This window comes from Phaeodactylibacter luteus (assembly GCF_007993045.1).
In the GTDB taxonomy this organism is placed as follows: Bacteria; Bacteroidota; Bacteroidia; order Chitinophagales; family Saprospiraceae; genus Phaeodactylibacter; species Phaeodactylibacter luteus.
In genome coordinates this window covers 1-57383 of sequence record NZ_VOOR01000031.1, presented here as the reverse complement: position 1 = coordinate 57383, position 57383 = coordinate 1, and the positions used below count along the sequence as shown (strand labels likewise).

The following is a 57383-nucleotide window of genomic DNA, read 5'->3' as shown; positions in this document are numbered from 1 at the left end:
GCCCTCCCTGCAAGACTATCAGCGGGAGGGCGCTTACGTGCACAGTTTGCTCCTCCCGTTCGAGCCTTTCAGCCTGGCTGCTTACACGCAGTCGGTCTTAGGGCCAGACCGTCAGCTTTGGGTATGCAACCGGCATCATTTGCCTTTGAGGCTTGTAGGGTATGGCTTGCGGGAGGAGCAGCCATCAGCCGGGCTAGATGTACTGCTGCCCGCACGCCCCCCCCGCGCTTACGCTGAGCGCCTGAGGAAGGACAGCGCCCTTCAGCAGGGCGGCTTTCTAGAGGAGCAGGTACAGCAGGAGCAGCTCCCCCCGGAGTTTACGGAGGTCAGGGTCAGCGCAGCGGCCACGCATTTGTTTTTTAAAGTGCCTGGCCTGGACACCCTTTTCTCGGCCCCCATTTTGCCTTACGCAGCCCCCGGCTTTCCTACGGATATGCAGCGCCTCAGGGGCCTTGCAGGGCTGAAGCCCGGGCAGAGCTACCGTGTAGAAGAGGGGGCCGTCCTTTTCCCTGAAGGGCGGCATGAGCTGCGGGAAACGCTCGTTGTGCCACCGGGCTATCAATTGGTCATGGAAGCGGGCGCTGTCATCGAGCTGTCGCGCGGGGCATCCCTCATCAGCTTCAGCCCATTGCAGGCCATGGGCACGGCCGGCCGGCCGGTGCGGGTTGTTTCCCCGGCCAGAGACGGCGGTGGGCTGGCTGTGCTTTCCCCCGGCGGCCCCTCCACAGCCCGCTACCTGATGGCGGAAGGGCTGGGGGCTCCGCGTGAAGGGCGCTGGCAACTGACCGGGGCGCTCACTTTTTATGAGGCCCCCGTGAGCCTGAGCCACTGCGCCATCATAAAGAACCGCTCAGAGGACGCCCTCAATACGGTCCGCTCTGAATTTGAGCTGGCAGACTCCTATATTGGCGAAACCTTTTCCGATGGTTTTGATGCAGACTTCTGCAAAGGGGGCGTCCGCAACTGTAGGCTGGAGCAGACTGGCAACGATGGGCTTGATTTTTCGGGCAGCACGGTCACCATTTCGGATTGCCAGCTCCGAAAAAACGGGGACAAAGGAATCAGCGTTGGGGAGGAAAGCGACGTTACCGTAGTGGGCACTGCCATCAAAGGCGCAGTGATCGGGATGGCGAGCAAAGATTTGTCCGTGCTCCGTGTAAAAGATTGTGAATTGGCCGATTGTGATCAGGGCTTTGCAGCCTATCAGAAGAAGCCTGAGTTTGGCCCTGCGGTCATCGTAGTGGAGTCTTATCAGGGCCAAGGCCTCAGAAGGCTTTTCAGTGCCGGAGAAGGCAGTCAGATTTTAGGATTATAACGTAGCGTACCATGAAAATTACCCCCAGCTTTGTTTGCTTGCTGATGCTCGCACTGGCCCCTGCTATGGCACAGGACCTCCCGGAAGGCTTCTACGATGTGGACTATGTGGAAGGGCTGGATTACCCGGTGGGCCTGACATTCGACGACAACGGCCGCATGTACATTTGGGAGAAGAAAGGTGTAGTGCGGGTTGCAGATGCAGAAGGCAACCTCTACGATGAGCCATTGATCGATATTTCGGAGGAAGTCAGCAACTGGAAAGACCATGGCTTGATGGGCTTTACGCTGGACAATGATTTTCTTGCAAACGGCTACTTTTATCTTTTGTATGCACTAGACCTCCACCATTATGCGTATTTCGGGACACCGGCATACCACCCGGACACTACCGTCACTTGGGCGCCCACTATTGGCCGGGTAGTACGCTACCGGGCTGACCCCACGACGGCCTACCTGCGTGTGCTGGAGGGCAGCCGGAAGGTGCTCCTGGGGGAGGCTTTGGCCGATGGCATCCCGCTGTTGTACGAGTTCCACGGGCTGGGCAGCCTTGCCATGGCTGCCGATGGGACCTTGCTCGTCAGTTCTGGAGATGCTACCGGCAATGGGGGGATAGACATAGGCGGGGATGAGTTCGGCACGATGGCATCAGAGGCGATTGCGGCTGGGGTGATCTCCCCCGATCAAGACTTGGGGTCTTACCGGGCGCAGTATTTGGGCAACCTCAATGGCAAAATCTTGCGGATCGATGCTGAGACTGGGGAGGGGCTGCGCAGCAACCCTTACTACGAGGCGGAAGCCCCGCGTTCTGCAGCTTCCCGGACCTGGGCCTTGGGCCTCCGCAACCCTTACCGCATACATATCCGGCCCAATACGGGCAGTCATTACCCGGAAGACGGCAACCCGGGGGCCATTTACATCGGCGATGTCGGCAACGGTGCTTGGGAAGAGCTCAATATCGCTACTCAGCCCGGCCAGAACTTTGGCTGGCCCATCATGGAAGGGCTGGGCGCACACTGGCCTTATTTCACGGCCGAGCCTCCGCCCAATCAGCTGCGCCCCAATCCGCTATATGGCAATGGCTGCGATGAGGAGTTCTTCGACTTCAAAGACCTGTACGTCAACCCACGTCAGGGCGGGCATACGGTGCCCCCCAACCCTTGCAACGATCAGGTGCCTGTAGAAGATTATATGGTGGGCACTATGCCGGCCCTGCTCTGGAGCAATGCCAAGTGGAACCCCCCAACCCGGGCACAGGTGCCGGTCTTTGACGAACAGGGCTTTTATACCGGTGCCAACCTCGGTACGGCAGCATCCGGGCTGGAGGGGGCCGAGGTGTTCGATGGCTTCTCTTCTCTTGCCGGGGCCTTTTATGAGCACGAGCATTTCCCGGAACAGTACCGTGGGAAGTATTTTATGGTAGACTTTAGCGGCTGGATCAAGGTGGCGGATTTTGACGAACAACAACGCTTGCTGCACGTCGAGCCTTTCCATGGCAACGCCCGGGACATCATCCACCTTGCTGCTAACCCTGCCGATGGCAAGCTCTACTATATCGGCCTGGACGGCAAGGTGCACCAAATCAGCTTCGGGGGCAACCCCCCGCCGGTGGCAGACATCGGGGCGGAACAGTTCTTTGGGGCTGCCCCCCTTACTGTTGATTTTGATGCTTCCGCTTCTTATGATACCAACCTGCCCCTGGTCGCTTACCACTGGGACTTTGGGGACGGGCAGACCGCCGAAGGGGTCAACGTAAGCCATACTTTTACCGGCAGCGGGAGCTATACGGTGAAGCTGACCGTCGCCGACAGCCTGGGCGCTGAGGATGCTGACGAAGCCGTAGTTTCCCTGGATAATACCCCGCCTCAGGTGCGCATCAGCAGCTTTGAGGATGGCTGGCGCTATCCCCTTGACCAAGGGACGACCCTGCTCCCCCTTATAGCTGATGTGGCGGATGCTGAGCATTCAGCAGAAGAGCTGACTTATCAATGGCGGACTTTCCTGCACCACAACGACCACTTCCACCCCGACCCCGTCGATTTTAACCCGAGGAGTTTTGCCCTCATCAGCCCATTGGGCTGCCAGGAAGAGCTGTACTGGTACCGCACCGAGCTGACTGTTGCTGACCCTGGCGGGCTGAGCACAACCGTAGTGCAGCGCATCTATCCCTATTGCGGGGAGCCTTTCGTAGCGTGGGCCGCCCTTGAGGGTGCGCCTGAGGGGGCAGGCGTGGCTTTGCATTGGGAGACTACTGCGGAAGACAGCATGGCGTATTATCTGGTGGAGCGCAGCCCCGACCCCTATCAGTTCGAGCCCATTGGGCAGGTGGCGGCTACCGGTGCCGGCCGTTATGATTTCTTCGATGATGGGCCCAGGAAAGGGACAAACAACTATCGGGTCAGAGCGGTCACTGCCAATGGGGCTTACCGCTTTTCTAATACCTTGAAGGTGGGGTTCCCCCGCCCCCTGCCGGTGAAGGTCTTCCCTAACCCGGTCCGCTCTTCTTTCACGGTCAGTGTAGAAGAGGTGGCAGGAGAGGAGCTGGCGCTGGAGCTGATTGATATGTTAGGGAAAGTGGTGCAGCGCCAAGTCTGGCCGGTCAGCCCGGGAGCAGCTTTCGAGAAAGAAGTACTGCCGGGGCAGCTCCCCAACGGCGTTTACCACTACCGTATTTGGGATGGTGCCAATGAACACCTGGGCACCTTAGTGCTTGCCCGATAACGGGCGCTTACAACACCTGGACCTATGAATGTATTGTTGACCGGGCTGAAAAATGGAGGGCAATGGCTTGCCCGGTATTACCTGCTCATCCTACTGCTGTTTGCAGGCTACCGGGCCCTGAACCTGGGCGGGCGTTTCCACCGGGGGATGATCTGGTCTGACGCTGAGGGGTACTACCTTTATCTGCGCGCTCTGTTTGTCCATGACGATGGTTTTGAAGGGCTTGATGTCCGCACTACAGACCAATTTTTCAATTACGAAGGCACCAACAAGCGGTTTACCAAATACACCTGCGGGGTAGCTATGCTAGAGGCCCCTTTCTTTGGCATAGCACATCTGCTGGCCCTTGCTTCGGGCAGAAAAGCGGACGGCTACAGCGATGTTTACCTCTACGGTCTGCAGGCAGCAGGCATTTTTTACGGATTTCTGGGCTTGTGGCTGTTGCACCTGTCGCTATTGCGGCACTTTAAGCCCGGCGTGGCCATGATGGTTGTCACTGGCTTATTTTTAGGGACCAACCTATACCATTATGTGCTGCAGGAGCCGGGCATGTCGCACGTCTATTCCTTCTTCTTGTTTGCGCTCTGGTTTTGGCTGGCGCCCGGCTTTTACCAAAAGCCAGGCCCTTGGCGCAGTGCCGGGATGGGGCTGCTGTTGGGGCTGATCACCCTCATCCGGCCTACCAATATGCTGGTGCTGTTGTTCTTGGGCCTATACGACGTGCGCAGTTGGCAAGGGTTTGTAGTGCGGTTGCAGTTTGTGGCCCGGGAAGCTCGCCACCTTTGGCTGGCCCCCTTAGCCGCTGCCCTGGTATTCCTGCCTCAGCTGGCCTATTGGAAATACCTTTCGGGCGATTGGCTCATCTACTCATACGGGGAGGAGGGGTTCAACTGGTCAGCGCCGGAGTTTTGGAAGGTCCTGTTCGATATCAAAAATGGATGGCTGCTCTTCAGCCCGATGATGGCCTTGCCCCTTTTGGGCGGCTTTTTGGGCATGTGGCGCAACCGCTATAATATGGGCGTGATCATGCTGATGTGGCTGGTGACCTACTACCTTACTGCGAGCTGGTGGTGCTGGTGGTTTGGGGGGGCTTTTGGCCACCGCAATTTTGTGGAATACTATGTTTTCCTGGCAGTGCCAATGGCCTGGCTGTTCTCCAACGTGATGGGCAGCCGGTGGTGGCTGCCAAAAATCTTCCTTGTGGCGGTATGGCTGGTGCTCCTGTATTATGGCTATATGCTGGCCGTGCACTTCAGAGGGCCGCATTATGAATGGTATATGTGGGAGGAAGTGGTGGCTTATATGTGGGAACTCCGGCTGGACGTGAGGTACGAATAGCTCGGGCGTAAACCCAAATATAGGAGGTGTTTATACGATAGCCTGGCATTGGCCTAGCGCTGCGCAGGGGTGTAAGCCCGACAGGGCCGAGCGGACAGCGAGCCCCGGAGCATAGCGGCACCTGCCCACTGGCAGGGGCAGGCCCCCTCACATTGCGGCAGGGGCAGTCCAAAGAAGATCGATAATCTGGTTTGCGCCCAGTAGCTTGGGCTATTCTGAAGGCTGAGCGGGCAAGCTGAGGGTATCGGCTGGCTCTACAAAAAAGAATTTGGCCGACTTGGGCGTGAAGTAGACGGAAAGGGCGAAAGCGGGTTTGCGGGTAAGCCTGATGGGGATGGTGTTGCCGGCGCTGTTGAGGGCTACCCCTTTCAGGTCGATTTCTGCCTGGAAGCCGCTGCTGTTGATCTGATCGTAATAACTGAGCCCGATTTTGCAGGTCACGGTCACTTTATCTGGAAAAACCCGCAGGCTGTCCGGAGCATTGCGCACGACAAGCGGGACATAGACCGATTTTTCCGTAAAGGGCTCCACCTCAATCTCCGCAGTGACGGTGCCCGGGCTGCAGGATACTTCTACGGGCGGGCGCGCAAGGGGTAAAGACCGTGCCTGAGACTGCTCCAGGCCCGATAAAACCAGGGAATCGGTTGGCCAGGACCCGTACTGCTCGATCAGCGATTTGGGGCCGGTGAGCAAGACGGAGTCAGGCGTGAGCAGGATGTTGCCTTTGAGCTGATGCTCCGGGGCAAAGCTGAGCTGCTGGCGCAGCTGTACTGGCACTTTCTTCTGAGCCAGGGGCTCGGCGATAAGGTTGAGGTTGTCGTAATTGACTTCAATGATACGGATGTCATTGGAATAGAGCCGGGCTTTGATGTCTGTGCGCAGCTGCCCCCTGCCGAGGGCCAGCTGATTGGTCTCCTGCATATCGTAGGTGAGGGTCAGGCGGCGTGCCCGGAAGTGATCGAGCAGGAGGTCCCATCCGGTCCCTTCGAGGCTGGCGACAAAGTCGGCTGGGGGGAGGTGGGCCAGCGTTTTGTGATCGGGCAGCTCGATGTCGAACCCGACCTGTTTTTCTGCGCGGTAGGTCTGAGAAAGCTTGATCAAGAGCCAAAAAACCAGCGCAATACCCATGCAAGCCATGAGTATTGCCCGGTCTCCCTGTATCTTGAACCGTTGCAGGTTAAGCTTTGGTCTCTGCATCTTTTTGGTTGGCCCCGGCATGGCTGGCGGTCATTTCCTTGGAAATGGCGCTGCGCAAAACACGTACGAAAGTTTTATTGGATACTTCAAGGGTGGCCTCGTAGTCGTCCAATTTATTGATGCGGCCAATCAGCCCACTGGCCGTGACCACCTCATCGCCCTTTTGCAGGCTGTCGCTGAAAGCTTGCTGCTCTTTCTGCCGTTTTTGCTGTGGGCGGATCATGAAAAGCCAGAAAATGACGATCATGGCACCGATGAAGATAAGGTTCATCATGCCTGCGTTCCCGGCTTGAAGGAGGATCAAATCTGTTGTTATCATTGTTTAGAGTCTAATTTTTAAAAGTAATGCCAAACCTATCGCCCCTCCTCTTTTACAAAGCCCCTCAGGTAGACTTGTGTAGTAGCGGGGTAGGTGTTGGCCGTCACAGTGACCGGCTTCACTTGCCTGCTTTTTTTATTCTTGGTATCAAAACGTACATGCAATGAACCGGTCTCGCCCGGCGCTATCGGCCCCTCGGGCCAGCTGGGCACCGTACAGCCACAAGTAGAGCGGGCGCCCTGTATGATGAGGGGGGCTTTGCCGGTATTGGTGAACGAAAAAGTGTGCTCTACTACTTCGCCTTCGGCCACTTCGCCAAACTCGTAAGCTTTTTCATCAAAAGTGATCTTGGCTACATTGACCGTATCGATAGGGTCGTTGGCAGAAACGGGGTTGCGGATGATGTCCGCATTGCGGATAGGCCCTTCGCTCCGGATTTCTTGTATGGACTTCTCCGTAGCCGGCGCTCCGCTTTGGCCGCTGCAGGCACTGAGCAGCAATAGTACAGCAAGCAAGGCCCCATTTTTGATAAGCATAAGTCTTTGGATTGGTTGTCGGCCAGAATATCGGCGGCCAGTGCGCTGGCCGCCGCACTGGCCGCCCAAGATACAAAGTTAAGGGCTTAATTGTAGTTTCGCCCCGCCTTTCCAATAAACCAAGGTAAGCCCTCCGAGGTTGAAAGCGGGCTTGTGATCCGCACATATTTTCTGCCAAAGCCAAGGCTGCGGTCGGAATTGCCAGCGGGTATCCTTAGTTTTGCAGCAAAATACCCTTTCAGACATGGCTTATCAGGATTCCATCCTCCACCCCGATTTCAAGCTGGGCATCCTCGGCGGCGGGCAGCTGGGCAAAATGCTGGCACAGGCAGCTTCCAACTGGCACCTCCCGGTCTACGCCCTAGAGCAAGACCATAGTTTCCCCGCTGGCCGGGCCACGCCTTTTTTGCAGCATGGCGACTTTAAGAATTACGATGATGTCTACCGTTTTGGCCGCGAAATGAACGTGCTGTCCATCGAGATCGAGCACGTCAATACCGAAGCCCTCCATCGCTTAGAGGAAGAAGGGGTGAAGATTCATCCGGCCCCAGATAAGCTGGATATCATCAAGGACAAAGGCCTGCAAAAGGAGTTCTACGCAACACATGGCATCCCTACTTCCCCCTTCCGTTTGTATGAAGATGAGAACGCCTTGCGCCGGGCTGTCGCTGAAGGGGGACAGCCCTTGCCCTTTGTGCAGAAAACCCGCACAGCAGGCTACGATGGGAAAGGGGTGAGCATCATCCGCAGCGAAGAGGACCTCGACAGCCGCCTGCTCAGCGGGCCTTGCCTGGCAGAAGAGCTGGTGGAGATGGAAAAAGAAATTGCGGTCATTGTCGCCCGCAACGAACAAGGGGAGACCCGCTGCTTCCCTGCGGTGGAGATGGCCTTCAACCCGGTAGCCAATTTGGTGGAATTCCTTTTCTGCCCAGCTGCCATCAGTGCTGAGCAGGAAGCCGCAGCAGAAGCCCTCGCAGTTGATGTCATTGAAGCTTTTGGATTGTGCGGCCTGCTGGCTGTAGAGCTGTTCCTTGATAAAGATGGGCAGCTGCTGGTGAACGAAGTGGCGCCCCGGCCGCACAACAGCGGGCACCATACCATCGACAGCTGTTACACCTCTCAGTTTGAGCAGCACCTGCGCGCCGTGCTCAACCTGCCGCTCGGCAGTACGGAAATGAAAGCTCCTTCGGTTATGGTCAACCTGCTTGGCGCTCCGGGCCACACGGGCCCTGCTTACTACAAAGGGCTTGAAAAATGCCTGGCTATGCCCGGGGTCCACCTGCACCTTTACGGCAAGTCAACAACCAAGCCTTACCGGAAAATGGGGCACGCTACCGTGGTCAACAAAGACTTGCAGCAGGCCATCGCTTATGCAAAGGAGGTTCAGCAGGCATTGGAGATCGTAAGCGGCACATGAGGGCAATGCTCCGGGCGGCAGGGGGCTTAAGCTGGCAAATGCCAGATGCACCGGGCTCTAGCCTCGGCTAAAGGCTAGCCCAGGGCAGCCTTGTACGTCTCCAGGCACCGTTCGCGGGCTATTTTGTGGTCCACTATGGGCTTAGGGTACCGGCTCGTCCCAAATTCAGGCACCCATTGCTTGATGTACTTGTACTCCTTATCGAATTTCTGCTGCTGAGCAGTTGGGTTGAAGACCCGGAAGTAGGGGGCGGCGTCTGTGCCGCTGCCCGCAGCCCATTGCCAGCCGCCGTTGTTGCTGGCCAGGTCGTAGTCTAAGAGCTTCTTAGCAAAGTAGGCTTCGCCCCATCTCCAGTCGATGAGCAGGTGCTTGGTGAGGAAGGAGGCCGTGATCATGCGCACCCGGTTGTGCATATACCCGGTTTGGTTGAGCTCGCGCATGCCGGCGTCTACGATAGGATAGCCTGTTTTCCCCTCGCACCATTTTTTGAACTCCGTTTCATCATTGCGCCATTCTATGTGGTCGTAGGCTTCCCTGAAAGAGCGGTTGGCCACATGCGGGTTCTCGTCTAGGATCTGAGCGTAGAAATCCCTCCAGATGAGCTCATTGAGGAAAGTCTCGTTGAGCTTTGAAGCCCGCCAGGCCTTCTGCCGGATGCTGATGGTGCCAAATCGGAAGTGTATGCCAAGGCGGGAGGTGCCGTTGATGGAAGGGATGTCCCTGGTCTGATCGTAGTGCTTGATGAGCTTTCTGCTGACGGTAGCCGAAGGGATCTCTATCGCGGAAGGGGCAAAGCCCATATCGCTCAGCGAGGGCATGGGAAGGGGGGCTGCTGTGGCAAAAGCCTTTGCATATTTTAGCGTAGGGTAGGGTTTGAGATAATAAGAGACGGCTTCCTGATCGCCATCTTCTGTCTGAAAGGAAGACATCCGCTCTTTCAATTTGCTCTTCCAGGTACGGCTGTAGGGGGTGAAAACGGTGTAGGTGCCCCCAGCTTTTTTTTGTACTTCCTCCGCCTCAAATATGACGTGGTCCTTAAAATGATGGAAGCCCGCGCCGGCATCTTCCACGAGCTGAGCAACCGAACCGTCCCGCTTTTTAGCGTAAGGCTCATAATCCCGGTTGGTGTAGACCTGCCCTACCTCATATTCGTCGAGCAGTGCTTTCCAGACTTCCTCCGGATATCCGTAACGGACCAGCATACTACTGCCATAGCCCTCTTCCAAGGCTGATTTGAGGTGCCCGACCCTTTCATGCAGGAAAGCAACACGGGCATCTTCCCGGTCGTCAAGGTCATCGAGGATGTTTCGGTCAAAAATGAAAAGCGGGAGCACAGGCAGCCCCGATTTCAGGGCGTGGTAAAGGCCCGCATTGTCCTGCAGGCGGAGGTCCCTGCGGAACCAGAAGAGGGCTATTTTCTGCATATCGCGTTGGTTTCGCAAGGGGAAACAGCATAGGGCCTGCTTTGTTCAGCAGGCGTGCTGCCGCATTTCCAGGATGGCAGCCGGGCAAGGCTATGTTGTACTTCCCTTGGGCCTGCCCCTGCCCCCTCCGCAAGGATAGGGGCCTACCCCTGCCTGTCAGCAGGGGTCGCTATGCTCCGGGGCTCGCTGTCCGCTCGGCCCTATCGGGCTTAAACCCCTCCGCAGCGCTAGGCCGATCCCATCCTGGCCCTACAACCTGCTGCATGGCGGCTTGCCCCCACAATTGGCTGCCCAAGCAGGAAATTCAGAGGGCCCCGCCCACGGCATTCCGGCATATTTCGTAAGTTTGGTCCCATTCAATCGCTGTCAACCGGACCACCATGCGAAAGCCCGCACTTTTTATGCTGCTGATATTACTTTGGGCATGCCATGCAGAGCAGAAACAAGCCCGGGCGGATATTGAAGAGCAAGAAGCCCTTTTGGCCTCTGCCAAAGGGGGAGGGCCCGCCCTCGATGCACTGAGCCAGCACTACCAAGCCTATGCTGCAGCCTACCCTGAAGACGAAGCCCACGCCCCCGCTTACCTTTACCGGGCAGCCGGGCTGATGTTCCGCCAAGAAGCCTACAGTGAGTGCCTTGCGCCCCTGAGGCAGCTGCTTCAGCGCTATCCCGGCAGCTCGGCAGCGCCCAAAGCCTTGGAAATGGCAGCTTCTGTCTATGCCGTTGAGCTCAGGGACTCAGCTACTGCGGTCTTCCTCCAGGCCTGTGGGCAAAAGGTTTATGGGCTGGAAGCTCCTATGGCGGAAAGCCCGGAGGAACAGCTGCTAGAGCTCAAAGGCAAAGTTTTTGACGATAGCCTGATGCAGGTCGATTTCCGGCTGGCAGACCGCTACATCCGGCAGGCCGGCTGGTATACGGCTATTTGTAAGGACGAGGATGATGGGCCGGGCATCCTTTTTTCTGCAGCCGAAATAGCCCGCTCCGTCCGGGCCTACGAAAAGGCAGCAGCGCTGCTGCAGGATTATGCAGCCCTTTATCCTGAAGGGCCCGCCGCTGCGCAGGCGCTTTTCCTGCAAGCGTTCACCTTGGGCAACGATCTGAACCGTAAGGATACCGCCCATGCCCTTTACCAGGCTTTCCTAAAGCGCTACCCAGGGCACGAGCTGGCAGCGTCCGCTGCAGTCCTCTTGGAAGAGCGCGAGCGCTAAACTTGATAAGTTAACCGAAACCATAGCCCAACCCCACACCATTATGCAATTGTCCCGCCCTATCATTTTCTTTGACCTGGAGACTACAGGGGTGCACCCCGAAAACGACCGGATTGTACAAATCGGCGCCATCAAGATGTCCCCTAATGGGGAAACCGAAGAAAAGAACATCTTGGTCAACCCTGAGATGCCCATACCGCCCCAAGCCAGTGCTGTGCATGGCATTTCCGACGAAATGGTGGCCGGCAAGCCAGTTTTCCGGCAGTACGCTAAAAGCATGTTCGACTGGTTCAGTGGTGCAGACTTGGCTGGGTACAATGCAGTGCAGTTTGATATCCCCATGCTCGCTGCTGCATTCCGCCGGTGCGGGCTGCGGTTCCCCGAGCCGGGCGTGCATTTTGTGGATGTCCTCCTGCTGGAGCGCCACATCAACAGCCATAGGCTGGAGGCGGCTTACGAACGTTACACTGGAGCGGCATTGGAGGATGCGCACGATGCGATGGCCGATATCAGGGCTACCTTGATCGTATTGCAGCACCAGCTAAAAAAATTCCCGAACCTGCCCATTAGCCCTGAAGGGATAGCTGAACTGACACAGGGCGGGCAGCCTAGGGCCGACATCAGCGGAAGGCTTTGCTATCAGGAAGGGGTGCTGTGCTGGAACTTCGGGAAGCACAGGGGGCAGCCGGTAGCGGACACCCCTTCCTACGCTTCCTGGTTTCTGAGCGCAGACTTCCCCGAAGACGCCAAGGAAATGGTCCGGGAAGCCATTCAGGCGGAATAGCCTTATTCAACCCATCCCATGGCCCGGTTTACGGCCTTTTGCCAATACTTCAGGGCCTGCTCCGCTGCTTCACGGCTCATGGCCGGCTCGAATGCACGGTCTTCTTTCCAAAGCGACTGGAGTTCTGATTTGCTGCGCCAAAAGCCGACCGCCAGCCCGGCAAGGTAGGCGGCACCTAGAGCGGTCGTCTCCAGCACTTGAGGGCGGAGGACGGTGCTGCCCAGGATGTCGGTCTGGAACTGCATAAGGAAGGGGTTGCTGCTCGCCCCTCCGTCTACCCGCAGCTCTCGGATAGAAGCCCCGCTGTCTTTCTCCATAGCCCGCAGCACATCATGCACTTGGTAGGCGATAGACTCCAGAGCTGCGCGTGCCATGTGGGCACGGGTTGTGCCGCGGGTGAGCCCAAAAAATGCCCCTCTCGCATCTTGGTCCCAGTAAGGCGCGCCAAGCCCGGTCAAGGCGGGCACGAAATAAACCCCTTCGTTGCTGTCCAAGCTGCTGGCCAGCCCTTCGCTGTCTGATGCTTTGCTGAGCAGCTGTAGGCCGTCCCTCAGCCATTGGATGGCAGCCCCTCCGATAAAGACACTGCCTTCGAGTGCGTAGGATACTTCGTCCGCTATCTTCCAGGCCACAGTCGTCAGCAGTTGGTTGCTCGACGCAACAGGCTTGGCCCCGGTGTTCATGACCAGAAAGCACCCGGTGCCATAAGTGGTTTTGGCCATGCCGGGCTCGGTGCACAATTGGCCGAACAGGGCAGCTTGTTGGTCTCCGGCTATCCCGGAGATAGGGATGCGGGCAGAAAAAATATCGCCGGAGGTCTTTGCGATAGGCCCGCTGCTTGGCACGACTTCCGGGAGGATGGAAGGGGGGATGCCGAGCAGGGCAAGCAGGTCATTGTCCCATTTCTGGGTATGTATATTGAACAGCAGTGTCCGGCTGGCATTGGTGATATCCGTCAGGTGGGAAGCGCCCCCAGTCAGGTTCCAGATGAGCCAGCTGTCGACGGTGCCAAAGCAGGCCTCTCCCCGCTGTGCTTTCTCCCTGGCGCCCGGCACTTCGTCCAGTATCCACTTGATTTTCGTCCCTGAAAAGTAGGCGTCCGGGAGGAGCCCGGTCTTTTCCCGTATCATCTCGCTGTGCCCCTGTGCTTTCAATTCATTGCACAGGGCAGCGGTGCGGCGGTCTTGCCAAACGATAGCAGGGTAGAGGGGCTCGCCGGTGCGCCGGTCCCAAAGTATAGTGGTCTCCCGCTGATTGGTGATCCCAATGGCAGCAATCTGGCTGGCGCTGAGCTTGGCTTTGGCAATGGCCTCGGTGGCGACAGCAGCCTGAGAAGACCAGATCTCCATGGGGTCGTGCTCTACCCAGCCGGGCTGTGGGAAAAACTGCTGAAATTCTCGTTGTGCAGTGGCTGTGATTTTGCCTTCCCGGTCGAAAAGGATAGCCCTTGAGCTTGTGGTCCCTTGGTCTAGCGCCAGGATGTATTGTTCTTTCCCATGCATGCGGATATCGTTTTTGTTGCGGTAAAATTAGCGGCAGGCCCGCTTTGGCGATAGCAAAATAATCAGATCAGCTGGTTTTGCCCCTCCCATTTAGCTGATAAGCGGCTGCGGTCTGGGCAAAGCTGAGGACTTCCTGTTCTTCCCATACAGGCCCTTGGCCCTGCTCCTCTGCCAGCCAGCGGGCTACTTTAGGTGCAGCAGATAGCGCGGCAGCCGCGTCGAGGAACAGCAGGCGGGTGCGCCGGGCTAGTACATCTTCTACCCGCATGGCCATCTCGTGACGGGCCATCCATACCACTTCTGCTTTGGTATACGGGTAGCCATGCGCAAGCAGTTGGGCTCCATCCTGCAGGGCTTTAGACAAGGCCTTGATCTGTGCTGCATCGCTGCCATAAACCGCCCAGTGCCCATCAGGCACGCGGCCATCTCCGGTTGTGTGCCCATGTATAGCACGGCTGGCAGATTGGCTGCCTGCGGCTCCATTCCAGCCCCGCTCTTGGATGATGCGGTCGATGGTATCTTCCCCCATTTGCCGGAAGGTGGTCCACTTGCCGCCTATGAGAGAGAACAGCCCGCTCTCTGAAAGGGTGATCTTGTGGCTGCGGGAGATTTCTTTGGTAGAAGCGCCTTCTGCTTTCGGCGCAGCCAACGGGCGCAGCCCTGCAAAGACAGCTTTTACATCAGAGCGCTTAGGCGGGCGCACGAGGTACTGTGCGCAGGTGTCCAGAATGAACCTGATCTCCTTTTCCAGTGCTTCTGGCTCCAGGCTGGGCTGCTCCACCAAGGTATCGGTAGTGCCCACAATGAGCTGGCCATGCCACGGTATGCCAAACAGTACACGCCCGTCAGAAGTCTGTGGTATCATAAGGGCTTGCTGGCCGCCAAGGAAGCTAAGGTCTAGGGTAAGGTGGATGCCCTGGCTCGGCACAATGCTTTTCCGGGCGCTAGGCTGGTCCATCCGCAGCACTTGGTCTGCAAATACTCCAGTAGCATTGACAATGGCTTTGCCCCTTACCTCGAACGGCTGCCCGCTCAGCTCATCCGTAGCCCGGCAGCCGGTGACTTGGCCATCAGCATCTTTCAGCAGTGCTGACACACTGGCATAGTTGAGGAGGCATCCGCCCATCTCGTCGCAAGTCTGAGCCACATTGATGGCGAGCCGGGCATCATCGAACTGCCCGTCATAGTATTTTACGCCCCCTTTTAGCCCTTTGGGGTTGACATTGGGGAGCTGTTCTAAGGTGGCTTTCCGGGAGAGGAGGGTAGAACGGCCGATCCGGAGCTTGCCGGCCATGAGATCGTATATTTTTAGCCCCAGCCCGTATTTGATCTGCCCCCATAAGGAGTACAGCGGGATGATGAAAGCTTGCCGGCGCGATACATGCGGGGCGTTTTTCATGATCCGTCCTCGCTCGCGCAGGGCTTCCAAGACGAGCTGTACGTCCCCCTGCGCCAGGTAGCGCACCCCGCCATGCAAGAGTTTGGTACTCCGGCTGGAAGTGCCTTTCGCAAAATCATGCTTTTCCAGCAGCAGCACGGAGAGCCCCCTCGACAGCCCGTCGAGCGCAATGCCCAGCCCTGAAGCCCCACCGCCGATCACAACGATATCCCATTCTATATTGCCATCTTGGGCTTTCGATATGTTTTTATTTCTGTCCATTTGTTTCTAATTGAAGTGTAAAAGTATTAAAAAGGTAAATAAAAGAAAGTGATTAGGGTTTAAATTTTCCTTTTTTATCGGGTGTTGCTATATTGGCGGCACAAAAAAGTAATAGCATGCGGATAGCAGAGCGGCACCGGTACATCACAGAGAAGCTACATTCGGCAGGGGCGGTAAGCGTGGCATCGCTTGCAGAAGAGATGGGCGTGAGCGTTGTGACGGTGCGCAAAGACCTTCAGCTGCTGGAAGAGCAGGGGCTGCTGTTGCGCTCCCACGGTGGGGCTTCCCTGCCTTCGGCTTTCGTCAATGACCGGCCGATAGCAGAAAAACAGGATGTCAGAGCGGAGGAGAAGCGGCTGATCGCACAGGCAGCAGCGGGCCTGCTCCAACCGGACGAAGCCATTATCATTGGTTCAGGTACTACGGTGGATGCTTTCGCACGGGCCCTGCCAAGGAGCTTCAGGGGCACGGTGCTCACTGCAGCCCTGAACGTAGCCGGGGCTTTGGCTGCACATCCTGCCCTAGAGCTGGTCCTCTTGGGGGGGGTGGTCCGGAAAAGCGCAGCGTCTGCTGTAGGGCCCTATGCCGAAGATATGCTGCGGCATTTTGCCTGCAACCGCCTCTTTTTAAGCGTAGATGGCATCAGCCCTGATTTTGGGCTGACGACTTCCAATATGATGGAAGCCCACCTCAATGCTCAGATGTGCCGGGCTGCACAGCAGGTAGTGGTACTTGCAGATGCTTCCAAATTCGGCAAAAAAGGCTTTGGCCGCATTTGTGGCCTGCCCGAAGTGGACCTCATCGTCACCGATGCGGCTTTGCCTGAGCTTTATCAGGAAGCAGTGGAGGCTGCGGGCGTCAAGTTATTGATGGTGGGCAAAACCTGACCTAGTGCCTCAAGCCATCAATCCTTGCCACCCCAAGTTTCGTTCTTTTCCGCCTACTCTTCGTTAAAGAACCACTCCTTTAGCTCGGGCTAAAGTCGCGAACCTTCGCCTTGATTAGCCGGAAAACAACTTCAACTTAAGTATCAGAGATTTATGACTTAAGGCACTAGCGTTTAGCTCAGCACATATTATTTTTTATCTTTATCGGCCCGCAACGCCCGTGCTGTCATGGCTCGAGGCGCAGCCTAAAGGAGGCGGCAATAGCAGCCCCGGCCTCAAGCTGGGCTGCCCTTGGCATTAGCCTTCTTAGAGCGGTCCGGTTCCTTCCTTGCAAACTTAGCTCCTGCCAATTGTACTGTGCTTGCAGTACCGTAGCCTTCTTTGTTCACTTCTACAAAAGTACTTTCATGCAAGGGTATAAAACCTATCGGCATCACTTCCGGCGCTTATTCGGAGAACTGGAAGAGGTCGTTTTACAGCACATTTTTGAGACGGGAGCCCCCATAGCCCTCAAAGCTGGCGAATATTTGTTTCGGGAAGGGCAGCGGCAGCGCACTTTCTATATTGTCGTGAGCGGGCGTTTGCGCGCAGTACGGCAAGTGGACGGGCAGCCGCGCATTTTGGGCGACATCGGCGAGGGAGAGCCCGTAGGCGAGTTCGCGCTCTTCACGGAGGAGCCCCGTATGGCAGATGTCCTTGCTATCCGGGAATCAGCCGTCCTGGCTTTTTCTTACGAAGACTACGAAGCGCTGATTGCCCGTCAGCCTGCCTTGGCGACAGCAATGGCCAACTTTGTGATCAAACGGCTGCGCCGCAATACCTTCGAGCAGCACAAATCTTCTCCGCCCCGCAACATCGCGCTCTTGCAGCTCTCCGAGAGCAGGCACCTCGGTCAGTTTATCGCGGAGGTGGAAGAGGCTATGGGCCCTTTGCAGGTGCCGATCAGGGTTTGGGCAGCCGGCAGCCTTGATGGCCGGGCCGGGCTTGGGCAGTTGGAGGCCGAGCCTGGCCTCAATATTTTGGTATGCCGGCCAGATGAGGAGGCCTGGGCGCAACAGTGTATTTTGTATGCCGACCTGATCGTTTGCGCTGCTGATTTTGCTGGGGAGGCAGCATTGACCCCAACCGAGCGGGCTTTTCGTTTGTATGAGCAAGGCGTGCTCCACAAGCCCGTTTACCTCCTGTTGCTGCACGGCTCGGGAACCGTACGGCCAGCAAATACCCGCCGTTGGCTGAAGCCCCGCAAGGTAGACCTACATATTCATGCCCGCCCAGGGGATGGGAGGGACATAAGGCGGTTTTGCCGCATCATTTCCCACCGTGCAGTAGGGCTGGTACTTGGCGGTGGCGGCGCCAAGGGGTATGCACATCAGGGGGTAGCAGAGGCCCTGTTCGAGTCCGGGATCGAGGTGGATTTTCTGGGCGGTACAAGTGCCGGGGCGGTACATGGGATGGCGCTTTCGCATACCGATTTTGATTTTCAGAAAATGAAGGCCATCAGTGCTGAATCTGCTAAGAGCAAGCTGACTTCCAACGACTTTGCCCTGCCGATGGTATCAATGATGACAGGCAGGAAGGTGAAGGGGTTTATACAGCGGGTTTTCGGGGATGCCCATGTAGAAGACTTATGGGTGAATTCTTATTGTGTATCTACCAATTTTTCCAAAGCCCGCCCGGAGATACACGAGCAGGGGCTGTTGTGGAAGCAGGTGCAGGCGAGTATTGCGATCCCTGGCATATTCCCGCCGGTGGTCATCAATCAGTATTTGCATGTCGACGGGGCGGTAATGGACAATGTGCCTATCGAGCCCATGTACCGTTACCCGGTGGGGCACATCATTGCGGTATCCCTCTCTGGGCTGAGCGAGCGCAAAGCCAATTACGAGGAGCCGCCTTCTTCTTGGCGCATTCTTTGGGATAAGACCCGTGGCCGGCGCAAGATAAAAATCCCAGGTTTGGCTTCTTTGATCATCAATTCCCTCATGCTCAATAGTCTACAGCGCCAGGAGCAGAACAAGTCTAAGGCTTCGTTATACTTGGAGCTGGACCTCAAGGGCATAGGTTTTCTGGATGACCGGAAGTGGCAGGAAATCCGGGAGCGGGGCTATCAGCAGACCAAAGCCTACCTGAAAGCGCTTAGTGGGGAGGCCCGGTTTTGGGAGCAGGCCGGCTGATGCCCGGATTTTCCTGTATCTTTCCTGTCAAAAGGCTATGAGGATTTTGTTGTGTGTGTGGCTTTGGGCCTTGGGAGGGGCAACGCTTGCCGCTCAGCCCTACATCCTGGATGCGGATACTGGCAATGAAATGGACGATTGGGCCGCTATTGCCTATTTGCTCGGCCCCGGAGGGCTGGATGTCGCGGCTTTGCAGTCTGCCCATTACAGCACGCCGCACCTCCTTTTTGTCGAAAAATGGAACGGCCTGCCTACCGACAGCCTGCCGACCGTGGCCATCAGCCAATATTGGAATGAGCGGATTTTGGCAGCTTGTGGGAAGTTCGGCCTCCCTGCCCTGCGCGGCTGTACCCGGCCGGCCGGCCCGCCTTGGGGCTATGAATCGCCCTTGCCGCTACAATCTGCGCCTGCTGTCCGTTACCTCATAGATCAGGCTTGGAAGGCTCCGGAGGGGGAGAAGCTGAACATCATCTGTACGGGCCCAACGACCAATGTGGCCATGGCGATAGCTGCTGCCCCGGAACTGGCCGCACGCATTAGGGTCTACCTTTTGGGCGGGCACTATGATGCCAAGAGCCAGGCCTGGAACAAAAATGAGTTCAACATCCGTAATGACCTCAATGCATTTGATTTTCTGCTAGAGCAGGAAGCGCTCGAGCTCTGGATCATGCCGGCGAATGTGGCCGGCAAGGTACGTGTGAGCCGTGAAGGCTTTTTCGGGGCCTTGGAAGAAAGCCGGCCGGCTTTGGCTGAGCTGCTCCGATGGCGGTGGCGAAGCGTGGGCGCAGGAGCTGATTGGGTAATGTGGGATGTAGCTTTGGCCGGTGCCATTAAGCAGCCGGAATGGGCGGTATGGAAGAAAGCCAGGGTGCCGCCGGAGAACGGCCGCCGGAAGGTCTGGGTGTGTATGGCTATCAAAGAGGAAAGGATTGCAGCGGATTTTCTTTTTACCCTCAGCCAATGGCGCTAACTTGTGTGGCAGGCAAAAAAAAAGGTACCCCGGCTGAGGTACCTGCATAAACTATAAACAAACAAAAAACATTAGCGATTCATAAAACTGCATGCCTAACAGTACGTTTGTAAAAGGGTTCAAAAAATTTTGAAAAATTATGCAGCAGGAAAATAAGACGAACTTTAGCCCCTGGAAAATTGGCCTGATCGTCGTTGGCATCATCCTTTTGCTCCGGTTTGCAGGCCCGCTGCGCTTCATGCTGCTGACGCTTGTCTTGCTGGGGGGCGTAGGGTTCCTGATTTTCCTCGTGTATGAAGTGCTGCGGCAGCAGCGGCTGAAAAAATCTCGGGGCGGCGATGTGCCTGCTGAAGTGGCAGAGCGGATGCAAGAAGTGGATCAGCATATCCGGCAGTACAGTGAGCAGCTGAAGGCTATCAAAGGTAACATAAGGGAGCTGAGGCGAGAGCTGCGGGACGAGGGCGCTTTGAATATCAAGAATAGGACAGATGCCCAATATCTCATCCGCGAATTTGAAGCGGAATATGAATTGGGGCAGGCCAAGGTTTCTTTCTACCGTACTGCCCGGCACAAATTGGAGCGCCTGCTGCACAATCATCAGTTGTCTCGCACGCTGGCACAAAAAGAGGCAGAGCTCAGAAAGCTTAAAGAACAGCGGTATGAAGAGCTGGCGGACATGGAGGCGCTGCGCTCTGATATGGAGCTAGAGGCGCTTTACCTCGATACCATAGATCAGCTGGCGCTAAAGGTCCCGGATAATTTGTCTTTGGACCATGTGCGGGAGCTGCAAACTCAGCTGGAAGAAATGACAAAGGGGCTGGAGGGTTAGGGCATCAACCGGAATGCCACAGGCGTTCTAGCCTATCGGGTTCAGGCAGGGCCGGGCTAGCGCTGCGGAAGGGTGGGAAGCCCGATAGGGCCGAGCGGATAGCGAGCCCTGTAGCATAGCGCCCCCTGCTGTGAGGCAGGGGGAGCCCCCATCTTATCAGGAAGGGCAAAAAAACAGCAATCTGGTTTTAATTCGGTGTTTTCAGCTGTTCTCTTGAAATGACAAAAGCCCCGGAGCGCTTTACGCCCGGGGCTTTTGTATGGCCAAGCTTTTTGGCTGGCATCAGGGGTTAGTGCTGCACTACGACAGGCTTGGTGCTGACCCCTTCGCTGGTCTGCAGGCGCAGGAAGTACTGGCCAGCAGGCAGTGCGGATACATCAAAACGTACCGTTTCTTGCTGCAGCGTGCCGAGGTCACGGGTCTCCACGATCTGGCCTTTTACGTTCATCAGGCTGACTACTGCTTGGCTGGCAGGGGCTTCAAGGTCGAAGGTTGCCCAGAACTGCTCGTTGGCAGGTGTTGGGTGTACCTTGACCGCACCTTCAGGAAGCAGGTTCTCACGTGTGCTGACTTCAGAGTCGCCAATTGAGAGGCGTACAACAGGCACGTTGTCAAACCCGAAGCCGTTGAGGCTGAAATCGCCTACGTTGCTCACGTCAAGAGCTACATAAGGGACCGCTTTGTTCTCCACAGAGTCTTGGTAGAACTGAGTCGCATTGTAGTCGATGCTGGTAGTGGTATTCAGGAACAGCTCGGTATCGTCATCTTCTGGCGCGAACTGTACGGCTACGATGTAGTAGGTATCGTCCTTCAGCTCAGGGAAGTTGTTGTCGATGTCGATAGGCACCGTAACGAGGCCTTCTTCTTCTCCAGTGATGGTGTAGAAGTTGAAGGCGATAGGGCCTTCATACTCCCCTGCGTTGGCCTGCCCGTCAAGGTCAGCATCGCCGCCCCATTCGTAAAGCAGAACGGAAACGTTTTGCCCAGGCAGGTCTTCCGGGTTGCTGATGCCGAAGGTCACGTAGCGTGCGAACAGCCCGTCGCCGTTAGGCACATAGTAGATGTTGCCGTAGGTGAAGTCGTTGTCATCTGCTGGGCGGGTACCGCCAAGCGATTCGCCATTGTCGCGGCTGAAGAGCGTATCAGAAACCACAAACTGGAATTCCTGCACGTTGTCTGCCGGCACGGCGTCGTCTTCGCTGAGGGTAAGGGTATAATTGCCGATATAAGCGTTAGGCTCCATGGCAGGAGAGAATTCCGTAGCAAAGAATACGTTTTCGGCTACAGAGTCAGGAGCTACACTTGCGTAAGTCACCTGGTCAGAGAACACCTCGCCATTGGCATCGCTGATGCTGACGTCAAGGGTTACATTCTGCTGTGTCATAGCACCGCGGTTCTGTATGTCGGCGATAAAGCCAAAAGGAGTGACTTGGGAAGCAGGGGTCACTGCGTTAGGGGCTACCGCAAAGAAAGAGTTGACGCGCATATCGTTAGCTGGGCGGGGGTCGCCATCATAAACGACGATATCGTCGAGGTTCCAGTTGTACTCAAAGCTGCCAGTCCACTGCCATTGGATCAGGACATCGCTCTGCCCTGCCGCTGCGTCAGAGATATTGATGACCACTTCTTCTGGGTTTTCAGACCAACGCTCGCTGGTCGTCAGCCCTGGGAAAATGGTGTAGTTGGTCCAGTTGGTGCCCCCATCTGCGCTCACCCTCAAGATGGCGTTGTCGTCTGCGCCAAAGGTAAACACGCCGATGTGCGTTTGGAACTCTATCCATACGGCAGCAGCAGCCGAGAAGTCCTGAGAGGCGATGGTCAGCTCGCTAGTGTGTGTGATGTTGCCCGCTGCGTCAGAGTCTACCGTTACAAAGCCGTTGGTAGCGGTAGCAGAAGCGAAAGGCATTTGCTGGTTGATGGCATCTCCCCAGACTGCAGGGCAGCCATCGCCCTGGCCTGTTGCCGGGTCGTTGCACCAAGTCCAGATCGCTCCGTTGTTTGAGGTGTCTTCGTTGCCCCAGTCAGCGGGGATGCCATTGGCGAAATCTTCTGAGAGGATCACGTTCTGAGCCTGTGCTGCACCGGCGGTAAGGCCAGCGGCGAGCAGTGCTCCGAATAGTTTTGTAGATAACTTCATATACATGGTTTGATTAAATGATTGTGTTTTTGGGTAAAGGTGGCTCGATGGTTAAGGCTGTGCGACCAAAAAGCGGGTGGTTGCGAGGCCTGAGTGCCAGTATAGAGCGGCCGTATAATAGCCTGCTGCCCAATTTTGAACGTCAAATGTAACAGGTTTGTGCTGAATTCCATCAACTTTTTCTTTTAATACCAGCCTGCCCAATGCGTCTTTCACAATTAATTCCCCCTGTTGTGGGGCCAGGCCATCGAAATCAATGCTGACTTGTTTTGTTGCAGGGTTGGGCCAGGCTATCAGGGTTGCGGCTTCCGCCAACCCATTGCGGCTGCTATTGATGATGGGGGAGTCGCCAATGTGCAAGCGGATGGTGGGCACGATGTCGTACCCAAAGCCTAATAGGCTGAACACGCCCGTATTGCCAACATCCAGCACACTAGCGTATTGGGGTACGCCTCCGCTACCGAGGCTGGCAGATAGGGTAGCGGTATAGTCTATGGTATCGCTGGCGAGGAGGAAAAGGGGAGGGCCGGTCAAGTCGTTGTACCTCACACAAGCCAGATAATAGGTATTGTCTTTAAGCGGTACCCCTTCTCCTTCAAAAGAGGCCGGGAGTATGATCTGTTCCCCGCTCTCTGTGCCGTTGAAGGCATAAAGGTTGATCGCGATTTCCTCCAGCTCTTCCGGGCCGGCAAAGCCATCGCCGTTCAGATCGCCTTGCCATTCGTAGAGCAGGGTGTTGACCGTGCGGCCGTTATTGGCCAGAGCGCCAGCATTGCTCACTCCAAAAGATAGGTGCTGGGCATAAAACCCCGCTCCCTCGGGCACAAAAAAGCAGTTGCCGTAGGTGTAATCAAATGCGGAGTTGGGCGCAACATCCCTAGTGAAACCGAACTCTTTGGCGAAGGTGCCGCTCGACACTTCCATCGACCAGCCCACGGTATTGTCTTCTGGGCGCTCATCGGGCTCCTGATGTGCTATCTGGTATTGGCCTCTGTACCGCCCTTCTAGCCCGAAGGTGCTGGGGGAGAGGGCGGCGGGGAAAACTACATTCTCAAAAAGGGCATCGACCTCCAGGCTGGGCAGGCCCGAGAGTTCAAGGTAGGCCATGGGCGCACCGGTGGGCTCGGCGTACAAATAAAAAGATTGTACCGGGCTATGGGCGGGCTGTGCGCCAATGTTTTGCACATCGGCCTGTAGGGGAAGGGGCATCAGTTGGCTTTCGGGGGTAATGGCATTGGGGGCGCGGGCGAAGAAGTTGGCGTTTGTCCTTAGGTCGTTGTCCGGGCGCAGCTCTAGCGCGATGTCGTCCAGTGCCCAGAAGAAGAAGTCGCCGGCCCAGGTGAACTTGATGCGGAAGGCGCTGCTGCCCGCTGCCCCGGGTATAGGGAAACGTTCGCGGCTGTCCAAAGGCGGGATTTCATTGCGGTTGATGCTGGTGATGGAAGTCAGATAGGGGTTGACGGCCTCCGGGCTGCTCCAGGTCTGCCCTCCATCGGTACTGTAGGAGAAGGAATTGATAAACCGCGCACCTTCATTGGAGACTGGGGCATCAGGTGCGGTATTGCCGAGCCAGGCCAACTGATGGAAGGAAAGGGCGAGTGGGGTGGTGACCCCGCTGAGGTCTATCGGGGGGGAAACCAGCTCGCAAAGGTAGAATTCTTGGCCCGGGGTATCGCCGCCGGTGGTGTAGAAGTCTGCATGGAAGGTCATGGCCCCATCTGCTGCGGTAGGGGAATGAATGAAAAAGTAGGGCCCGAAGTCAGAGACTACCGCCCCAAGGCCCAGGCTTACATCGCCCCCTGCAGACCAGGCCCAGGTGGAGTCGCCGCCCGACAGCGGCAGCACTTGGCTTGTCCATCCGGAAGCCCCCCCGGCAAAGGGCTCAAAAAAAATGGCGCTATCGGGCGCAGCAGGGTTGCTAGCCGTAAGTGTTATGTCATCTATGAGCCAGGCGAACTCCCGGTTGGCGGCCCATTCCCACTCTAAGGTGACTTCCGCTTCGCCAGCGGCAATAGGGCTGATGTCGAGGGTGACCAGGTAAGCGCCATAGCCGAGGGCAGGCAAGGGGGCGATTTGCTGATCGGCCTGTGTGAGCATGGGGAAGGGCTGGAATACCTGGCTGCCATTTGGGGTCGTGACCCGGACTATGGCCTTCGCGGCGGCGGGCTCGTTGTCTGTGGCGATGGCGGTATAGAATTGCAGAAAGACCTGTGAGCGTTCACTGCAATCGACTGCGGCGGAGCTCAGCCGGCTGATGTGCCCTTCTCCGGGCAGCAGCCCAGCACCATCGGAGTCGAGCCAGAGGAAGCCATTGCCTGAGGAGGGGGATTGGAATTGCTGCAAGGGGCTCTCCGCAGGCAGGCAAGCGTCAAATTGTGGGCAATAGGCCCAGAAGACGCCCTGCCCGGCCGCATCGGCAGTAGACCATCCATCTGGGAAGCCATTGGAAAAGTCGGCCGCCCAGAACGGCAGGGCTGCATTCAGCCATCCAACAGATGCGCAAAGGGCAAATACGGTGGTGCTCCATTTCATAATTCAGTAGATAGGGTATGAAGAGGTAGAAATCTTTATCCAATAACTTAGGCGATATCATTTGCAAACGCAAGCCCGGATGCGGACTTGGCAATTTGGCAAACCAAAAAAGCCTAGTAGGCTTAAGTCATAAATCTCTGATACTTAAGTTGAAGTTATTTTCCGGCTAATCAAGGCGAAGGTTCGCGGCTTTAGCCCGAGCTAAAGGAGCGGTCCTTTAACGAAGAGTAGGCGGAAAAGAACGAAACTTGGGGTGTCAAGTATTTATGGCTTGAGGCACTATAGGCATTGGGGCGGCTGGCTCTTTTGCCGGTGCCGGACAAGCGATGCGGAGGGGTGTCAAGCCCGTCAGGGCCGAGCGGGCAGCGAGCCCCGTAGCGTAGCGGCCCGTGCCGTCAGGCAGGGGTGGCCCCATAAAAGTAAGCACCAGGCTGGGTCGGGCAAGCGCTTAGCCTGTAGGGGCAACACAGCCGATCAGAGGCGCCCCTTTTCGCCGAGCAGGCGGTATTCTTTTTCCAATTGTTCCCGGTCGACGGGCACTACCCCTACTTTTTCGCAGACCTGCCCTCCGGCAAGGTTGGCCAGCTGTGCAATCTCTTGGAGCGGCAGTTTCAATGCCAGCCCCAGGCCAGCTACGGCAAAAACGGTATCTCCGGCACCACAGACATCTGTTATGGAGCGGGGGTGGGTCGGCAATGTCTGCCCCTGCCCCTGCTCATTAAGGTAAACCCCTTTTTCGCTGAGGGTGATGATGGTAAAAGGGTTGCCTAGTTTGCTGCGGATGTGTGCGGCCGCCCGGTCTAAGGAGGCAGGGCTGTGGTCTACCGGAAAAGGGGCTTGAGCCCGAATTTCCTTCAGGTTGGGCTTGAACAGGGTGACGTGCTTGTACGCCCAGAAGTTGTCGAATTTGGGGTCAACTGCAGTGGGCAGGTCCCGTTTTACGGCTTCCAGGGTGATCGCATTGATGACCTCGTAGGACAGCACGCCTTTGTTGTAGTCCTGAAAGAGGATAGCGTCAATAGCTTTGGCTTCGAGGATGCTGCGCACAGCCGTCAACAGCTGCTCTGCCTCTGTGGTGCTCAGGGGGTGTGTATCTTCTGTATCTACCCTGAGCAGGTGCTGACTGCCGGCCAGTATGCGGGTCTTGACGGTAGTGCGGCGTTGGGCAGAGCGGACGAGCCCACGGGTAGAGAGCTGCTGCTCAGGCATGAGGGCTTCGAGCTTGGCGGCATCAGCATCTTGCCCAATGACGGTGCACAGGTAGGGCTTGGCGCCCAGTGCTGCAATATTGAGCGCCACATTGGCTGCGCCCCCGAGGCGGTCGTCCCGCTGATGGAGCCGGACAACCGGCACCGGGGCTTCCGGGGAGATGCGGTCGGCCGAGCCCGTAAGGTAGCGGTCGATCATTACATCTCCTACAATTAGGATTTTCAGTCCCCGGAACGCTTTGAAGGTGTCGCTGATACTCATGTGCGCAAAAAGGTTTATGGTTTACCCCCGTTCAATAGGGCAGGTCATACAGTGGGAGCCACCGCGGGCCCTCGAAAGCTCGTTGCTCGGCAAGGTGATGATGGTGTTCTCCACCTCTTCAGGCTTGAGGGAGCCATCTTTGAAAGCCTGCAGCAGCGTGTGGGCATGAATGATCTGGTAACCGGCTTTTCGGAAAGCTTTTTCGGTATAGGGGTTGCGGTCGTAGGTCAGGGCTACCCCTGGCTTGATGGCTACAAGGTTGCAGCCGTCGGTCCACTGCTCCCGGTCTTGATAGGGCGATTCGCCTTCCCCGCTGAGGATGAACGTCATATTGGGGCTGATCTCAGAAAGGAAAAACTCCTTGATCGAAGGGTATTGGCGGGTAGCTCCGCTTTGCGCAAAGACCTCCACGTAAGAGCCCAGCCCGTCGAGCACGATAGGTTTGAAGGCGACCACATGGTGATGGTTGATCTGCGTGAAGATGGTATCGATGTGCATATAGCTGCGGTCGGTAGGGATGTTGACCTGCACGACATGCTTGACCACGCCTTTCTCGAAAAGGACATCGCGCAGGCTGCGGATAGCATGAGCGGTAGTACGCTCACTACAGCCGATGAGGAGGTAGTCCTGATTGATGATCATCACGTCGCCGCCTTCGATACTGACCATTTCCCTTTTGGGGGAAGGAGGGAAATGCTCTACGTTGTTGAGGTTGATGATGCGGCCGGCTTTGCCCAGTTCCCGGAAGATGGGGTGGGCCCAAAAGATGAAGCGCGTCAGGAAGTTTTCGCGAAAGCGGGCTTCTTTGGCGGCTTTGGTAATGATGACGTGGCCATTGACGGTCACTGCGATATCGCGGGTGAAAATGAAGTTGGGGATGGGGTCGAAGAGGATGAGGTCTTTTTCCGCAAGGTAGCCGGTGACGAGGGTCTCGGTAAGGGCCCTATTGTCCAAGGGGATGAGGAGGTCGCCATAAGACTGTGGCAGTTCTTCGTAGTCGATGATTTTAGCGATCATTTCCAGCTTGTCCCCTTCGTCGGCTTCGAGGGCTTCATACAGGAGCTGCTCGATTTCCAGGACGTTGCCTGCCCCTAGGAAGTGGGCAAGGACTTCGGTAAACACGTCATGCTCTTCCTGCATCTGTGGCAGGTAGACAATATCGTCGAACAGCAGCTCTTCTGCCCGTTTGGGGGAAATGCGCGCGATGCCTTCGTCAGGCCGGTGAACGATGACCCGTTTCAGGGCACCGATTTCAGAGGAGACGGATACTTTGGCCATGTGGTTAGGGTTTTTTGGCTATACAGTCTATTTAGATAGCCAAGACTTTTTCGATTTCGTAAATGGAGTTGATTTTGCCAGCAAATATGCAATAAAAAGGCGGATTTTCTAGGAGGAGAGCAATCTCGGTGGGCCGCCCATCGTCAATGAAATTGGCTTTTAGCTTAGATTTGACGGTATACATGGAGGTCATGTACTGAAAGGCCACTTGGCTGCTGAAGTAATGCCGGATCTGCCCCAGCATTTTCTGGTAATTGCTCTTTGGCCGGGCCGGGCAAGCGTTGCAGACTGAAAGCGCGCCCGGCCTGCAGTCTGGGTTCTGCGCCTGGCAGTCGAAGGCCGGCAGGTTGTTGTACGACACTTTATGGTGGGTGTAGGCTACGCTCGATAGCGAGAGCAGGCCAGATTTGCCGTAAGGCATGATAGACCCAAAAGGCCCGTCCATAACGGTCAGCCCGATATCTCTGATTTGGGGCGAGCTGACAAAAGCCATCTCTGAGATTTCGTGCATCAGGTCGATGTCCCTCGCCCCGAAGGTGCGGTTGATCAGATTGCTCCCGGCATAGGTCGCGTTGACCACTTGCGCTGCATGGATCAGGTAAGGGGCACCCCCTTTGGGCGACAGCTCAACTTCCCACCCTGTGCTGTAGGCTTCTGCCCGCTGTACCTCGGTAGACATTGCAGCCTTCACCTTTGGGGCGCTTTTCAGCTGCTCCCGGTAATAGTTGGCGATCAATATGGGGTCGAAGGTGTACTCGGTGGTGGCGTAGAGGGCTTCCAAACGGTGGAAGTTGAAGTAAGGGTGTTCCCGCACGCGTTCGCACCGTATGCCTATGAAGGCACAGAAGCGCTCGAACTGTGCAGCATCCGTAAAGGAGCCGAAGCGGTCAATGGCGTAGTATTTCTCGAACTCGAAGTTGATGAAATCTTTATGGTCTTGGGTGAAACGGGCTTTATTGTCATCAGACATCAGTGCGGTAGCCACGCTGCGGGGGTAGTGGTAGCCACTGTGCAGCCTGGCCTGATTGACGATGGAGGCTTTTTTGAGCAGTTCTTTCTCCCTTTCTACAAGCAGGACCCTCATCCCCTTGCGGGAAAGGTACAGGGCAGCGTAAATCCCGAAGATGCCGCCGCCTACTACGAGGAAGTCGTACTGTTCGGGCGCTGCCTTCATGGTGTTGAGGATTGGGCGATCTGGCGCAATTGCTGGTATAACCCGGAATAATCATGGGTTTGTAGCGCACGGGCAAAGTCAAGAGAAGCATCGAGCTGTCCAGTGCTAGAAGGGCCGATCAGGATGCCGCCCATATCAGGGCTATGCCAGGCGTAGGCCATACCACAGTGGTTCATGGTCTGTACAGCAGGGCGGCCCTTCACGGTATTGGCTTCTGCAATAGCTTGCCGCAGGCGCTGCACGATGGGCTCGGCAGTTTTAGGGCTGCCGCCTCTGGCCGTGAGCGAGCTGCCCGGGCCATAGTCGGCTACATTGAGCTTGAGCCCGCCGGCATTGACCCCATAGGCAATAAACCGGGGCCGGCCATGGAAGGGGGTGTAGCGGTTGTAATCAGAGTGGAGGAGGTTGTGCTTGATCTGAATGCGGAACGCCAGCCCTTTTTCCTCTCCAAGAGCAGCGTAGTGCTCCGGGTGCTGTATGCCAGAGAGCCCTACCTCAGCCCCCATGTCGTTCATCAGTTTTAGGGCATTGATGGTGTGGGCGATGGCAGCCCGGCTGTCGCGGTTGTCCCAATGCACCATCATAGTGTGCAGGTTGTCCCCAAAAGCATTGCGGTACTCATCGAATAGTATGAGGAGGAAGCTCATGCTGAGGTTGTGGTCTGGGGTGCGCATATTGTTGAGGCTTCCGACCTTCATCATGATGCGGAGGTCTTCCACGCCGTGCGCTTTGGCCCATTCGAGCAGGATTTGTTCCGCTTTGCGGAAATCTTCCGGTTTTTTGTTGATGGGGTAATTGGTAGCGGCATCCACAGCCCGCCCGCCTCTTTGGTAGAACCGGTCGAGGAGGGCAAAGGCGTTCTCCCTAGAGGTGGTCCAGCCCCACATGGCCGTGCCAAGGATGAGCTCAGGGGTGTTTAAGGTCATGGTTGTTTCTTTTTCAATGCGATCATAGCGTTGATGTAGCGTTTGGCGAGGGGCAAGATTTCAACCCGGCTGCTGCTCACGTCGTCCGTCCATGTTACGGGCAGCTCGAAGATGCGCTTGCCCAGCCATTCGGCAGTTGTCAGCAGCTCTGTGGAGAAAAACCAGCCATCGTTTTGGGCGCCCGCCTCGTAGAGGTCTTGGAAAATATCCCGTTTGAGCCATTTGAAGCCGCACATGCCGTCGGAGAATTTCACCCCGAGGTAAGCCTTGAGCAGCAAATTGAAGCCCCGGCTGGCCACTTCCCTTTTGAAAGGGCGGTTGATCACTCTAGACTTGGGGTGGAGGCGGGAAGCGTAGACCAGCTCGTAGCCGCCTTCCGTCAAGGCTTGGAAGGCTTCCAGGAAATGGGGCAGGCCGGTAGCGAGGTCCAGGTCCATATAACCGACGATATCGGCTGTGGATTGAGACCAGGAGGTTTTAAGGGCCAGCCCAACGCCTTTGCGCGGCACTTTCAGGAAAACGACTTCCGTCAAGGCTTCGGCCAGTTCTTTCCCGAGCAAAGGGGTGCGGTCGGCCGAGCCGTTGTCAGCAATGACGATGCGCCATTGGCCGGGCGTAGGGAAGTGCAGTTGGAGGAACTGGTGCAGGGTGCGCACCTGCTGCTGCAGGGTGGCTTCTTCGTTCAGCACAGGTATGGTTACGTCGAAGGTCGTCATGGCTCTTTGGTTGGCTCCGGGCGAAGATAATGCCCGGCGCTTGAAATGGGGAAAGAAGAAGGCTTTTCTTTGAGGGCGCAGCCGGTTGTACAGCCCGGCTAAAATTGTTTTCTTTGTGTGCCGGGCATTCCGGATAACCGAATTGAATTTTTCATGGACCAACTGAATAATGCGCCCAAGCGCAAGCCTTTTTGGAAGCGGCCAGAAGGCGTGACCGGTGCTGTCTTTTTAGGTGCCCTCATTCTAGGCGGGGGCTATCTCTTTGCCAGTGCGCTGCCCGTGCTAATCGATCTAGCCCAAAATACACTCTACCTGGCGGGCATGCTGGCGGTGCTGGCAGCCATCGTTTATATGGTGCTCGACCCCCGGATGCGCAACCTCGTGGGGTATATGTACCGCAGCATCATGCGCTGGATCACCGGCTTGTTTGTGGAGCTTGACCCCATTGGCATACTCAAGAACTATGTGAGCGACCTCAAGGGCAAGGTGCTGAAAATGGAAAAGCAGATCAACATCCTCCGCGGGCAAATGCACAAGCTGCAGGAGCTTATCCACAACAATAAAAAGGAGATACATGCCAACTTGCAGCTGGCCAGCAAAGCCAAAGCGAGCAACAAACAGACGGTGATGATCTTGAAGTCTAGAAAGGCCGGCAGGTTGAAAGAGTCTAATGTCCGCTTGGAAGACCTCTACAAAAAAATGGAAGTCTTGTACCGGGTACTGACTAAAATGCATGAGAACTCCCTCATCCTGGCTGAAGATATTCAGGATCAGGTGATGATAAAGGAGCAAGAGCGCAAAGCGATACACGCCAGCCACGGAGCCATGAACAGTGCTATGAGCATCATCTCAGGAGACCCCGACAGGCGGGCGATGTTCGACGCTGCCATGGAAGCCATTACGGACGATGTGGCCAATAAGGTAGGGGAGATGGACCGCTTCATGGAGCTGTCTTCCAATTTTATGAACAGCATAGACCTCCAGAACGGGATTTTCGAGGAGGAGGGCATGAAGATGCTGGAGCAGTGGGAAAAAGAAGGGACTTCCCTTATCCTTGGGGAGGAAAAGTACAGCCTTTTGTCCAAGGCAGAAAACGATGCGGAAGTACTGGACCTCAACGCGCCCCTGAAGCAGCCGGTCAGGGAAACTGGCCATAAGAACCAATACGACAGCTTTTTTGATTAGCCTTCCCTGGCCAAGGCTTTGGCAGGAGGGAGGACAACGGAGCGCAGGACAAAATTTGGCAAGAGCAGCCCGAAGGGTAAACCCCAACAAGCACTTGCTGTAGAACCGGCACCGGGATATACTTTCCCGGTGCCGGTTTGCGTTCTGCTCTCCTGTGTACTAAAAAGCGGCTCAATATGAAAATACTGTATGCCTTCTTGCTCCTGCTGAGCGCCCTTCCGGTTGCGGCCCAGTCTTATGATTCTGCCTTTGGCGTGCGTTTGGGCACAGATTGGGGGCTTACTTTCAAGCAGCGGCTGGCCAAGAAAACCACAGCAGAGCTGATTGCCCAAAGCAGCCTGCAACGGGAAGAGGTGCTGCTCACCCTCTTGGGGGAACAGCACATGCCTTTCCTTACCCGCCGCCTCAATCTGTACGCAGGTGGAGGGCTGCACAAAGGTTGGGGCTGGGAAGCGGCCGATGTGGAGGGCAGCCCCTACCGCAACCCTTTTGGGCTTACTTTTATTGGGGGCATAGAGCTCTCCCTTGGCCGCCTCAACTTGTCTTGGGACTTCAAGCCTGCAGTGAACCTGGTTGGGGGGGCGCGCACCTTTTACTCGCAAACGGGCATCTCCCTGCGCTACGTCGTCGTCAAGCGCAAATGGCTGAAAAGGGGCAACCGGGCTGGCCAAGGCGGCTGGCGCTTTTGGGAAAACTGGTAGCCCTCCTAAAAAATGATGGATTTTCCATTGTGCAGGCCCCGGTACCCCTATGCCCCACCACAGCAGCTGGCCTTTGTTTTAGGGCGGGGCAGCACACAGGGTTTTACGGCCTCACCCTTATAGCTGCCCCTTATGGCAGGGGGCACAAAAGGTTTATATTTGTGCCGTTCTGGCGATTGGGCCAGGACCAGAACAGGCACAATATGACGGATATCGGGAGCAAAAAGGATCAGGTGCTGAAGGCCCTGGCCCGTATAATTACAGCACAGGAGGAAGCTATTATTGCGGCCAACGCCAAAGACTTGGCCGCTTATAAGGGCGGGGACGAGTCGATGTTCGACCGCCTCAAGACTGGGCCGGAGAAGGTGAGGGGTATGGCCGAAGCCTGCTTGCAGACCGCAGCCCTGCCAGACCCTGTCGGGAGGGAGCTTTACCGTTTTGACCACCCCAATGGCATGCGGGTGGTCAATCAGACGGTCCCTTTTGGGAAAATCCTTATCATTTACGAATCCCGCCCCGATGTGACTATCGAAGCCGCGGCCACTGCTTTCAAAGCAGGCAACCGGATCTGGCTCAAGGGGGGCAAGGAAGCCTTGAACACCAACTTGCTGCTTGCTGAATTTTGGCAGGAAGCCCTAGCGGCTCATGATGTCGGCCCCGGCTTTGTCAACTACCTGCAGTTGGACAGAGGGGCTACCCAACAGCTGATCCGGGAAAACCCACACCGCTTTGACTTGATCATCCCAAGGGGGGGGGAGCGCCTGATCAACTTTGTCAGGGAGCACAGCCAAATACCGGTCATCGTGAGCGGGCGGGGCAACAATTTCCTTTACGTAAGTGCTGCAGCCGACTATGGCATGGCACTCTCCATCATCCGCAACGGGAAGAGCCGCATCAGTGTCTGCAATGCCTTGGACAAAGTCCTTATCGACCGTTCATGGGAGGGCCTGGAGGGGAAACTGCAGCAATTACTGGGCGACTTGTCGGCTGCAGGGCTGGAAGTTGTAGCCGACGAAGCCGGATGGGCGGGCGCCCACCCGGCTGTGCAGCCTGTCCCGGAATCGGTGTATTACGAAGAGTTCCTTTCGCATAAAATTGTGCTCAAGGTAGTAGGCAGCATGGCAGAAGCCATAGCTATGATCAACAAGTACAGCGGAGGGCACAGTGCCAGCATCGTTTCTGATGATGAGCAGGAGGCCCGGTCCTTTTTAGAAGGGGCAGACTGCGCAGCGGTTTACCACAATGCATCTACCCGGTTCACAGATGGCGGGCAGCTCGGCATGGGGGCAGAGATTGCCATCAGCACCCAAAAGCTGCATGCAAGGGGGCCTGTCAGCACGGGGCAGCTGGTTTCAAACAAATGGATGGTTTATGGCAATGGGCAGGTCCGCTAAATGCACTTGTCTGCTTGTTGAAAGGACACAAAATGGAGCAAAAGCAAAAGCTAGTCATCAAAGTCGGAACTTCCACGCTTACCAAGGGCAGTAACCGCATCTCGTACGCTGTCATTGAGCAGCTGGCCCGTCAGATCTTGTCAGTAAGGGGAGCCTATGATGTCATCTTAGTAGCATCTGGCGCGATTGCCACCGCCCGGCAGTTTGCAGAAATACATCAGGTCTCCACAGCACAGATCGATTCCAAGCAGGCACTGGCCGCGATCGGGCAGCCTAAGCTGATCCGGATTTTCGACGAGGTTTTCGGCAGCTTGGGGCTTCAGGTAGCGCAGTGCCTATTGACTTATAGGGACTTTGACAATGATACCGCACGGGAGAATGTGAAAAATACCCTGCACAAGCTCTTGGAATTCGGCTATATCCCTATCATCAACGAGAATGATACGGTGGCGGTAGATGAAATCGTATTTGGCGACAACGATAAGCTTTCAGCCTATGTCGCGATCATCAGTGGGGCAGCTATTTTGATGCTCGTCACCGATATCGATGGCATTTATACCCAAAACCCGCACCTCCACCCCGAAGCCAGGCTCATTGAGCAGGTGGCAGAGGTAGAGCAGGTGAAGGCCTTCATTGAGGAGCGGGAGAATGGGCTGGGCACAGGTGGCATGACCTCCAAAGTGTATGCCGCCGAGCTCTGCCTCAGGCACGGGCTTGAGATGAGGATCGTCAATGGCAATCAGCCGGATTTTATCTCCGGGGCCCTTAACGGGCAGTTCCCTCACACCCGCTTCAATGGCAACCTGCATGAGCCAGCCTGAACACCTTTTTGTTTATGGGACGCTCCGTTCTGAAATTGGGGCAGGGCCAGCCCGCTACCTCCAGGAATGGGCAAGGTGTATTGGGCCGGGCCGGGCACAGGGCCAGCTTTACAGCGTTGGGGATTACCCTGGTATGCTGCCCGCATCTGCGGAAGATGAATGGGTCTGGGGAGAAGTATACCGGATAGAAGAAGCTGCTAGTTTGTACCGGCTGTTGGATGCTTATGAAGGGTGCGACGGTTCGTCTCCTGTTCCCCACGAGTACAGCAGGGGCTGCGTAGAAGTGGAGCTGGCCGGGGGGCGCCGCCTGATGGCAGCCTGTTATTGGTACGCTTGGCCTGTTATTGGGCTAGAGCGGATTGTCTCAGGCGACTATGTAGGGTGGAGGCAGCAAAAATAACCGCCACAGCTTGGGACTTTTCCCATGCAGTGGCGGCTGGACTAAGCGTTACTACAACATGAAGGTAAGCATTGCTGCTGTCCGATGCCAAGTAGAAATGATGTGAATTATGGGAATCCTCTTAAATCAGTAGTTTTTCCCCACCAGCGTGGGGCTTACAGGCCAGATGCCGCCTTTTTCTTCCAATACCTCAGCAGCCCCGCCACGCTCATCCAGCTGGGGTTGGCACTTTCGTACACTTCTAGCAGCTCCCCGCTCACGCCCTTGCCCTTTAGGCGGGCCGCAACAAAGGCTTGGAACCTTGGTGTGATGCTTGCGGGGTCGTGCTGTTGATCAAATTCGGGCTTTATCCATGCAGCCCATACATCCAGCTCTTTCTCCAGCTCGTCTAGGTGGGCAGGCAGGGCAGGCCCCGCAATGCGCCCGAAGTGGGTCAGGTAGACCTGAGCAAGTGGAAGGCTGCGCATCAGCTGTATGGAGGCTTTCCAGTCTTCGATGTTGATATCTGGCGGCGGGCAGGGGGGCACTACCGGCCCGCCCGCTATGGCCACACCGGCTACATCGCCGGCTATCAGGCTATCTGCTACTTGCCAAGCAATATGGTGCACTGCATGCCCTGGGGTGTGCCAGGATTTTATCAGCTGCCCGCCAATTTCAATGGCTTCCTCATGCTCCATGGCCCGTATCTGTTCCATAGGTATGCCTTTCATATCGCTCCACAACCGTTCCATGTCATCTCCATAAATCCGTGCGGCTGAGGCCATCAGTTTGCTGGGGTCGTGCAGATGGGCTGCCCCGAAAGGGTGCATATAGATGGTGGCGCCGGATTGGGCAAGCGCCCATGCTGCACCGGCATGGTCCAGATGGATATGGGTGATGAAAACATGTTTTACATCTCCGGGCTCATAGCCATGCCTGGCCAGCCCTTCTTCGAGCTGTCCAAAAGTAGCGTAGGGGCCTGTTTCGAAGAGGACGGGCCCGTTTGCTGTTTCCAACAAAAAAGCGGCTATGGCTTCAGGGTGCCCTAGGAATTTAAGATCAATCACTTTAATCATATTAAAATATATTTTACTCATTTAAAATTTTCCAGACATTTTATCCGTAATAATAGAAAAAAATTGAAGCAGATAGCCAGTTGGGCATAGGATACGAGCATATTTGAAGCTCGTTCCTATTGCAAATCAACGTTCCATGAACCTGGCGTCCTCACTAATTTTTCATTTAGCCCGCTAAGCTCAAATTTTGTGACTTCGCCTTGTGGCGCCGGCCCGAAAAACAAAATAATAGTTTCTGCCATACTTTCAAGGCTACAGCTCAGCCCTCAAACTTTAATTTTGGTTTTGCGCGAGCCTAGAGGGGAAAGCTCTCCATTTAACCTTGTAATGCCCCCTGGTGCATCCAGCCTGATGGGCGCAAACCCGGTTGTCGTTTTTTGCCTGCCCCTGTACAATGTGATGGGGCCTGCCCCTGCCGGATGGCAGGTGCCGCTATGCTGCGGGGCTCGCTATCCGCTCGGCCCTAGCGGGCTGGCCACCCCTCCGCAGCGCTAGGCCAATGCCAGCCGAAAGCCCGGAAAGCATCAAAGCCTGCGACATATTGATTTACGCCCAGCCTGATACAGCTCCGCCCGCTAGCCAGCCGAAAAGAAGCCAGCGCGCCAGGGTTTGTAGCGGGCTTTGATGAGCGAAACGGACTGCGGGGCGAGTTGTGCCTTACGGAAAAAAAGCAGCCCGAAGTGGAATAGGTCTACCGACAGCGTCACCTCAGGATGCTGTTTCAGCTGCTCCCAGGCGCGCTCCATTTGGGCAGACCAATGTATGTCGGCAATTACGAAAACGCTGCCATCATGTGCGTAGGGAAGGCAGGTGTTGAAATAAGAAAGGCTGGCCCCCTCCCGGTGGTCGCCATCGAGGTAAAGGTAGTCGAGCCGGCCGAGGTCTTTCAAAGCTAGGGGCAGGGAGACTTCAAAAGGGCCGGTGCGGACTTCTATTTTGCCGGGAGCTAGCTGTTGGAGGTTCGACCGGGCTTCCTCAGCAGTCTGTGGGCAGCCTTCGAGGGTGATGAACGTTGCGCCGCGCGGCGCCGCTGCCGCCTGGTATGCAGCGGAAATGCCTAGGGAAGCCCCCATCTCTAGCATCTGCTTGGGCTGCATAAACCGGACCAGCCGGAAGAGGAGCTCACCGCTCTCCCTGCTGATGGCGGAATTCCGGGCCAAGTCGGCAATAGTCCTGCGCTTCGAGCCGTTAATGAGCGAACCGGCACCATGATCTGTCAATTCTAGCCACCTGTGGTTTTGCTGCAGTTGCGCTCTTAGCAGGGCAATATCCTGGAAGGCGTAATAAAAGCGTTCGTCTTCGAGCACCTCTTCGGTAAGCTGGAACAGGAAGGGCGGGTGCACATCGTAGCGGGTCTTAGCCCGAAGGTAGTAGGCCAGGTAGCGGCGCAGCAGCGTGATATGTAGCTTGATGTTGAGCATGGCTTGGGGTAAAAGTCTACAAAGATGCAAAAATGGCTGGCGCTAACGGCCGATGAGCGGTTAATTCCACGCTGAGGGGGGCTAATACGGCTACGCTTGTGCAAAAGGCAATTTTTTACCCGGTCTTTAATGAAACGTCTGTAATTTTGCATCGTTTATTGGTAGTATACAACAAGATCAGCAAAAAACCTGGCCAATGCGCCAAGTCCGCTCATCTTGGAATCAAACAAAAAATTGATACATGTTTAAGAAAAAATGGCTGGGTTTGGGTTTGCTGTTGGCAGGCTCTGTTGCCCTCAACGCGCAGGACAGTGCTCCGGAAAACTGGTTTAACCTTGACCCTTCTGCCGGTGTGCCCGGTGTGAGCACCGAAAAAGCCTATCAGGAAATCCTCAAAGGCAAAAAAGGACAGGAGGTCATCGTAGCGGTGATCGACTCTGGCGTAGATTACGAGCATGAGGACCTGGATGATGTGATGTGGGTCAATGTGGACGAGATACCCGGCAATGGCATTGATGACGACAACAACGGTTATATTGATGATATCCACGGCTGGAATTTCCTCGGCAACAAGGACGGGGAAAATATTTTGCACGACAACCTGGAGGTGACCCGGCTGTACAAAAAATACAAGGATATGTTTGAGGGCAAAGACCCTGAAAAACTATCTAAAAAGGACAAAAAGAAGTACGCCAAGTACGAAGAGTACAAAAAAGTGGTGGAAGAGAAGCGCGAGGGCTTACAGGAGAATGTGGCCACGTATACGGCAATCGCGGAAGCCATGAAAACCTTGGAAGAGGAGATCGGCAAGGCTGAAATCAAGGCTGAAGACGTCGAGGCGTTCGAAACAGAAGACCCTATGATGACTTACGCCCTGCAGATCACCAAGTCATTGATGGCTAAGGGGGAGTCTTTTGAAAGTATCCTGGACGACCTGAGCGGATATGCTGAGTACTTGGAAGGGCAGTACGAGTACCATTACAACCCTGATTTCAACCCCCGCCCAATGGTAGGGGACAACTACGCTGACCCTTACGACCGCAACTATGGCAACAGCGATGTGCGCGGGCCGGATGCGCTGCACGGCACGCACGTGGCTGGCATTATCGCTGCTGAGCGCGACAATGGGCTGGGGATGAAAGGTGTTGCCAACAACGTCAAAATCATGTCTATCCGTACAGTGCCCGATGGCGATGAGCGCGACAAAGACGTAGCAGCTGCCATCGTATACGCTGTGGACAACGGGGCTACGGTCATCAATATGAGCTTTGGAAAGGGGGCGTCCCCCCGCAAAGAGCTGGTGGATGAGGCCGTTCGCTATGCCCTCAAGAACGATGTGCTCCTGGTACACGCTGCGGGCAATGATGGCAAGGAAGTCAACGGAGGGAACAACTTCCCAACCGACAAGTTTGCCAAGCGGGGCTTCCTCAACCTCTTCGGTGCTAAGTACGCAGAGAACTGGATCGAGGTAGGTGCCCTGAACTGGAAGGAGGGCGAGCAGCTGGCTGCTCCTTTCTCCAACTATAGCCCGGGATATGTAGACCTGTTCGCCCCGGGCATGTCTATTTACTCTACTGCGCCTTACAATGAGTACCAAAACTTGCAAGGCACGAGCATGGCCGCGCCGGTTGTTGCAGGCGTAGCGGCTATGATCCGCTCTTATTACCCAGACCTTACCGCCACGCAGGTGAAGGAGATCCTGATGGCCTCTGTAGAAAAAGAGCCCATTAAGGTTATCAAGCCAGGCTCTGAAGACGATATGGTCCCTTTCCAGTCCCTGAGCGTGACCGGAGGCATTGTGAATGCCTACAACGCAGCTAAGCTGGCAGAGCAGACCAAAGGCAAAAAGAAGGGCGCAAGCCGTGATGGCGGGCCTGGCACTGATGCCGAGAACGCTAAAGATAAGAAAGCCGTGCGCCCATAAACGGCGGCTGTTCTGATCATGGTGCCCAACAACAAGGCCCGGCTGCAAGCTTGCAGCCGGGCCTTGTTGGCTTGTTGGGGGGGCTTTTAGAGCGAGCGCAGCCAGATTTTGTTCTGGCCAACTGGCGTGAACCAAAATGTCGCAGGCGTTCTTCTTTTCTGGGCTTTATAGCCTGGCATTGGCCTAGCGCTGCGAAGGGGCGGCAGGCCCGACAGGGCCGAGCGAAGAGCGAGCCCCGCAGCATAGCGGCACCTGCCCGCTGGCAGGGGCAGGCCCCCTCCAAAAAAAAACGACTATCTGGTTTGCGCCCTGGCCAACTGGCTATCGGATAATGACTTCCTCAATGGCCTCTTCTCCAAGGGCTTCGTTCAGGTTGCGGCAAATCTTTTCCTTCCCAAAGGCGAGCTCCTGCCGCAGCGGGGCCGATTCGATGATGATGAACAGCTTTTTGTTGTACAGCTTGATGTCTCGCGTGTAGCTGGCAATAGAAGGCCCCATCATTTCCTCCCAAAGGTGGCGGATACGGCTTTGGTTCAGTTTGCCTTTTAGCCGGTAGTGTTCAAGCATAGCCTTGAGCGCATCTTTTAGGGTCGTTTCGTTGGCTTCGCGTTTTTCCATAGCTGCTAGATCTGTTTTTCGGGATAGCGGGCGGCTTTCCCTTTGGTGATTTGGTAGTGAAGGGCATCGCTCTGTCCAGCCACGGTTTTCATCCGTTCCGGATCGGTATCGGTAATAAAAGTCTGCCCAAAGGGCTGTTCTCTGAGGAAACCGAGCAGCTGCGCTACCCGCTGTGGGTCAAGCTTATCGAAGAGGTCATCGAGCAGCAGTATTGGGGGCAGCCCTTTCTCTTCCAACAGCACTTGGTATTGTGCAAGTTTCAGCGCGAGCACAAAAGATTTGAGCTGCCCCTGGGAAGCAAACCGTTTTAGCGGGTAGCCCCCAATGGAAAAGACGAGGTCATCGCGATGAGGCCCGGCGGTAGTCCGCTGCAATATGCGGTCTTTGTCCCGCCTCTCTTCCAGCAGCTGCCCAAAAGGGGCTTGGGCCAGCCTAGACTGAAAGGTGCAGTCTACAGTTTCTGCTTGCCCGGATATCCGGGCGTAAGCTGCATTGACTTTTGGGCGGAAGCCTTCAATGAATGCCGACCGGGCTTCATAGAGGACTTGGGCCGGGCGCAGCATTTGCTGGTCGTAGACCTCCAGCATGGCCTTATCAAAGATGCGCTGTTCTGCAAACTGTTTGAGCAGGGCATTGCGCTGCTGCAGCAGCTTTTGGTAAGCGATCAAATGGCTGAGGTAAGCCGGGTCTATCTGGGACAGGGTGTTGTCCACGAGGCTCCTGCGCACTTCGCTGCCTTCCTGGACAAGCATGGTGTCATCGGGGGCGATCATGACGACGGGCAGCAGGCCGACGTGCTCGCTCAGTTTAGGGTAGGGCAGGCGGTTGCGCTCGAGGGCCTTCTTTTTGCGCGGCACGACTTTGGCAACGATGTGCTCTCGTGTTCCAGCCCGCTGGAAATCCCCTTCAAGCCGGAAGAAATCGGAGCCATGCCGTGCAATTTGGCTATCGGGCGTATTGAAAGCGCTTTTGCCCATGCAGAGGTAGTAGATGGCGTCGAGCAGGTTGGTTTTGCCCATGCCGTTGGCCCCAGTGAAACAGGTCAGGGCCGGCGAGCAGCTGATCTGCTCCGACTCATAATTCTTGAACTGTGTGAGCTTGAAAGATTCAAGTTGTAGTGATATGGCCATTGGGCCAAAGATATTGAAAAGCGGGCTTACAATTGGTGCTTCTGGTTCTTCATAATGTTGTCGAGCGTCCAGATGACTTCCGCTTCCTGTTTTTGCTGCCGGTACATACAATTCTGTACTGGGCAAAGCGCACAATTGGCAGGCGGCTCGCAGGGGTCGATGTGCACAAAAAGCTCTACTGGCCCAGAGCAGGCATTCTTCATGACCTCTTCAAAGGCTTTTACCTCATCGTGGCCGCGCTCCAGGTCATAATACCAGGGCAGGGTCATGTGGCAGTCGATATGCAATGTAGCCCCATATTTGATGACCCGGAAGTTGTGTATGTCGATCCAGCCGGTATGCCTTTTCTCCCTCAAGGTCTGTACCATCTTCTCTATGAGCTGATAATCGGCTTCGTCCATGATGCCAGCGACGGACTCACGGACCAGGCGGTAGCCAGTGATCAGTATGACCGCGCCAAACCCCAAGGCGAGGAGGTTGTCCAGCATGGGGATGCCTGTGGCCATGACCAGCCCTAGCCCGGCCACGAGCCCGGCTGAGGAATAAGCGTCAGACTTCAGGTGGGCGCCGCTCGCGATAAGGATGAGGGCATTATTTTCCCGCCCGGCCCGCTGGAGATAAACACCTAAGAGGTAGTTGGCCAGCCCAGCACCTGCCGTGAGGGCCAGCCCCAGCGTAAGCTGTTGTATGGGCTGAGGGTGAAAGAGGTTATAAACCCCTTTGCCCATGATGGTAATGCCGGCAATGGCAATGAGCGCCCCTTCGAAGCCTGCGGAGATGAATTCGATCTTGCCGTGGCCATAAGGGTGGTTGCGGTCGCGGGGGAGGGCTGCCAGCCAGATGCTGTAGAGCCCGAATGCCGCGGCCACCACATTGATGATGCTTTCCAATGCATCGGTCAGGATCGCATTGGAGTTGGTGGCCCACCACGCCCAGAACTTTATGCCCATGAGCAATAGGCCCATCATGAGCGCTGTGGCCTGTGCCTGAGACTTTGGGTTGTTTTGGATGCTTGTTGTTTGCAAAGCAGTTGTTTAGCTGTGCCTTCAATAAGCTAATGGATGTTGCCGTGCCAATGGGACGGTGGCTGCCGAGCCTGCCTTATAGCGTGTTGGGATTTTGGCCTTCCAGTCGAAAATTAGTGCCTCAAGCCATAAATCCTTGCCACCCCAAGTTTCGTTCTTTTCCGCCTACTCTTCGTTAAAGAACCGCTCCTTTAGCTCGGGCTAAAGTCCCAACACGCTCTTACATCATAGCCGTTTCGGAATAAGAACGCTGTAGGATGGCATAAAGTCCATTTCAGCCCTTCCTTTTTCCCGTTCAGCACCTATTTGTTGCTGATAGGGTATGCGGGGCTTACTTTTACATCATAATTAAAAACTATGCACGCGCTAACAAAGTATTTTCCAGTTTTTTTGGTATTCGGCTCAGGGCTCATCCTGAGTACTTACAGCTGTCAGCACGACATGACCATGAGCGAGGGCGGGGCTACCCCTATAGATACCACCGGCAACGGTGGTGGGGGCAGCGGCGGTACGGATAACCCTACGGACACGACGGTTAATCAAGGCGACCCTTGCGACCCGGATGTCGTTTATTTCGAACTTGATGTCTTGCCCATCTTGCGCTCCAACTGTGCGTTCAGTGGTTGCCATGATGCGGCTTCTGCCCAGGATGGGGTCAACCTGACGACCTATGCCTCCGTCGTGAATTCTGCAGATGTTGAGCCCTACGACCTCGATGGGAGCGACCTGTACGAAGTCATTACGGATAATGACCCGGATGACCGGATGCCGCCAGTCCCCAACAGCCGTCTGACCGCTGACCAGATCAACATCATTTCCCGTTGGATAATGCAGGGGGCAACCAATGAAACTTGTGACCCGGATGCCGGGGGCTGCGATACGGAGCAGGTCAGCTACGCTGCTCAGATCGCTCCAGTGCTGAATACGAATTGCCTGGGCTGCCACAACAACAGTGCGCCTTCTGCGGGCATCTCTGTGGAAGGGCACGGTAATGTCGCTGCACTTGCACAGTCGGGGCTGCTTTTGGGAGTCGTCTCATGGTCAGCGGGGTATACCCCTATGCCTTATGGTGCTGCCAGCCCCTTGCCAGAATGTACGGTCAGCCAGATCCAGTCTTGGATTGAAGCTGGCGCCCCCAACAACTAAACAATGCTATGAAAAAGATTTGTATCAAGGGGCTCGCTTTTGCAGCCCTGTTACTTTTTAGCCTTCAGGGCTGCTACTACGATGTAGAGGAGGAGCTCTACCCCGATACGGGCTGTGACACAGCTAATGTTGCCTATTCCACAACGGTGGCCCCTATCATTGCCGATAACTGCCTGAACTGCCACAACAGGGCCTCAAATTTTGGGAACGTGACCTTGGAGGGGCATGACAACCTTCAGCAATACGCTACGAATGGGCAGCTTATAGGGGTGCTCCGCAGGCTAGATGGGTTTGCTCCTATGCCACAAGGGGCACCGCAGCTGGTAGAGTGTACCATTGCCAAAATAGAAGCGTGGGTTGCTGACGGCGCCCCTGATAATTAGGCCTGATGCGCTTGGGGTGATTGCAGGGGTGAAACAGCTCATTTTTACTGCTACACTGGCCCTGCGCATCAAGTCGACAGAACGACCAAAACCTTAGTGTAATGAAAAAAGTGATTTTTGCTGTGTTGATCCTTGCCGCAGCCGGAGCGGGCATTGGGTACTACCAATTTAATAAGCCGCACCAAAACATGGAGCGTGCAGCCGCAGAGTTTTCGGTCTCAGCAGAAGCGCTCTTCGGTTCATTCGAAGCAGATGAACAACAGGCCAACGAAGAGTACCTGGACAAGGTTGTGGCTGTCTCGGGCACGGTCCGGGAGGTATCCAAAGACAACAACGGGCAGCTGAGCATAACCTTGGACAGCGGCAGCGATATGTTTGGGGTCATCTGCCAAATGGATGAGCTGACAGATCATGAGGGCTTCTCCCCTGAGCCGGGGCAAAAGCTTACCCTAAAAGGGAAATGTACGGGCATGTTGATGGACGTGGTGCTCGTGCGCTGTGTGAAAATGTAAAGCAGGGCAGCTTAGCGTTGCTCATAACCAAAACTCAAAAAACATGATTAAGCAGAAAATTTGGATTGCGGCGGCAGCCTTTTTGATGGCTATGCCCGCCTTGCAGGCGCAAAAGTACTTTACCCGTGAAGGCAAAGTCAGCTTTTTTTCCAGCACGCCCATTGAGGATATCGAGGCGCACAACAGCAAAGCCACGAGCGTGGTAGATGCAGAGACCGGGCGGACTGAGTTCGCGGTCTTGATCAAAGCTTTTCAATTTGAAAAAGCCCTGATGCAAGAGCATTTCAATGAAAACTATATGGAGAGCGGCACCTACCCCAAAGCGACCTTCAAAGGGCAGTTCTCAGACTGGGGCAGTGTAGATCTGGCCAAAGATGGCACCTATCCTGTGGAGGTGAAAGGGGATATGACCATTCATGGGGTGACGAACCCGGTGGCTGCCAATGGCACTTTTACGGTTAAAGGTGGGCAGGTGCAGGCCGTTTCCACCTTTAAGATCGCAGTGGAGGACTACGGCATAGCAATCCCCTCCGTTGTGCGGGAGAATATCGCTAAAGAATTAGAAATAAGGGTAGACTGCAACCTGCAGCCGCTCAACCGTTAGGCTGGCCTAGCACATCTAAGTGGCATAACGGATACTACCTTTTCAAAGACGCTCCGCCGGGCCTATCGCCCGGCGGCAACTTTCATCCTATGAGACCATACCTGTTTTTATTGTTCTTTCTGCCAGTCAGCTTGCAGGCTCAAGAAGAGGATCTGCTCTCTTTATTGGGGGAGCCTGAGCCAACCACAGAATATGTTGCGGCCAGTTTTAAGACGAACCGGGTCATCAACTTGCACAGCTTGGAAAGCACATCTCAAGGTGTGCTCGACATCAAGATCAGCCACCGTTTTGGCACCCTTAACCGAGGGGCTTATGAGCTTTTTGGGCTAGACAACGCTTCTATCCGTATTGGGGGCGATTATGGGCTGACAGATCAGCTGACCGTGGGCGTTGGCCGGAGCAGTTACCAAAAGACTTACGACGGTTTTTTGAAGTACAAATTTCTGAGGCAAAGCAAAGGCAAAAGGGTAATGCCGGTTTCAGCTGCTTTGTTAGGCACAACAGCCATACAAACCATGAAGTGGGCGAACCCGGACCGGGAGAACTACTTCAGCTCACGGATGTACTACACCCTTCAGCTCATACTTGGGCGGAAGTTCAGCGAAGGGTTCTCCCTTCAGGCCTCTCCAACGCTAGTACACCGCAATCTGGTAAAAACCAGGGCCGAGGCGCATGATGTATTTGCCCTGGCCGTCGCAGGCCGTGTGAAGCTGACCAAACGGTTGGCCCTCAATGCAGAGTATATTTATGTACAGCCGGGGCAACTGCTGCCGGGGTTCCGCAATGCTCTTTCTGTGGGGCTGGATATTGAGACCGGCGGTCATGTTTTCCAGTTGCACCTGACCAATTCTACGTCTATGATCGAGCCCGGGTTTGTAACTGAGACGGTGGAGGATTGGGGCAACGGCGGCATTCACTTCGGTTTCAATGTATCAAGAGTGTTTACGGTGGTGAAACCAAAATTCGATTGATGAAGTGGTTTAAAGTACGCTTACTGCTATGGATGATTTCCCTGTCGGCACCGGCAGCCCTGCTATCGCAGCGCTACCTGTTGAACGAAGGGGAGGCCTATTTCCGCAGCGATGCGCCCCTTGAGCTGATCGAGGCCCGGTCGAAGGCGCTGCGGGGCGTCATCGATCCTGAAGCCCGGGCATTTGCCTTTTCTGTACCGATGTCTAGTTTTGAGGGGTTCAACAGCCCATTGCAGCGGGAGCACTTCAATGAGAACTACTTGGAAAGCGATGTTTACCCCGTTGCTACCTTCAGCGGCCGCATTATCGAAGAGGTTGATTTTTCTGTGCCAGGGGACTATGTTGTGCGCGCAAAAGGGAAGCTGAATATACATGGGATCGAGCAGGAGCGCATCATCAAGAGCGAGCTAAAGGTAGATGGCTCCGGGGTCCATTTGAAGTCAGACTTTACCGTTTTGCTAGAAGAGCATGGCATTAGCATCCCGAAGATTGTCTATCAGAAGATAGCGGAGGAGATTGCTGTGCGGGTAGAAGGCACATTGGCCCCACAGTAAGGAGCTTAGCCCAAGCTGGGACCGGACTAGCGCTGCGGAGGGGTGTAAGAGCTGGTTAGGATTTTACCCTTCGGGCTGCTCTTGCCGAATTTTGTCCTGCTCTTCGTTGTTCTTCGGTCACGTAGCTAAGGCTATTGGATTCAAGAATGGGGCCCTTTGTCCCATTCTTGAATATATCACGCCTCGATCAGGGCAAAATTTGGCTGCGTTCGCTCCAAAAGCAAAATCCTAACTAGCTCTCAGCCCGATAGGGCCGAGCGGGCAGCGAGCCCCGTAGCATAGCGGCCCCTGCTGTTAGGCAGGGGAAGGCCCCAAGGCGCATTTGGATATGCATGGCTGAAGCAGTAATTTGGAAGCCGAGGTTGCTAGAGAGCCTGGAAAAGTATGCGAAAAACTATGCCTTACTACCTCATCGGTGCGGTGCTGTTTTTGACCGGTTGGCCTGTCTTGCAGGCTCAGGTCCCTCAATTCAAGCCGCAATCATTGGAGCGGGAGCTTCAGGGGGTAGGGCCCCGGCTGGCATTTGAGGCTCCCGATGGGTTCATCTGGCTGGGGACCGATCAGGGCCTTGGCCGTTTTGATGGGCAGCGTACGGAGTGGTACGTGATGCCTAGTAGCGAAACGGACAATAAAGTAACGGCGATTGGAGCTTGCAGGGGGCAGATTTGGGCCGGTTATGCTGATGGGCGGGTTTACCGTGAAAGCCAAGGTGTTTTTGCCTTGTGGGATATCGAAGAAGGGCTGCCTGCTGTGCCGGTGACCGGTATAGCGGATGGCCCGGACGGGCAAGTTTGGATAGCGACTTACGGAGAAGGGCTTTATGTGCACAATGGGCAACATCTTTACAATATAGATGAGGCAGATGGCTTGCCCGGGAATGATATTTATACGCTGCACGTAGATACGTCTGGTACGGCATGGGTGGGGACAGATGGCGGCCTCAGCGCTTGCCGTTTTGAGCAAGGGCAGAAGCGGCTGCAACATTTTGGAAGGAAGGAAGGGGTGCCCGACGAGATTGTCCGGGTGATTTTGCCGGGGGAGGGCGAGGTGCTTTGGCTGGGTACCCACAGTGGGGGGATCGCCCGTTTTGACCTTGGCAGCCGGTCTTGTGAGCCGCTGCTCGCACATTGGCCATTTGCGCCCATCAACAGCCTCGCCCTTTTTGGAGGGCTAGAGCTTTGGATTGCGACAGAAGGAGATGGGCTGCTGCGTTACCATTTGCAGAATGGGCAGCTGGAAGCGGAGGCAGCTGGCCGTGCATTAGCGGACAGCCGCGTGAGCAATCTGCTGAAAGACAGGGAAGGCAACCTTTGGGCTTGTAGCCTGACAGACGGGCTGCTCAAAGCCAACCGGCAGTTTGAGTTTGTAGAGGGGCCATTCCAATCCATACAGGCGGTCATGGAAACCGGGCAGGGGCAAGTCTGGGTTGGCTGTCAGGAAGGGCTGTACACCCGTACCCCTCAGGGACAGCATTTCAATAAAATATTAGACGGCAATTTCCTGTCTCTTTACGATGGAGCTGATGGCAAAGTTTACGCTGGCACTTTTGGCAGCGGGCTGTATATCCTAGATGATGGAGGGGCTGCCGTTGCCCACCTTACTGCGGAAGATGGGCTTTCCAATGAAAGCATTTTGGATATTACAGGGCAGGGTGGCGAAATCTGGCTTGCTACTTTGGGCGGGGTAAACCGTTTGGTGCCGGCAAAAGGGCAGCAGCCTTTGCAACTGCTCCCGCAGTTTGGCCATCATTCTGCCTTGGGCACCAACTTTGTGTATACCGTATTCTCAGACCGCAAAGGGCGTCTTTGGCTGGGCACAGATGGGGAAGGGTTGAGCATGTGGGACGGAGCCTCGCTTTATAATTTTCAGGGCACTGACTCGGTGTCTTTTCAGGCCGTATATTCCATAACAGAAGATGAGCGCGGCCATATTTGGTTCAGTACGGCACGCAATGGCATATTTGAGTACGATGGAGAGCGGTTTTACCATTTGGCCATGCGGCAAGGCATACGGGATCTGGCGGTGTCGAGCCTGGCGACGGATGCGCTGGGCAACATCCTCATCATCCACGCTTCGGGTATTGACCGGCTCGACCCCGTGAGCAAGCACCTCATTTATTACGATGAGGAGGCAGATGTAAAAGGCTTAGACCCCAACCTAAATGCAGTGGGGCAGGGGCAGGGGAGGACAACCTGGCTTGGGGTTCAGCAAAAGCTCATCCGCTACACGGCCATAGGAGGGGATTTTTCGATCCATCCGAGTACAGTTATAAAGCGGGTTTCGGTATTTCTTTCCCCATCCGATATCCGCCCCCGCAAACGGCTTCGGCACGATGAGAACAACCTGGCTTTTGAGTTTGTGGGGCTTTGGTATACGAGCCCGGAGAAGGTACGCTACCGCTACAAATTGGAGGGGCTGGACCCTGGATGGATCGAGAGCAGGGATCAGCAAGCTTTTTATTCCAATCTGCCGCCGGGCAGATACCGGTTTTGTGTTTCTTCTACAGAAAACGGCACCTTTAATGGAGAGCCCGAAGCGGCTTTTGCTTTTGCGATTGCTCCGCCCTTTTGGCAGCGGTGGTGGTTTATCCTGCTCGCGGGCGCTTTAATCAGTGGGGGCGTATGGTATGCGGTGAGCTTACGGGAAACGAGGCAGAAACGGCTGGCCGCCCTGCATCAGGAAAAAGTGGAGAGCCAATATGAAGCCCTAAAAAGCCAGATCAACCCCCATTTCCTGTTCAATAGCTTCAATACCTTGGCGGGGGTGATCGAAGAGTCGCCCCAAGATGCAGTCGTCTTTGTAGGGCGGCTTGCTGATTTTTACCGGAATATCTTACAATACAGAGAGCAGCCGCTCATCGGGCTTGACGAAGAGCTGAGGGTTTTGGAAGATTATGCCTTTCTGCTGCATCAGCGCTATGGGCGGGGGCTGGAGCTCAAGATGGTGGGGCAGCCCGAAGGGCATCTGCGGATAGTGCCGCTGGCTTTGCAGTTGTTGGTAGAAAATGCGGTAAAGCACAATGTGATCGTAAAATCCCGGCCATTGCAAATTGAGATCAAAATAGAAGGCCGCCAAATACAGGTCAGCAACAATAAACAGCCAAAGCTGACTGCTGAGCCTTCCACCCGGTTTGGGCTGCAAAGCTTGGTACGCCGTTATCAGCTGCTTGCTGCCCCTCCGGTACGGATTATTGACGAGCCTGGCCTGTTTGCCGTAGTCATTCCGCTATTGAAATAAGCGGGCCATAAAAGCTGAGGCATGAAAATTCTAATTATTGAGGACGAGGAGGCTGCTGCCCGGCGGCTACAGAAAATGTTATTGCGCATAGCCCCGCAGTCAGAGGTGCTGCAAGTGCTGGAAAGCATTGAGGGCACGCTCAACTGGCTAGCGGCACATCCTTCGCCCGACTTGATCCTGATGGATATACATTTGGCTGATGGCGCTAGTTTCGAGCTGTTCCGGCTAGGCCGGGTGGAGGCGCCTGTCATTTTTATAACGGCTTACGACCAATACGCTCTTCAGGCTTTCCGGGTACACGCAATAGACTATCTGCTGAAGCCGGTCAAAGAAGCGGAGCTGTCGGAAGCGCTACAGCGGTACGAGCACCAACAAAAAAAGGCTGCCCCCGACTGGGCCGCCCTGCTGGAATCGGTGCAGGGCAGCAGCCCGGGCAAACGATTCCTCATCCGTATCGGGCAGCAGCTCAAGGTGGTGGACCTGGAGGACGGGGCATACTTCTACACCGAGAACAAGTCTACCTTCATGATGAGCAAGGAAGGGAAGCGCTACCCTTTAGAGTTGTCATTGGACAAGCTGGAGGAAACGCTCGACCCCCGCCGCTATTTCCGGGCGAACCGGCAGGTGATTTTCGCTATGGAGGCCATAGCAGAGATGTACGCGGTATCAAAATCACGAGTGAAAGTAGCATTGGGGCCTGAGCCCACCTTCGAGGTGGTGGTGAGTACAGAGCGTTCGCCCGGGTTCAAAAAGTGGCTTACCGGTGAGGCCTGATCACACCCGCATCCGGCTTCTTTTGACCAGGTAAGACTGCAGTACCGGCTTGAAGCCCTCTTTGATGTCCGCTTCTATGAAGTCGATTTTGTATTGCAGGCACTTGAACTTGAGCGCTTCCTTAAAGCCCCTCATCTTGTCGATATAGTAATCTTTGACTTGGTTGGGCTGCAGCCTGACCTCCTCCCCGGTTTCCATATCCACAAAGAGGTACGGGCGGTTTTCGAACTCAAAATCTAGCTCCATGGCTTTGTCCACTACATGGAAAAGGACAACTTCGTGCTTATTGTGCTTGAGGTGCTGCAGGGCAGAGAACAGGGCTTCGGGGTCTTCGGCCTGATCGAACATATCGCTGAAGATGATGACAAGGGAGCGTTTGTGGATGCTGTCTGCGATTTGATGTAGGGCCTGTGCGGCTGAAGTCGTTTTGTTGCGCTGTGGCGAATTGATGGCCTGCTCGAGGTGGGTGAGCATGAGGCGGTAGTGGGAGGTACTGCTCTTGCAGTGGGTATGGGTTTGGACGGCTTCGTCAAAAATGCTAAGCCCGAAGGCATCCCGCTGCCGTTGCAGGAGGTTCATCAGTGCTGCTGCTCCGAGGGCAGAGAAGCGCAGCTTGTTGAGATAGCTGCCGGAAGCCCTTCCATCTGCTTCGGGGAAGTACATGGAAGAGGACGTATCGATGACGATCTGGCAGCGCAGGTTGGTCTCCTCCTCGAACCGCTTGGTGAACAGTTTGTCCGTCCGGGCGAATACTTTCCAGTCGATATTCCGGGTGTCCTCCCCTTGGTTATAAAGGCGGTGCTCTGCAAACTCTACTGAAAAGCCATGGAAGGGGCTTTTATGGAGCCCGATGATAAAGCCTTCCACCACCTGCCGGGCGAGGAGTTCGAGTTTGTCGAGGTCGCGTACATCATAATTATCGGAGAGGTTCATGGCTTGTTTTTTGTGGAAGGGTCGGGATTATGGGAAAGCCCTTGCACAGCTGTGCGCTGAACAAGGGCTTCTCCGGGCTGATGCCTGAGGCGGCTTAGAGGTGAGCCTCGATTTTGTCAGCCAATGCTTTTTTGGTGGTCACGCCGACCTGTTTTTCCACCACTTCGCCATTTTTAAGTACGAGTATGGTAGGGATGCTGCGGATACCGTATTTCATAGAGACTTCAGGGTTGTGGTCGACATTGACCTTGCCCACCTTCACCTTGTCTTTATATTCGTCAGAAAGCTCTTCGATGATCGGGCCAATCATGCGGCATGGGCCACACCATTCTGCCCAAAAGTCAACGACAGCTACACCTTCAGTATCGAGTACAGTTTCCTTGAAGTTCGCATCCGTGAATTCAAATGCCATTGTGTATGATTTTGGATCGGTTATGAAAAAAGAACAACCTACTAACGCCCGGGGGCGCTTCCGGGTTGCAAAGATAAAGATTCACTGCCTTTTTAGGTCCGGCCCCGGACTTTTTGGGCAGGTTTTGTGCAATCAATTTTGCATTTCGGGACAACAACGGGCCGGGAATAAAAGTTTATACCTCTGGCCTTGCCATTTGAAAAACAGAAAAACACAGATATGGCCCTTCAAGACGCTGTACCGCTGAAAGCCCGTTTCCGTTCTGTCCCATTGGCGTACGTTGGGCTGGCACTTGGCCTATTGGCCTGGGCAGGGCGGCTGTTGCTGCCCGAGCTCTGGATAGAGCAGTTTTACAGCAGGGGCCTTTTTGTGGGGGTGCGCTCCCTGATCGACTACACCTTTGGGTGGCTGCCCTTCCCTGCTCTTTACCTGTTTGTAGGCTGGCTGCTCTACCTGGCCGCGAAGGGCGTGTACCGGTGGCGGGCGGGCGAGGGCCACATAGGGCAAAAGTTAAAGGGGCTGCTGATATGGTGGCTGGGCTTTTTGGGGTGGGGCGTTTTTTTGTTCCTCCTGCTTTGGGGGTACAACTACAGCCGCCTGCCTATCGAGCAAGAACTGGGGCTTCAGTTGAAGCCGTTGTCTACAGATGAGATCCGGCGGGCGATGTACCAAGAAGCCGATGCGCTCAAAGTGCTCCGGGCCAAAATCCCGGGAGCGGGCACTGAAGCCCTTGGGCGGGAACATTTTCCGGAAAACCTAGAGGAAGTGCTGCGGGCCGAGCAGGAAGCTTGGCTGCACAGCCACGGTTACCCCGCCCCGGGCCGTGTCAGGGGCAAGCTGATTTACCCGAAAGGGGTATTCCTTCGCTTCAGCTCAGCGGGGCTGTATTTCCCTTGGACTGGGGAGGGGCACGTAGATGCAGGCTTGCACCCTATACAGCAGGTGGGCGTGATGGCCCATGAAATGGGGCACGGGTTTGGTTTTGGGGACGAGGGCACCTGCAACTTCCTGGCCTATGTCACCTGTTTCCATGCTGCAGACCCCGCTATAGCATACGCAGGGCGCCTCGACTACTGGCGCACCCTGGCTGCCAATTATCTGAGGGTAGACCGGGATGGCTACCGCACTTTCCGGGAGAGCCTGCCCTTGGGCATTCAGGCAGACCTGGACGCCATCAATGCTAACTTGATGGCGTATCCGGATATCCTGCCATCTTTCCGTTACCTGCTGTACAATTCTTATTTGAAAGCGCAGGGCATCGAAGAGGGCATACAGAATTACAACCGCGTGCTCATGCTGGTGAAAGCATGGAAAGAAGGGCAGCAGATTTAGGCGGCTGTTCGGCCGTCATGATGTTAGCCGCCAGATTTTTTGGTATCCGGGTAGCCTTCTTTTTTCAGCAGCTCCACTACGCGGTCCCTGTGGTCGCCTTGAACGATGATCTCGCCGTCTTTCACGCTGCCGCCCACGCCACATTTTGACTTCAGCATTTTGCCGAGGGCTTTCAGGTCTTCCTCCGGGCCTTTAAAGCCGGTGACGAGGGTCACCTCTTTGCCCCCTCTGTGCTTGCGGTCGAGCAGGACACGGAGCCGCTGCTGACTGCCTGGCAGCGCTTCTTCCGTGCCCCCTTCGTCGAAGCTGTAATCGAAATCAGGGTTGGTGGAGTAGACGACCCCAATGCGTTTCTTTTTGTTTTTCTTGCTCATGATCCTAAAGTCTTTCTTCATGCCCAACGTCATGGCTGCCGGCATTGTTTGAAGGTTGGCCCTCGTAAAATGGGAGGAAATAATACTGCCCGGCCGGAAACAAAGGCTTGGCAAAAGTTATTACTTTTTTCAAAGTAACAAATAATATGGATCAATCAGGGGCCAATCAGGGGAAGTGGAGCGGGCTGAGGGCGGTGAATGTGCTCAGCCACAGGCCAACATTTTTGTTTGTCATCCTGGGCGGCTTCTTTGTCGCCAATGCCCTGGTCGCGGAGTTTATCGGGGTCAAGATTTTTGCATTTGAGGACACCTTGGGGCTGGAGCGCTTCAACTTCAACCTGTTCGGGCAGGAGGGGGCGCTGCAATTCTCAGCAGGGGTACTGCTCTGGCCGATTGTATTTGTGATGACGGACGTCATCAATGAGTATTATGGGAAGCGGGGGATACGGCTGCTGTCGTTTATGGCCGTTGGGCTGATCACTTATGCCTTTGTTATGATTTTTGCGGCTATACAGCTGGCGCCGGCCGATTGGTGGGTAGGGCAGAACACCACGAAGGGGGTGCCGGACATGCAGAAGGCCTTCAGTGTGGTGCTCGGGCAGGGGCTCCTCATCATTGTAGGCTCCCTGGCGGCTTTCCTGATTGCACAGCTGGTAGATGTGGTGTCTTTCCATCGCATCAAGCGCCTGACCGGGGAGCGGCTGGTCTGGCTTCGTGCCACGGGCTCTACCCTGATCTCACAGCTGTTTGACAGTTTTGTGGTGCTGGCTGTGGCATTCAAGTTTGGGCCCGCTCTGGTAGGCAATGTGGAGCCTTGGACCTGGGATCAGCTCTTGGCCGTAGGTACGGTACAGTACGTTTATAAGTTCATCATGGCTATTGTGCTGACCCCATTCATTTACCTGGCCCACCACTTTATTGACGGGTACCTTGGGGCGGATCAGGCCGCTGCCATGAAGCAGGAAGCTGCTGTGTGGGAGGGCGAGCAAGCTGCCCCTGTGAGCTGAGGCAGCGGTGTGTGCTGTGCACCGCCGGAGGGGCAAAATCCCAGAACGGGCTAGTGCCTTAAGTCATAAATCTCTGATACTTAAGTTGAAGTTATTTGCCGGCTAATCAAGGCGAAGGTTCGCGACTTTAGCCCGAGCTAAAGGAGCGGTTCTTTAACGAAGAGTAGGCGGAAAATAACGAAACTTGGGGTGTCAAGGATTTATGGCTTGAGGCACTAGGGCATAGCCTGCTGGCATCGGGCTAGCGATGTGCAGGGGTGTCAAGCCCGTCAGGGCCGAGCGGGCAGCGAGCCCCGGAGCGTAGCGCCCCACGCCTTCAGGCGGGGGGAGCCCCCAAAATGGCTGCCCGGGCTGCGCCCATGAGAAACGCCCATCATTACCGGCCGTAATATTAAGCCATTTGGTGTGTGGGCAGTATATTTGCCCCACATGAATCTCCCATACTTCATTGCCAGACGAGTGGCGGCCTCCGGGCAGGCCTCTTTTTCCCGCCTCATCATCCGTGTGGCCATCGTTGCCGTAGCTTTGAGCGTGGCCGTTATGATTGCTGCAACGGCTCTTGTAGCTGGCTTCAAGCAAGAGATCAGCTCCAAGATTTTCGGGTTTTGGGGGCATATCCATATTACAGATACCGACATCAACCGCTCTTTGCTGGAGGCTTACCCCATCAGCACGGATCAGCCTTTTTACCCGCATTTGGATACGCTGGGGCCTGTGCCCTACCTGGCCCGGGAAATGTGGATGGGGCAGCCGGTAGAGCGGCAACGGCTTACGAAGGGCGGGGTAAGCCATATTCAGGCATTTGCCATTAAGCCGGGGATCATCGAGGCCGGCCAGGGCGAGCGCAAGGAAATAGAGGGCATCATCCTCAAAGGTGTCGGCCAGGATTTTAATTGGTCCTTTATGGATCAGTACATCAAGCGGGGCGCCCGCATCCAATACCCCGACAGCAGCATGTCTAGGGATATCCTGATTTCCCAGCAGACGGCCAACCGCCTGCAGCTGGATACGGGGGATACCTTTATTACCCATTTTGTGGAAAAAGGCGAGCAGCTGCAGCGCCGTTTCCGCGTGAGCGGGGTGTACCGGACCGGGCTGGAGGAGTACGACCAGAAATTTGCCCTGGTCGATATCCGTCAGATTCAGCGCCTTCTGGGATGGAGGGAAGATCAGGTCAGTGGTTTTGAAGTTTTTATAGACGATATAGACGACCTCATACCGCTGGCCGAGCACATCTATTTTGAAGAGCTCCCCCGTGACCTGTATGCGGAGACCATCCGGGAGAAAATGCCGGAGATATTCGACTGGCTAGACCTGCAGGACATCAACGAGGTTGTCATTTTGACGCTGATGGTCATCGTGGCCATCATCAATATGGTCACCGCCCTGCTCATCCTAATCCTGGAGCGGACCAATATGATCGGCACCCTGAAAGCCTTGGGCGCAGGCAACTGGAAAATACGCCAAATGTTTTTGTACTATGCCGGTTACATCCTGCTGATGGGGCTGCTGTGGGGCAATGGCTTTGGCATCGGGCTGTGCTTGCTTCAGGACCAATTCGAGTTCATCCGCCTTTCTGAGGAGAACTACTACTTGTCTACTGCCCCTATCGCCCTGCGCTGGGCTCCTATTGCATTGATCAATGTAGGGACTTTCGTGATAACCTTGGTTTTTCTGGTGCTCCCCTCGTATCTCGTTACCCGTATCAGCCCGGTCAAAGCCATCCGGTTTAAGTAGGGCTGGCGCACCTGCGCAATTGCGGGCACGGCTGGCTATGCCTTCCTGATGGGAGGAGATTTATCGTGGAATTAACAGAAAACGGCGTGGTGGTTGCCCGTCAGAAGTTGTATGTTTGCCCTGCATAGGGGGGGCTGCGCCCTGCCCGGGCGGAGTCATTTACCCATTAAGCGACATGTATGATCCGGTATTACGCCAAGGTGGACCGAAAACTCAAGGAGCTCGAAGAGCCTCAGTCCGGCTGTTGGATCAATATCTCCCCTCCATTCAGCCATGAAGAGCTGGAGGATATTGCTCAGAGCTTTGATATCCCCTTAGACTTCCTTACCGACTCCCTTGATATTGATGAGCGCTCCCGCTATGAAAGGGAGGACGATATCCGGCTTATTGTCGTCAATACCCCCATCCTCAACGAGGGGGAAGAAGAGAACGACGCCATTTATATTACCGTCCCTATCGGTATCATCCTCACCCCAGACCACTTCATCACCATCACTGCTTATGAGAGCCCTGTGCTGCAGCTTTTCCTGGACGGGAAAGTGCGGGGGTTTGAGCCTGCCCACGACAGTTCTTTTGTGCTGCAGATCATGGAGCAGAATGTCTACCGCTTTCTGACTTGCCTTAAGAAGCTCAACCTCAAGCGCAACCTCATCGAAAAAGAGCTCTACGATTCCTCCAGGAACAAAGAGCTCAAACAGCTGCTCAGCATAGAAAAAAGCCTGGTCTACTTCGTGAATTCCCTGAGCGCGAACGAGCTGCTGAAGATGAAAATGAAGCGGACCGACTATTTGGGCATACGGGACGATGAAGATAAGGCCGACCTGTTCGAAGACATCATCATCGATAACAGTCAGGCGCTCGAAATGGCCAATATCTACACCAATATCCTCAATGGTACAATGGACGCCTATGGCTCCATCATCTCCAACAACCTCAATATCACCATCCGCCGCCTTACGCTCATCACTATCATCCTCATGGTGCCCACCCTGGTGGCTTCCTTTTATGGCATGAACATCCCGCTGCCGCTGGAAGGCAAGCCCTATGCCCTCCCTGTCATTGTAGCCGTCTCTATTTCGCTCAGCCTTTTGGTAACCTGGTACTTCCAGCGCAAGCGCCTGTTCTGAGATTGGCCGGCACCGTGCTGCAAGCTGCTGTACCCGCTGTGGCGGGCCAGGCCATACGCCCTTTCGGTCAAAGCATTTAAAAATAAAAAATAC

Annotated in this window: 49 protein-coding genes (1 of these 49 running past the window's edge); 28 read left to right on the top strand and 21 right to left on the bottom strand. The window is 55.5% G+C overall.

Features of this window, described 5'->3' with window-relative positions:
* The 3 genes in view from FRY97_RS14540 to FRY97_RS14530 are tightly spaced (at most 24 nt apart) and all read left to right on the top strand, a layout consistent with a single transcriptional unit that may run on beyond the window.
* Positions 1-1315, top strand: partial view of a CotH kinase family protein gene (locus FRY97_RS14540; RefSeq protein WP_147168279.1) — the final stretch only. The gene continues 1658 nt to the left of window position 1, outside the view; 1315 of the gene's 2973 nt are visible here — the last part of the coding sequence; the start codon falls outside the window, past its left edge; its stop codon occupies positions 1313-1315.
* 11 nt (positions 1316-1326) lie between these two features.
* Positions 1327-4035 (top strand): PKD domain-containing protein, encoded by a 2709-nt coding sequence (locus FRY97_RS14535; RefSeq protein WP_147168278.1) that lies wholly within the window; start codon positions 1327-1329, stop codon positions 4033-4035.
* Positions 4036-4059: 24 nt separating this feature from the next.
* Positions 4060-5373, top strand: a complete 1314-nt coding sequence (locus FRY97_RS14530) for a hypothetical protein (protein ID WP_147168277.1) — start codon at positions 4060-4062, stop codon at positions 5371-5373.
* Between the two features lie 210 nt (positions 5374-5583).
* Here the strand turns inward: FRY97_RS14530 and FRY97_RS14525 are convergent, their stop codons facing one another.
* The 3 genes from FRY97_RS14525 to FRY97_RS14515 are packed head-to-tail and all read right to left on the bottom strand — an operon-like array spanning position 5584 to position 7425.
* Positions 5584-6570, bottom strand: a complete 987-nt coding sequence (locus tag FRY97_RS14525; RefSeq protein ID WP_147168276.1) for a CdaR family protein — start codon at positions 6568-6570, stop codon at positions 5584-5586.
* Entirely contained in the window at positions 6551-6889 is a 339-nt protein-coding gene (yajC, locus tag FRY97_RS14520; protein ID WP_246141738.1) for a preprotein translocase subunit YajC, read from the bottom strand. The genes FRY97_RS14525 and yajC overlap by 20 nt, the downstream gene beginning before the upstream one ends.
* 35 nt (positions 6890-6924) lie before the next feature.
* On the bottom strand, positions 6925-7425 hold the full coding sequence (locus FRY97_RS14515; RefSeq protein WP_147168275.1) for a DUF1573 domain-containing protein: 501 nt from the start codon (positions 7423-7425) through the stop codon (positions 6925-6927).
* A gap of 244 nt (positions 7426-7669) precedes the next feature.
* On the opposite strand from FRY97_RS14515, the gene FRY97_RS14510 reads away from it, so the two are divergent.
* Positions 7670-8842: a 5-(carboxyamino)imidazole ribonucleotide synthase gene (locus FRY97_RS14510; RefSeq protein ID WP_147168274.1), complete on the top strand. Its 1173-nt coding sequence runs from the start codon at positions 7670-7672 to the stop codon at positions 8840-8842.
* Positions 8843-8916: 74 nt separating this feature from the next.
* Here FRY97_RS14510 and FRY97_RS14505 read toward each other — a convergent pair whose 3' ends face one another.
* Positions 8917-10266 (bottom strand): cryptochrome/photolyase family protein, encoded by a 1350-nt coding sequence (locus FRY97_RS14505; protein ID WP_147168273.1) that lies wholly within the window; start codon positions 10264-10266, stop codon positions 8917-8919.
* A 401-nt stretch (positions 10267-10667) separates the two neighbouring features.
* Here FRY97_RS14505 and FRY97_RS14500 point away from each other — a divergent pair, with 401 nt between their 5' ends.
* On the top strand, positions 10668-11474 hold the full coding sequence (locus FRY97_RS14500) for a tetratricopeptide repeat protein (protein WP_170254659.1): 807 nt from the start codon (positions 10668-10670) through the stop codon (positions 11472-11474).
* 43 nt (positions 11475-11517) lie between these two features.
* Complete coding sequence (locus FRY97_RS14495; protein WP_147168271.1) at positions 11518-12258, top strand: 3'-5' exonuclease; 741 nt, start codon at positions 11518-11520, stop codon at positions 12256-12258.
* A 2-nt stretch (positions 12259-12260) separates the two neighbouring features.
* Here FRY97_RS14495 and glpK read toward each other — a convergent pair whose 3' ends face one another.
* Positions 12261-13760 carry a glycerol kinase GlpK gene (gene glpK / locus FRY97_RS14490; RefSeq protein WP_147168270.1) on the bottom strand — a complete coding sequence of 500 codons (1500 nt, stop codon included), beginning with the start codon at positions 13758-13760 and terminating at the stop codon, positions 12261-12263.
* A 67-nt stretch (positions 13761-13827) separates the two neighbouring features.
* Positions 13828-15420, bottom strand: a complete 1593-nt coding sequence (locus FRY97_RS14485; RefSeq protein WP_147168269.1) for a glycerol-3-phosphate dehydrogenase/oxidase — start codon at positions 15418-15420, stop codon at positions 13828-13830.
* A 116-nt stretch (positions 15421-15536) separates the two neighbouring features.
* Between FRY97_RS14485 and FRY97_RS14480 the strand changes: the two genes are divergently transcribed.
* The 4 genes from FRY97_RS14480 (at position 15537) to FRY97_RS14465 (ending at position 20280) form a co-directional block, all read left to right on the top strand.
* Positions 15537-16307 carry a DeoR/GlpR family DNA-binding transcription regulator gene (locus tag FRY97_RS14480; protein WP_147168268.1) on the top strand — a complete coding sequence of 257 codons (771 nt, stop codon included), beginning with the start codon at positions 15537-15539 and terminating at the stop codon, positions 16305-16307.
* Between the two features lie 407 nt (positions 16308-16714).
* Positions 16715-18481 (top strand): patatin-like phospholipase family protein, encoded by a 1767-nt coding sequence (locus tag FRY97_RS14475; protein ID WP_147168267.1) that lies wholly within the window; start codon positions 16715-16717, stop codon positions 18479-18481.
* 37 nt (positions 18482-18518) lie between these two features.
* Positions 18519-19451 (top strand): nucleoside hydrolase, encoded by a 933-nt coding sequence (locus FRY97_RS14470; RefSeq protein WP_147168266.1) that lies wholly within the window; start codon positions 18519-18521, stop codon positions 19449-19451.
* Positions 19452-19590: 139 nt separating this feature from the next.
* Complete coding sequence (locus FRY97_RS14465) at positions 19591-20280, top strand: hypothetical protein (RefSeq protein ID WP_147168265.1); 690 nt, start codon at positions 19591-19593, stop codon at positions 20278-20280.
* A gap of 289 nt (positions 20281-20569) precedes the next feature.
* Here the strand turns inward: FRY97_RS14465 and FRY97_RS14460 are convergent, their stop codons facing one another.
* From FRY97_RS14460 to FRY97_RS14430, 7 genes are all read right to left on the bottom strand, one after another.
* Positions 20570-22417: a T9SS type A sorting domain-containing protein gene (locus tag FRY97_RS14460; RefSeq protein ID WP_170254658.1), complete on the bottom strand. Its 1848-nt coding sequence runs from the start codon at positions 22415-22417 to the stop codon at positions 20570-20572.
* 51 nt (positions 22418-22468) lie between these two features.
* Positions 22469-24949: a T9SS type A sorting domain-containing protein gene (locus FRY97_RS14455; protein ID WP_147168263.1), complete on the bottom strand. Its 2481-nt coding sequence runs from the start codon at positions 24947-24949 to the stop codon at positions 22469-22471.
* Positions 24950-25423: 474 nt separating this feature from the next.
* Positions 25424-26419: a bifunctional heptose 7-phosphate kinase/heptose 1-phosphate adenyltransferase gene (locus FRY97_RS14450; RefSeq protein ID WP_147168262.1), complete on the bottom strand. Its 996-nt coding sequence runs from the start codon at positions 26417-26419 to the stop codon at positions 25424-25426.
* 21 nt (positions 26420-26440) lie between these two features.
* A complete protein-coding gene (locus FRY97_RS14445) occupies positions 26441-27697 on the bottom strand; it encodes an arginine deiminase family protein (protein WP_147168261.1) in 1257 nt (418 codons plus the stop codon).
* Between the two features lie 31 nt (positions 27698-27728).
* On the bottom strand, positions 27729-28871 hold the full coding sequence (locus tag FRY97_RS14440; protein ID WP_147168260.1) for an NAD(P)/FAD-dependent oxidoreductase: 1143 nt from the start codon (positions 28869-28871) through the stop codon (positions 27729-27731).
* Positions 28868-29797, bottom strand: coding sequence for an aldo/keto reductase (locus FRY97_RS14435; RefSeq protein ID WP_147168259.1), 930 nt, complete (start codon positions 29795-29797; stop codon positions 28868-28870). The genes FRY97_RS14440 and FRY97_RS14435 overlap by 4 nt, the downstream gene beginning before the upstream one ends.
* Complete coding sequence (locus FRY97_RS14430; RefSeq protein ID WP_147168258.1) at positions 29794-30513, bottom strand: glycosyltransferase; 720 nt, start codon at positions 30511-30513, stop codon at positions 29794-29796. The genes FRY97_RS14435 and FRY97_RS14430 overlap by 4 nt, the downstream gene beginning before the upstream one ends.
* Before the next feature lie 153 nt (positions 30514-30666).
* On the opposite strand from FRY97_RS14430, the gene FRY97_RS14425 reads away from it, so the two are divergent.
* The 5 genes from FRY97_RS14425 (at position 30667) to FRY97_RS14405 (ending at position 35014) form a co-directional block, all read left to right on the top strand.
* The gene (locus FRY97_RS14425; protein WP_170254657.1) at positions 30667-31698 is read left to right on the top strand and encodes a hypothetical protein; all 1032 of its coding nucleotides are present in this window, start codon (positions 30667-30669) and stop codon (positions 31696-31698) included.
* Between the two features lie 176 nt (positions 31699-31874).
* The gene (locus FRY97_RS14420; protein ID WP_147168257.1) at positions 31875-32399 is read left to right on the top strand and encodes a hypothetical protein; all 525 of its coding nucleotides are present in this window, start codon (positions 31875-31877) and stop codon (positions 32397-32399) included.
* 203 nt (positions 32400-32602) lie between these two features.
* Entirely contained in the window at positions 32603-33793 is a 1191-nt protein-coding gene (locus FRY97_RS14415; RefSeq protein ID WP_147168256.1) for a glutamate-5-semialdehyde dehydrogenase, read from the top strand.
* A 32-nt stretch (positions 33794-33825) separates the two neighbouring features.
* Complete coding sequence (proB, locus tag FRY97_RS14410; protein WP_170254656.1) at positions 33826-34614, top strand: glutamate 5-kinase; 789 nt, start codon at positions 33826-33828, stop codon at positions 34612-34614.
* The gene (locus FRY97_RS14405; RefSeq protein WP_170254655.1) at positions 34601-35014 is read left to right on the top strand and encodes a gamma-glutamylcyclotransferase family protein; all 414 of its coding nucleotides are present in this window, start codon (positions 34601-34603) and stop codon (positions 35012-35014) included. The genes proB and FRY97_RS14405 overlap by 14 nt, the downstream gene beginning before the upstream one ends.
* Before the next feature lie 155 nt (positions 35015-35169).
* Here the strand turns inward: FRY97_RS14405 and FRY97_RS14400 are convergent, their stop codons facing one another.
* Both FRY97_RS14400 and FRY97_RS14395 read right to left on the bottom strand, forming a co-directional pair.
* Positions 35170-36069, bottom strand: coding sequence for an MBL fold metallo-hydrolase (locus FRY97_RS14400; RefSeq protein ID WP_147168253.1), 900 nt, complete (start codon positions 36067-36069; stop codon positions 35170-35172).
* Between the two features lie 575 nt (positions 36070-36644).
* Complete coding sequence (locus tag FRY97_RS14395) at positions 36645-37490, bottom strand: O-methyltransferase (protein ID WP_147168252.1); 846 nt, start codon at positions 37488-37490, stop codon at positions 36645-36647.
* Positions 37491-37731: 241 nt separating this feature from the next.
* Between FRY97_RS14395 and FRY97_RS14390 the strand changes: the two genes are divergently transcribed.
* Positions 37732-39414, top strand: a complete 1683-nt coding sequence (locus FRY97_RS14390) for a S8 family serine peptidase (RefSeq protein WP_147168251.1) — start codon at positions 37732-37734, stop codon at positions 39412-39414.
* A gap of 321 nt (positions 39415-39735) precedes the next feature.
* Here FRY97_RS14390 and FRY97_RS14385 read toward each other — a convergent pair whose 3' ends face one another.
* Genes FRY97_RS14385 through FRY97_RS14375 form a run of 3 tightly spaced genes read right to left on the bottom strand, consistent with a single transcriptional unit; the run spans position 39736 to position 42187 of the window.
* Complete coding sequence (locus FRY97_RS14385; RefSeq protein WP_147168250.1) at positions 39736-40032, bottom strand: DUF721 domain-containing protein; 297 nt, start codon at positions 40030-40032, stop codon at positions 39736-39738.
* 5 nt (positions 40033-40037) lie between these two features.
* Complete coding sequence (gene recF, locus FRY97_RS14380; RefSeq protein ID WP_147168249.1) at positions 40038-41162, bottom strand: DNA replication/repair protein RecF; 1125 nt, start codon at positions 41160-41162, stop codon at positions 40038-40040.
* A 26-nt stretch (positions 41163-41188) separates the two neighbouring features.
* Positions 41189-42187, bottom strand: coding sequence for a cation diffusion facilitator family transporter (locus FRY97_RS14375; RefSeq protein ID WP_246141736.1), 999 nt, complete (start codon positions 42185-42187; stop codon positions 41189-41191).
* 357 nt (positions 42188-42544) lie between these two features.
* Between FRY97_RS14375 and FRY97_RS14370 the strand changes: the two genes are divergently transcribed.
* From FRY97_RS14370 to FRY97_RS14335, 8 genes are all read left to right on the top strand, one after another.
* Positions 42545-43333, top strand: a complete 789-nt coding sequence (locus tag FRY97_RS14370) for a c-type cytochrome domain-containing protein (protein WP_147168248.1) — start codon at positions 42545-42547, stop codon at positions 43331-43333.
* 8 nt (positions 43334-43341) lie between these two features.
* A complete protein-coding gene (locus tag FRY97_RS14365) occupies positions 43342-43716 on the top strand; it encodes a hypothetical protein (protein ID WP_147168247.1) in 375 nt (124 codons plus the stop codon).
* Between the two features lie 101 nt (positions 43717-43817).
* Entirely contained in the window at positions 43818-44228 is a 411-nt protein-coding gene (locus FRY97_RS14360) for an OB-fold protein (RefSeq protein ID WP_147168246.1), read from the top strand.
* A 43-nt stretch (positions 44229-44271) separates the two neighbouring features.
* Positions 44272-44832, top strand: a complete 561-nt coding sequence (locus tag FRY97_RS14355) for a YceI family protein (protein WP_246141734.1) — start codon at positions 44272-44274, stop codon at positions 44830-44832.
* 89 nt (positions 44833-44921) lie between these two features.
* Positions 44922-45803 (top strand): DUF5777 family beta-barrel protein, encoded by an 882-nt coding sequence (locus FRY97_RS14350; RefSeq protein WP_147168245.1) that lies wholly within the window; start codon positions 44922-44924, stop codon positions 45801-45803.
* The gene (locus FRY97_RS14345) at positions 45803-46357 is read left to right on the top strand and encodes a YceI family protein (protein ID WP_246141733.1); all 555 of its coding nucleotides are present in this window, start codon (positions 45803-45805) and stop codon (positions 46355-46357) included. The genes FRY97_RS14350 and FRY97_RS14345 overlap by 1 nt, the downstream gene beginning before the upstream one ends.
* A gap of 384 nt (positions 46358-46741) precedes the next feature.
* Positions 46742-49594 (top strand): two-component regulator propeller domain-containing protein, encoded by a 2853-nt coding sequence (locus FRY97_RS14340; RefSeq protein WP_147168244.1) that lies wholly within the window; start codon positions 46742-46744, stop codon positions 49592-49594.
* Between the two features lie 21 nt (positions 49595-49615).
* Complete coding sequence (locus FRY97_RS14335; protein WP_147168243.1) at positions 49616-50368, top strand: LytR/AlgR family response regulator transcription factor; 753 nt, start codon at positions 49616-49618, stop codon at positions 50366-50368.
* Here FRY97_RS14335 and FRY97_RS14330 read toward each other — a convergent pair whose 3' ends face one another.
* Positions 50369-51301 (bottom strand): DUF58 domain-containing protein, encoded by a 933-nt coding sequence (locus tag FRY97_RS14330; RefSeq protein ID WP_147168242.1) that lies wholly within the window; start codon positions 51299-51301, stop codon positions 50369-50371.
* Between the two features lie 94 nt (positions 51302-51395).
* The gene (gene trxA, locus FRY97_RS14325) at positions 51396-51713 is read right to left on the bottom strand and encodes a thioredoxin (RefSeq protein WP_147168241.1); all 318 of its coding nucleotides are present in this window, start codon (positions 51711-51713) and stop codon (positions 51396-51398) included.
* A gap of 219 nt (positions 51714-51932) precedes the next feature.
* Between trxA and FRY97_RS14320 the strand changes: the two genes are divergently transcribed.
* On the top strand, positions 51933-53045 hold the full coding sequence (locus tag FRY97_RS14320; protein WP_147168240.1) for a DUF3810 family protein: 1113 nt from the start codon (positions 51933-51935) through the stop codon (positions 53043-53045).
* A gap of 23 nt (positions 53046-53068) precedes the next feature.
* Here FRY97_RS14320 and FRY97_RS14315 read toward each other — a convergent pair whose 3' ends face one another.
* Positions 53069-53419, bottom strand: a complete 351-nt coding sequence (locus FRY97_RS14315) for a translation initiation factor (RefSeq protein ID WP_147168239.1) — start codon at positions 53417-53419, stop codon at positions 53069-53071.
* A gap of 146 nt (positions 53420-53565) precedes the next feature.
* Here FRY97_RS14315 and FRY97_RS14310 point away from each other — a divergent pair, with 146 nt between their 5' ends.
* The 3 genes from FRY97_RS14310 to FRY97_RS14300 all read left to right on the top strand — a co-directional run bounded on the left by FRY97_RS14310 (position 53566) and on the right by FRY97_RS14300 (position 57290).
* Positions 53566-54426, top strand: a complete 861-nt coding sequence (locus FRY97_RS14310) for a queuosine precursor transporter (protein ID WP_147168238.1) — start codon at positions 53566-53568, stop codon at positions 54424-54426.
* Between the two features lie 429 nt (positions 54427-54855).
* A complete protein-coding gene (locus FRY97_RS14305) occupies positions 54856-56163 on the top strand; it encodes an ABC transporter permease (RefSeq protein ID WP_147168237.1) in 1308 nt (435 codons plus the stop codon).
* Between the two features lie 179 nt (positions 56164-56342).
* A complete protein-coding gene (locus tag FRY97_RS14300; RefSeq protein ID WP_147168236.1) occupies positions 56343-57290 on the top strand; it encodes a magnesium transporter CorA family protein in 948 nt (315 codons plus the stop codon).
* Positions 57291-57383 lie beyond the last annotated feature (93 nt).

What these genes read in the sequence shown, in the direction of transcription:
- FRY97_RS14535 (WP_147168278.1), top strand. Translation starts at nt 1,327, where the DNA reads ATGAAAATTACCCCCAGCTTTGTTTGCTTGCTGATGCTCGCACTGGCC.
- FRY97_RS14530 (WP_147168277.1), top strand. Translation starts at nt 4,060, where the DNA reads ATGAATGTATTGTTGACCGGGCTGAAAAATGGAGGGCAATGGCTTGCC.
- FRY97_RS14525 (WP_147168276.1), bottom strand. Translation starts at nt 6,570, where the DNA reads ATGCAGAGACCAAAGCTTAACCTGCAACGGTTCAAGATACAGGGAGAC.
- yajC (WP_246141738.1), bottom strand. Translation starts at nt 6,889, where the DNA reads ATGATAACAACAGATTTGATCCTCCTTCAAGCCGGGAACGCAGGCATG.
- FRY97_RS14515 (WP_147168275.1), bottom strand. Translation starts at nt 7,425, where the DNA reads ATGCTTATCAAAAATGGGGCCTTGCTTGCTGTACTATTGCTGCTCAGT.
- FRY97_RS14510 (WP_147168274.1), top strand. Translation starts at nt 7,670, where the DNA reads ATGGCTTATCAGGATTCCATCCTCCACCCCGATTTCAAGCTGGGCATC.
- FRY97_RS14505 (WP_147168273.1), bottom strand. Translation starts at nt 10,266, where the DNA reads ATGCAGAAAATAGCCCTCTTCTGGTTCCGCAGGGACCTCCGCCTGCAG.
- FRY97_RS14500 (WP_170254659.1), top strand. Translation starts at nt 10,668, where the DNA reads ATGCTGCTGATATTACTTTGGGCATGCCATGCAGAGCAGAAACAAGCC.
- FRY97_RS14495 (WP_147168271.1), top strand. Translation starts at nt 11,518, where the DNA reads ATGCAATTGTCCCGCCCTATCATTTTCTTTGACCTGGAGACTACAGGG.
- glpK (WP_147168270.1), bottom strand. Translation starts at nt 13,760, where the DNA reads ATGCATGGGAAAGAACAATACATCCTGGCGCTAGACCAAGGGACCACA.
- FRY97_RS14485 (WP_147168269.1), bottom strand. Translation starts at nt 15,420, where the DNA reads ATGGACAGAAATAAAAACATATCGAAAGCCCAAGATGGCAATATAGAA.
- FRY97_RS14480 (WP_147168268.1), top strand. Translation starts at nt 15,537, where the DNA reads ATGCGGATAGCAGAGCGGCACCGGTACATCACAGAGAAGCTACATTCG.
- FRY97_RS14475 (WP_147168267.1), top strand. Translation starts at nt 16,715, where the DNA reads ATGCAAGGGTATAAAACCTATCGGCATCACTTCCGGCGCTTATTCGGA.
- FRY97_RS14470 (WP_147168266.1), top strand. Translation starts at nt 18,519, where the DNA reads ATGAGGATTTTGTTGTGTGTGTGGCTTTGGGCCTTGGGAGGGGCAACG.
- FRY97_RS14465 (WP_147168265.1), top strand. Translation starts at nt 19,591, where the DNA reads ATGCAGCAGGAAAATAAGACGAACTTTAGCCCCTGGAAAATTGGCCTG.
- FRY97_RS14460 (WP_170254658.1), bottom strand. Translation starts at nt 22,417, where the DNA reads ATGAAGTTATCTACAAAACTATTCGGAGCACTGCTCGCCGCTGGCCTT.
- FRY97_RS14455 (WP_147168263.1), bottom strand. Translation starts at nt 24,949, where the DNA reads ATGAAATGGAGCACCACCGTATTTGCCCTTTGCGCATCTGTTGGATGG.
- FRY97_RS14450 (WP_147168262.1), bottom strand. Translation starts at nt 26,419, where the DNA reads ATGAGTATCAGCGACACCTTCAAAGCGTTCCGGGGACTGAAAATCCTA.
- FRY97_RS14445 (WP_147168261.1), bottom strand. Translation starts at nt 27,697, where the DNA reads ATGGCCAAAGTATCCGTCTCCTCTGAAATCGGTGCCCTGAAACGGGTC.
- FRY97_RS14440 (WP_147168260.1), bottom strand. Translation starts at nt 28,871, where the DNA reads ATGAAGGCAGCGCCCGAACAGTACGACTTCCTCGTAGTAGGCGGCGGC.
- FRY97_RS14435 (WP_147168259.1), bottom strand. Translation starts at nt 29,797, where the DNA reads ATGACCTTAAACACCCCTGAGCTCATCCTTGGCACGGCCATGTGGGGC.
- FRY97_RS14430 (WP_147168258.1), bottom strand. Translation starts at nt 30,513, where the DNA reads ATGACGACCTTCGACGTAACCATACCTGTGCTGAACGAAGAAGCCACC.
- FRY97_RS14425 (WP_170254657.1), top strand. Translation starts at nt 30,667, where the DNA reads ATGGACCAACTGAATAATGCGCCCAAGCGCAAGCCTTTTTGGAAGCGG.
- FRY97_RS14420 (WP_147168257.1), top strand. Translation starts at nt 31,875, where the DNA reads ATGAAAATACTGTATGCCTTCTTGCTCCTGCTGAGCGCCCTTCCGGTT.
- FRY97_RS14415 (WP_147168256.1), top strand. Translation starts at nt 32,603, where the DNA reads ATGACGGATATCGGGAGCAAAAAGGATCAGGTGCTGAAGGCCCTGGCC.
- proB (WP_170254656.1), top strand. Translation starts at nt 33,826, where the DNA reads ATGGAGCAAAAGCAAAAGCTAGTCATCAAAGTCGGAACTTCCACGCTT.
- FRY97_RS14405 (WP_170254655.1), top strand. Translation starts at nt 34,601, where the DNA reads ATGAGCCAGCCTGAACACCTTTTTGTTTATGGGACGCTCCGTTCTGAA.
- FRY97_RS14400 (WP_147168253.1), bottom strand. Translation starts at nt 36,069, where the DNA reads ATGATTAAAGTGATTGATCTTAAATTCCTAGGGCACCCTGAAGCCATA.
- FRY97_RS14395 (WP_147168252.1), bottom strand. Translation starts at nt 37,490, where the DNA reads ATGCTCAACATCAAGCTACATATCACGCTGCTGCGCCGCTACCTGGCC.
- FRY97_RS14390 (WP_147168251.1), top strand. Translation starts at nt 37,732, where the DNA reads ATGTTTAAGAAAAAATGGCTGGGTTTGGGTTTGCTGTTGGCAGGCTCT.
- FRY97_RS14385 (WP_147168250.1), bottom strand. Translation starts at nt 40,032, where the DNA reads ATGGAAAAACGCGAAGCCAACGAAACGACCCTAAAAGATGCGCTCAAG.
- recF (WP_147168249.1), bottom strand. Translation starts at nt 41,162, where the DNA reads ATGGCCATATCACTACAACTTGAATCTTTCAAGCTCACACAGTTCAAG.
- FRY97_RS14370 (WP_147168248.1), top strand. Translation starts at nt 42,545, where the DNA reads ATGCACGCGCTAACAAAGTATTTTCCAGTTTTTTTGGTATTCGGCTCA.
- FRY97_RS14365 (WP_147168247.1), top strand. Translation starts at nt 43,342, where the DNA reads ATGAAAAAGATTTGTATCAAGGGGCTCGCTTTTGCAGCCCTGTTACTT.
- FRY97_RS14360 (WP_147168246.1), top strand. Translation starts at nt 43,818, where the DNA reads ATGAAAAAAGTGATTTTTGCTGTGTTGATCCTTGCCGCAGCCGGAGCG.
- FRY97_RS14355 (WP_246141734.1), top strand. Translation starts at nt 44,272, where the DNA reads ATGATTAAGCAGAAAATTTGGATTGCGGCGGCAGCCTTTTTGATGGCT.
- FRY97_RS14350 (WP_147168245.1), top strand. Translation starts at nt 44,922, where the DNA reads ATGAGACCATACCTGTTTTTATTGTTCTTTCTGCCAGTCAGCTTGCAG.
- FRY97_RS14345 (WP_246141733.1), top strand. Translation starts at nt 45,803, where the DNA reads ATGAAGTGGTTTAAAGTACGCTTACTGCTATGGATGATTTCCCTGTCG.
- FRY97_RS14340 (WP_147168244.1), top strand. Translation starts at nt 46,742, where the DNA reads ATGCGAAAAACTATGCCTTACTACCTCATCGGTGCGGTGCTGTTTTTG.
- FRY97_RS14335 (WP_147168243.1), top strand. Translation starts at nt 49,616, where the DNA reads ATGAAAATTCTAATTATTGAGGACGAGGAGGCTGCTGCCCGGCGGCTA.
- FRY97_RS14330 (WP_147168242.1), bottom strand. Translation starts at nt 51,301, where the DNA reads ATGAACCTCTCCGATAATTATGATGTACGCGACCTCGACAAACTCGAA.
- trxA (WP_147168241.1), bottom strand. Translation starts at nt 51,713, where the DNA reads ATGGCATTTGAATTCACGGATGCGAACTTCAAGGAAACTGTACTCGAT.
- FRY97_RS14320 (WP_147168240.1), top strand. Translation starts at nt 51,933, where the DNA reads ATGGCCCTTCAAGACGCTGTACCGCTGAAAGCCCGTTTCCGTTCTGTC.
- FRY97_RS14315 (WP_147168239.1), bottom strand. Translation starts at nt 53,419, where the DNA reads ATGAGCAAGAAAAACAAAAAGAAACGCATTGGGGTCGTCTACTCCACC.
- FRY97_RS14310 (WP_147168238.1), top strand. Translation starts at nt 53,566, where the DNA reads ATGGATCAATCAGGGGCCAATCAGGGGAAGTGGAGCGGGCTGAGGGCG.
- FRY97_RS14305 (WP_147168237.1), top strand. Translation starts at nt 54,856, where the DNA reads ATGAATCTCCCATACTTCATTGCCAGACGAGTGGCGGCCTCCGGGCAG.
- FRY97_RS14300 (WP_147168236.1), top strand. Translation starts at nt 56,343, where the DNA reads ATGATCCGGTATTACGCCAAGGTGGACCGAAAACTCAAGGAGCTCGAA.